We start from the raw sequence: 57671 nt of genomic DNA on the forward strand, positions 1-57671 counted from the left end.
CTATACTTCTTATCGCACTTGGCCCAGAGAAGTCTGCTCAGATATTTAAACATCTCAAGGAAGAGGAAATAGAGGAATTGACTCTTGAGATTGCAAATACTCGAAGCATTTCTCCAGCCTTGAAGGAAGAAGTTATAGAAGAGTTTTATCAGGTTTGTCTTGCACAGCAATATATCGCAGAGGGTGGTATTGGCTATGCAAAGGAACTTTTGGAAAAGGCTCTTGGCGACGACAGAGCTCAGGACGTTATCACAAAGCTTACTGCATCTTTGCAGGTTCGTCCATTCGAATTCATTCGAAAGACCGAACCTTCTCAGGTGTTGAACTTCATACAGGACGAGCATCCACAGACAATTGCTATGATTCTTTCGTATCTGTCTGCAGGTCAGGCATCCCTTATTATTGGCGCGTTGCCTCCTGAAAAACAGGCTGATGTTGCAAAACGTATAGCTATGATGGATAGAACAAGTCCTGAAGTTATAAAAGAGGTTGAACGAGTGCTTGAAAGAAAGCTTTCTTCACTTATCAATCAGGATTACACTATCGCCGGCGGTGTAGATGCGGTAGTAAACATTTTAAACACAGTAGACCGTGGTACAGAAAAGCGTATCATGGAGTCTCTGGAAATCGAAGAGCCAGAGCTTGCTGAAGAAATCAGAAAGAAGATGTTCGTATTCGAGGATATCTTGCTTCTTGATGATAGAGCTATTCAGCGTGTTCTTAGAGATGTTGATAACTCTGATCTTGGTGTGGCTCTTAAGGGAGCAAATGATGAGGTTCAGGCAGCTATATTCAAGAACCTTTCTTCTCGTCTTGCTGCAATGATTAAGGAAGATATGGAATTCATGGGTCCTGTACGTATGAAAGATGTAGAGGAAGCGCAGCAGAAGATTGTAGGCATAATCAGAAAGCTGGAGGATTCCGCAGAGATTGTAATTTCAAGAGGTGGAGGAGACGAGCTTGTTGTCTAGTAATAATGTCATTTATGGCTTCCAGGTTGCACCTAACCTTCCAGATGAGGAAGGGGAATCTGAGCAGCTTGTAATTGACTCAAATGAATTAGCTAAGCAGCTGATTCTTAAACAGGAAAGAGAATATAAAGCGAAGCTTCTCGAGGAAGAGAGAGAGCGTCGTTTAGCAGCTATGCGTGAAGCTGGCGAGGAAATTCCTGATGGAATGGATGCTGATGAGTTCTTAGGCTTAGCCGATACTATCATGCAAAAGGAAGAACCTGATGTTTCTGCCCAGGTGGAAGAACTTTTGGAAGACGCCAGAAATCAAGCGCAGGCTATTATTGATGATGCAAATGCTCAGGCTCAGGAGATTCTTAATGCAGCACAGCTTAATGCAGATGCTATGAAGAATCTTGCCAGACAGGATGGCGAGAAAGAAGGATACAACGAAGGTACTCAAAGAGCTGCTCTTGAGTTGCAAGATTCTCAGCAACAAATGCGAGCAGAGGTTGAGCGTGTTCAAATTGAATATATGGAGCGTCAGCTTCATATGGAGCGTGAAATCGTTGAAATGTGCCTTCCAGTATTCGAGCATGTATTTGCTGCAGAGTTATCAGGCCGAAAGGATGTAATATATCATCTTTTAGACCATTGCATTATGAAAATTGAACGCACTGGTCAGATGCAGATTAAAGTCAGCGATGCTAATGCGGAATATATAAAGAGCAAAAAAGAGGAGATTCAAGGAAAGGTAGGAGCTGAGGTAGGACTTGATATTATCGCAGATCCTCTTTTGAATGATGACCAGTGTATTATTGAAACTGACGGTGGAATATTTGACTGCAGTATTGATACAGAACTGGACAATCTTATTAGAGAGATTAGAGCCTTGAACTAAGGAGAATGATTTGGACCAAAATTCACTAATGCAGCTTGTTGAAAAGGATTATTTTAAATCTCTTGGCAAGGTGGTTAAAGTAGTTGGACTTACAATTGAATCAGTTGGACCGGAGGCTAAGCTACGTGATTTATGTGAAATCATTGTAGAAGGCTCAGGGGAAAGAATAAAAGCAGAGGTTGTCGGTTTTAAAGATAAACGTCTGCTTTTGATGCCTTATGAGAATGTAGAGGGAATTGGTGTTGGATGTATGGTTGAAAATACTGGTCATCCACTGGAGGTTGCTGTTGGAAACGAGCTTTTAGGTCATCTGGTAGATGGACTTGGTGTTCCATCAGATGTAGATGATTTAAGTCAGTTTGAGAATATGGTTAATTATCCTGCAGAAGCAGACCCACCAGATCCAATGTCTCGTGTAATCATAAAGGAGCCTTTGTCTTTGGGTGTTAAGGCTGTTGATGGCTTGATTACTGTTGGTAAAGGTCAAAGAATTGGTATTTTTGCTGGATCAGGTGTTGGTAAATCTACACTTATGGGTATGTTCGCTAGAAATACTAAGGCCGAAATAAATGTTATTGCGCTTATAGGAGAGCGTGGACGAGAAGTTAGAGAATTCGTAGAAAACGATTTGGGACCAGAAGGTATGGCTCGTTCTGTTGTAGTTTGTGCCACATCAGATAAGCCGGCCCTTATTCGTAAAAAGGCAGCGCTTACTGCTACAGCTATTGCTGAATACTTTAGAGATCAGGGAAAAGACGTCCTTCTTATGATGGATTCACTGACTCGTTTTTCTATGGCACAAAGAGAAATCGGCCTTGCATCAGGTGAGCCTCCTGTTACACGAGGATATCCACCTTCAGTATATTCAGAGATGCCTCGTCTTTTGGAGAGAGCAGGCAATTCTGCAGTTGGTTCTATCACAGGGCTTTATACTGTACTTGTTGATGGTGATGATTTCAACGAACCTATCACTGATACAGCCCGTTCAATTTTGGATGGACATATTATGCTTAACAGAAAGTTGGCTCAAAAGAATCATTACCCAGCTATTGATGTGCTGCAGTCTATTTCCAGAGTTATGTCTGCTGTAGCTACACCGGAGCATAAGGCTGTGGCAGGTAAGCTTAAAAATGTTCTTGCTACCTATCAGGAAGCAGAAGATTTGATAAATATTGGAGCATACAAAAATGGTTCAAACAAATCTATTGATTATGCTATTAAGAAGATTGATGCTGTTAACGAATTCTTGTTACAACAGACACACGATAGATTTGAGTATGATGATATTATTGAGCAAATGACAGCTATATTCCAGGATTAATAAGGAGTGAATTATGGCGAAGTTTGTTTACAGAATGCAAAACATTCTTGAGCTAAAACAGAAAATCGAAGAACAAGAGAAGGCCAATTTTGGAATGGCTACTGCCAGGTTCAACGAAGAGCAGCAAAAGCTGCGAGAGTTGATGATTAAGCAGGCAGGCTATGAAAGACAGTTAAAAGAGCTTTCTATTGGTGATATTGATATTAGTAAAATCAAGACCTGTAAAAATGCAATTTCTTCGATGAAGGTTGCCCTTCGTGATCAAATGATAGAGCTTTCAAAGGCACAAAAGGCAATGGAAGTTGCTAGAAAAAAGCTTAATGAAGTCATGATGGAACGCAAGATGCATGAAAAGCTTAGAGAGCATGCATTTGAGGAGTTCTTGGATGAACTTGATTACGAAGAAAGCAAGATAACAGATGAGTTGGTAAGCTATTCATATTTTAATGCAGAGAAAGAGGAAGAGTAAGTTATGGCAGATGTAACAGAAGAAGTAGGAAACACAACTGAAGAAGATCCAAAGGCTGCAAAGAAAGCTGCAAAAGAAGCTAAAAAGGCTGAAAAGCAGGCTAAAAAAGATGCAAAGAAGAATGGTGAAGAGGGAGCTGATGATGAGGAGAGCTTAGGTATTGGCGGCAAACTTATCATGGGCTTTGTTGTGCTGTTAATCATTCTTATTTGGCTTGTTATTTTTGCCTTTCTTGTAAAGATGGATGTTGGCGGATTTGGTTCTACAGTACTATTTCCTGTTTTAAAGGATGTACCATATGTTAATCGAATCTTACCTGGTATTGAGGAATACATCCCAGCAGAAGAAGACGAATATGCAGCATATACTACAGTTGAAGAGGCTGTAGACAGAATCAAAGAGCTTGAAGTAGAAATCGAAGCTCTAAAAGAAACAGGCACTCAAAATAGTGATTATATTGCAGAATTAGAGGCGGCTTCAGCAGAGCTTGCTGAATACAAGGCTAACGAGGCGGCGTTCGAAGAAACTAAAGAAAAATTTTATGAAGAGGTTGTTTTTTCGGATAATGCACCCGATATAAATGAATATAAGACTTACTATGAGTCTATAGAGCCTGAGAATGCTGAAGCTATCTATAAACAGGTGGTTTCTCAAATCCAGACGGATGAAGAAATCGAAGATTATGTTAAGGCATATTCGAGCATGAAAGCCAAAGATGCAGCTGCCATATTTGATACTATGACAGATGACCTTGATCTTGTATGTGAGATTCTCTCAGCTATGGACGCTAGTACGAGGGCAGATATATTAGCTGCTATGTCCGAAGAAAATGCAGCTATTATAACCAAGATGATGGAGCCTTAGTCTTATATTTGCAATTTGAAAAGAGAATATAAGAAAGGAGGACAACACATGACAAGTAGCAATGTTTCTAACTTGCTGGTTCAAGTGGGAAATGTCAATGTGGATCTTGTGGATGCTAAATCGGAGCTTCCAAAATCTGGATTCGGATTCGACAAAACATTGCAGAATGCCATTAAGCCTAGCGATGCACCTGCACCTGCTGATAATTCTAATCAAGCAGATGTAAGCAACAAATCCTTCAGCGTATCAAAGGAACCAAAGGTTATCAAAACTGAGGAAAAGCCTGATACAGTAAATGAAGAAGTTGTTGAAAAGGTAAATGAAGCGGTAGACAAAGTTAAGGCGGTCATTGAGGAAGAGCTGGACGTTACAGAAGAAGACATTGAAAAAGCAATGGAAACTTTGGGGCTTACAGTTATTGATTTATTAAATCCTCAGGATTTAGCTCAGCTTGTAGCTACACTTACAGGCGAGAATGATTCTATCGCATTAGTAATGAGTGAGGAATTTAAAGGTATTCTTGATGTAGTTAATGAACTCACAAATCAGCTATTTGAAGAAACAGGTATTTCCTTTATTGAGGTAAAAGATATTGTTATTTCTTATGCTTCACAGGAAATGATTGATGTGGATGTGCCTAAGGAAGAAAGCCTTACCCAGGTTAATCCTGAAGAGGTTCTTGAGGTTGCTGAAGAGATGCCAGAGGAGCCGGTGGCAGTCCAGGTTGAAACAAATATTGTTAAGACTGAGGACAGCTCTGAAAGTACTGATGTTGTATCAGAAGATACAGAACCTAGTCAGCAAATCACATTAAAAGAAAATGTTGATGCAAAGCAGTCTGATTCAGAAGATTCATCTTTTGAACAGCCTAATGCTAAAACTCAAGAAAACGTAGTTTTAAAACAGACTACAAAGCCTTCAGAACCAATTATTCGAAATGATGGGATGATTTTTGGAGAGCCAAGAATCGAGATTCAATTCTCTCCGGAAGAACAGTTGGTATCACTTCCTACAGGTCAGACAGTTTCATCTGAGAAAATTGTTAACCAGTTGGTTGAACAGGCTAGAATTCTTAACGAGGCAGAATCTACAACAATGGAAATGACTCTTAATCCAGAGGGGTTAGGAAGAATTTTCATGGAAGTCACTCAAAAGGGTGATGAAATAACTGCAAGAATTTTTACTGAGAATGATGCAGTTAAACAGGCGTTAGAGTCGCAAATGGCAAATCTTCGTGTAGAGATGACTCAAAATAGTTCCGCTAAGGTTACTTCAATCGAGGTTTCGGTTGGAACACATGAGTTTGAAAAGAATCTTGAAGAAGATGCTAGAAATGAGCAAAGACGTGATGAGCAGGCGAATCAGTCAGAGAGACGAAGCAACAGAATCGATCTCAATAGCATGGATGATTTGACGGGGCTTATGTCAGAAGAAGATATTCTTATAGCTCAGATGATGAAAGATAATGGTAATACATTAGATTTCCAAGCATAACGGGAGGAGGAAATAAATGGCGGAAGATTTATTAGTTGGTGCGCTTACTAATGGGCAGTACAAAAAGACAACTGCTTCAACAGAAGCAACTAAAAGCGAAACTACAAATTCTACTTCAAAGACAGCATCTAAAAACAATGGTACTGAATATAATCAGGAAATGTTTTTAAAGCTTTTGACAGCAGAAATGCAGTATCAAGATCCTTTGGAGCCAACAGACAACAGTCAGTACGTTACACAGCTTGCATCATTTACACAGATTGAAACACTTCAGACAGTTAAATCTAGTATGGAAAGCCTTCAGGCTAACAGTATGGTTGGTAAGGTTGTTTCACTTACAGTTGATGGTAAAACTGTTGAGGGAAAGGTTGATTTCGTTACAAAAGACGATGATGACGTTATGAAGGTTTCTGTTAACGGTAATCTTTATGATATGTCAAAGATTGACTCTGTTGTTGATGAAGAGTACTACACTGCGAAGTATCTTTCAAGTCTTTTGACAGATGCAATCAATGCACTTCCAAAGGCAGAAGAAGTTACTCTTAAGGATGAGGAGAAAATCGGTACAGCAACAAGCTATATGAATGCAATGGATGCATATAGTCTTTCGTTTGTTAGTGAAGATTTAATTACAAAATACAACGCAGTAGTTTCACAGTTTGAAAAACTAAAATCTGCAAAGGAAGCTGCCGATAAAGAAAGTGAAGAGGCGGCAGTAGAAGAAGCTTAATTAGGAGGGATAAAATGAGCAATTTAAATATTAATCCAAATTTCACCTCCATTGAGCAGGTAGCTGGAACTTATCTTAATCCAGCTCAAGAGTCCAGACCACTGGGCAACCTTGACAGTGCATCCTTTGAGGATATTTTTAAGCAGAAGCTTGAAAGTGCTTCTGAGCTTAAGTTTTCAAAGCATGCAACTCAGAGACTTGATGATAGAAATATTAAGCTTTCTGAGGAACAATCCCTTAGACTTGAAGAAGGCGTACAAAAAGCCTCTGAAAAGGGAATTACTGATTCTTTAGTATTAGTAGATACATTGGCATTTATAGTTAATGTGCCTAATCAGACCGTAGTTACAGCTATGGATCAGACTGAATCAGACGAAAACATTTTTACAAATATTGACGGTGCTGTTATAGTTTAGCTGGACCTTATGGAAGCTAATTGTTCCCGACTGACAGAAGGAACAAACAGTCACCTCAATAGCATTATGCTTTGAGGAGGTCATTCATTATGATGAGATCACTTTTCTCTGGTGTTGCAGGTCTTAAGACACACCAGACAAAGATGGATGTTATTGGTAATAACATCTCCAACGTTAACACAGTTGCGTTCAAATCATCTTCAACCACTTTTTCTGATATTATGTATCAGACAACTTCACAGGCATCAGGCGCCACAGAAAATCGTGGTGGTACAAATGCTAAGCAGATAGGTCTTGGTGTTACTAATGGAGCTACAAAGATTTCCATTACTTCATCAGGCGCTGCTCAGTCTACTGGTGATGCTCTTGATATCAGACTTTCTGATACAAATTCAACAAATTTCTTTATCGTTAATAACGGTTCTGAAAACGTATTTACAAGAGCTGGCTCATTCTATATCGATGGTAATGGTAACCTTGCTATGACAACAACAGGTTATCTTGTAATGGGATGGCAGACAGATACTTCTAGTGGTACACCTGTTATTGTACAAGATACAGTTTCTCCACTTAGGGTTATGGCTGCTGAGAATCTTACAAGTGCACCAGAAGCTACCACTCAGGCTAATTTCAGTGGCGTTATCGATAAAAATGATACACAGTTTAGCTCTACAAATGGTTATGTTCGTTCATTTACTATCTATGACAACCTTGGTTATTCTTACACAGCTAAGTTCTCATTTAAGCTTGTAAATGGAACAACTGGAGAATACACTGTAGAGCTTACTAATTTATACGACCAGGATAATAACGATTTGCTTGCAAGCTATGTAGCAAATGGTGGAAATAAGTCAGATATCTTTGGTACAACAAATCCTGTAGATCATACTTATTCAGCAACAGATGGTAGTAACTACACTTTTGGAACTACCACAACTGGCGATTTAGCACTTTATATAAATGGAGATACAACAGCTCCATATCTTTACGACGCAGCTTCACAGACTTTTAGTGATGGAACGACATCAATTCCGCTTACATCAGCAGTTTCAGGTTTATCCACAGATGATACTGTAACAGGTGTAGCATATGCTAGTGATTCTACTTTAACTATTACAACTACAACTATAAGCTATGACCTTAAGTTTGATACAAGCAAAGGAAATCTAACATATGCTGGGGAGAATGGACAGACACAGCTTGTGATGAATACTTCATTATTGGGCCCTAATGTAGCCGATGCTGCATTGTCTAACATCACAATTGATTTTTCATTACTTACAATGTATGACAATGGCGGAACATCCACAGCTGTAGGTAATAGAGGAACAACAACAGATGCTTCTAATGGAGCAGGTAAGAAGCTTGGTACAATGACAGGTCTTTCTGTTTCAAGCAATGGTGAAATTTATGGTTCATATAGCAATGGTAATACAGTTCTTTTAGGACAGATTCCAGTAGCACAGTTTGCTAATGCATCTGGTCTTGAGGAAATGGGTGATAACTGCTATAAGACAACACTTAACTCAGGCGAGTTCGATGGTATTGGACTTGTTGTTTCAGCTGATGGTTCTGCAATGAACACCGGACAGCTTGAAATGTCTAACGTTGATTTGTCTGCAGAGTTTACTGATATGATTACTACACAGCGTGGTTTCCAGGCAAACTCACGTATTATCACAGTATCAGATACAATGCTTGAGGAACTTATTAATCTTAAGAGATAATAGAAAATGATAGTCTCTAAAAGCCAAGTCGTTAAGGCTTGGCTTTTTTATTGAAAATCTAAAAATTCTGTGAAGAAACTATATTTAGTGGTTTGGACATGGAAAAAACACAATAATATGAGACGATTTTACTGATAAAAGTAGACAATAATTTATAAATCTAGTAAAATAATCACAAAAGTGTATACCGTGTATTTCTATACATTTTACTAGTTTTTACTCAATTTTTTATAGGATGGTGATTGCTTTGGATATAGCTTCTTTAGCTGGTTTAGTACTCGGTGTCGTAATGGTTATCTTCGGTATCGTGTCTTCTGGTGGTGTCGCAGCCATGGCAAACTTCATAGATGTTCCATCAGTTATTATTACTATTGGTGGTTCTTTGTCCTCTTGTATGGCATGTAACAAAATGGCAGACTTTATTGGAGGATTAAAGAGTATCACATTAGCTATCAACGAACCAAAGGTTGGTAGCCCAGCTGATAGTATATCTCAGATTATAAATCTTGCGAATATTTCCAGAAAAGAAGGTATATTGGCGCTTGAAGAAGCTGCCAATGGAATAGAAGACGAGTTCCTTAAAAAAGGAATTAACCTGGTAGTAGATGGTACTGATCCTGAATTGGTTCGTGCTATTCTTGAAACTGATTTGGACTGTATGGAGGATCGACATAAAGTATGTACGAACTTCTGGTCTAAATGGGGTGAAATGGGACCTGCCTGGGGCATGATTGGTACACTGGTTGGTCTGGTAAACATGTTAAAGAACCTTGAGGATGCATCAACAATCGGACCTAACATGGCGGTTGCTTTGCTTACAACTTTGTACGGTTCACTGATTGCAAACTGGCTTACAGGTCCAGTCGGTACAAAGCTTGGTGTTAATCATTCTCTCGAGGTTATGACTAAGAGTATTACTGTGGAAGGCTTACTTTCAATTCAAGCAGGCGAAAACCCACGTGTAATAGAAGAAAAGCTTAAATCCTTCTTGCCACCTGCATCTCGTGGTGCTATCGGCGAAGGCGAAGGAGGAGGTGAGGGCTAATGGCAAAGAAGCAAAAGCAAGAGGAAGCTCCTGCTGGTTCTCCTGCCTGGATGGCCACCTTCTCAGACTTGATGAACTTGCTGCTTTGTTTCTTCGTATTACTTTTCTCTATGTCTAGTACAGATACTGAAAAGTTCCAGGAAGTAATTGCAAGTATTCAGTCTAGCTTTAGTATTTTTTCTCAGGGTGGCACCTCAATTGGTGAGGGACAGATGATATCATCAGGTATCAGTCAGCTTGAGATGTTTGACGACTATTTCAATAGTGTTCATGACGGTGATGATGAACAGTATGAAAAAGAAGGCGCAAGTGAAAATGAAAACGAGGGAGAACAATCAGAGGACGGCTCCGCTACAAACGAAGGGGATGTTAGTTCTAATGGAGTTTCTGTAGAGGAAGCTCAGGAAGCCCTTGAACAAGCTGGTGCAGGCGAAAGCGAATCAATCGCAGAAGAAATCGAGTCTCAGCTTAGTGAATATGGTCTTCAAGACCAGGTAGAAGTAGATTTTAATGCAAACTATGTAATGATTACCATCAATGGTGCGTTACTGTTTGATTCAGGTAAGGCAGTTCTTACAGATGATGCCCTTACTATTGTAGATAATCTTTCAAAGATACTCGCTCAGTATGATAACAATATCATCGAGGTAGAAGGTCATACAGATAATGTTCCAATGTCATCTGGAACATATGAAAACAATGATGTGCTTTCAATGTATCGTGCACTTTATGTTGCAGATAGAATCAGAGAAGTCACAGATTTGAATCCAGCATACATTAAATCAGCTGGACGAGGAGAGTATGTACCTATTGCTGACAATAGTACAGCAGAAGGACGCGCTAGAAATAGACGCGTTGAAATCAAAATATATAATTCATACTCGTCAGATATAGCCGAGTAGAAAGGCAAATCATGAAAAAGAATTTGATTACAGTAATTATACTGGCACTGGTTGTTGTGAATCTTGTTCTTACAGCGGTTCTTACAATTACTATTATTCCTGAGACACAAAAGGCCAATGAGCTGATCACAAAGGTGTGCTCTGCAATCGATTTGGATTTGCAAGCAGGAGATACAGCTGGATCTCTTAGTATTGATGTGGCTGATATGGTAGATTATCCTGTTAATGGTGGTGAGACACTTACAATCAACCTTGTTGATGGATATGCAGTGCTTGGTATATCATTATCACTTGATAGCACAAACGAAGATTACGCTACATATGCAGCTGATGGTACTTTGACGGCCCAGGATAATATTATTAGCGATAAAATAAATTCAGTTATTAAAAAGCATACGGTTCAGGAAATGATAGATAATGAAGATGAAATCAAAGAAGAGATTCTTGAAGAGCTTCAGACCCTATTTAAATCTTCATTTATCGTTAGAGTGAACTTCTCTAGTGCTACTTATCAGAAACAGTAATCTGTAAGTAGAAATTATTGGGACGAATGGTGGTGAGAAAGCTTGGGAGACGTTCTTTCACAAAACGAAATAGATAATCTGCTTAATGCGTTGACCAGCGGTGAGCTTGACGCCGAGGAGATTAAAAATAATAAAGAAAAACCAGTAAAGAACTACGATTTTGCTAGACCTTCTAAGTTTTCTAAGGAACACCTTAGAACAATGGAAATTATTTTTGAGCATTATGGCAGATTGTTATCAACAAACTTGCCTATATTCCTCAGAAAGAATATACAGGTAGAGGTTATGAACTCGGAAGCTGTTACATACATGGAGTTTTCAAACTCTCTATCAAATCCAGTTCTTTTAGGTATTGTAGATTTTTCTCCCCTTGAGGGAAATATTATCGTAGAAATGGCTTCTAATCTTGGCTTTGCCATGGTAGACAGAATGCTTGGCGGTGAGGGCGAACCTCTTGATAAGATTAGAGACTTTTCAGAAATAGAGCTTCTCATTATTGAGAGAGTAATGACATCATGCGTAGACTTGCTTAGGGAACCATGGGAAAACGTTTTGGATGTACATCCAAGACTTGAGCGAATTGAAACAAACTCACAGTTTGCTCAGATTATATCCCCTTCAGAGATGATTGCTATTGTTACAGTCAATATTAAAATTGGCGATGTAGAAGGTCTTATGAATATTTGTTTACCTTTTATTACATTAGAGCCAGTTATGGACAAATTGAACACAAAGTTCTGGTATAGTAGTCAGAAGGAGAAAACAGGTGAAAGCTATTCAGATGCTGTGGAAGCTTTAATTAATCATGCTAAGATACCTGTAAAGGCAGTTCTTGGTAACAGCACAATTACCGTTGCGGATTTTTCACAGCTTCAGGTTGGAGATATAGTCAGACTTGATACAAAAGTCGACGATGAGTTGGATGTTTTCGTGGGAGATATTAAGAAGTTCCAAGCCCTTCCGGGAGCATCAGGCAAAGATTATGCGGTTAGAGTGACACAAATTATAAGGGAGGAACAGTAGAATGGGCGATGGTGTATTATCACAGGATGAGATAAATGCACTACTTAGTGGCGGAATCCCCGATGCCCCTGCTGGCGAGCCATCATCTGGTGGCGGAGAGCTTTCAGAGCAGGAAATCGATACAATCGGTGAAGTTGCCAACATAAGCATGGGAAGTGCGGCCACAACTTTATTTTCTCTTGTTAATCAAAAGGTTGAGATTTCAACACCAGTTGTTAGCGAAACAAACTGGCAGGAATTAGCATCTGGTTACGACAACTCTTGTGTAGTTGTTCGTATTGGATATACAAAGGGTATTGATGGTAGCAACGTTCTTGTATTAAAAGAAAATGATGTTAAAGTCATTACCGACCTGATGATGGGCGGAGATGGAACCAATACAGATGGTGAAATTTCTGATCTTCATTTATCAGCTATTTCAGAAGCGATGAACCAGATGATGGGAGCTAGTGCAACCTCACTTTCATCAATGCTGAATAAAATGGTAGATATTTCACCACCAACAGCGCAGCTTACAGACTTGGCTACGATAGACGGTGGAGAGATAGATGAATTCTTGAAAGGCAACTTCGTAAGAATTGCATTCAAGATGGAAATTGGAACATTGGTAGACAGTGAGATGATGCAGTTGTATCCAATCTCACTTGCCAAGGAAATGTGTGGTTCTGTTCTGAATAATATGGAATCAGACTCCAATTCGACAGTTGATGACGGTGTTGCAGAAGCTGCGCCAGCACCTGCTCCAGAACCGGCACCTGCTCCACAGGCTGCACCTCAAATGCAGGCGCCACCTCAGATGGACCCAAATATGATGCAGGGACAGCCAATGCAGGGACAACCTATGATGCCATATATGTACGCTCCTGGACCTCAGGTAAATGTACAACCGGCACAGTTTACTCCATTTGGACCAGGCTTTGCAGCTCAGTTCGCTCAGGAGAATATCGACTTGATTCTTGACGTTCCTTTGGAAGTTACAGTAGAATTAGGTCGTACAAACAAAACAATCCAAGATATTTTGGATTTTGCACCAGGTACCATCATCGAGCTTAATAAAATAGCCGGTGAACCAATAGATGTACTTGTTAATGGCAAGTATGTGGCAAAAGGCGAGGTAGTAGTTATCGAAGAGTCTTTTGGCGTACGAATAACAGAAATTATCAAAGAATAAATATATTTAAGGAGATGAAGACATGGCAAAAAACATTTTAATCTGTGATGACGCTGCTTTCATGAGAATGATGATTAAGGACATTCTCACAAAGAATGGCTACAACGTAGTCGGAGAGGCTGAGAACGGAAAGATTGCTGTTGAAAAGTATTCAGAGCTTTCTCCAGATCTCGTTCTTCTTGACATCACAATGCCAGAAATGGATGGCATCGGGGCTCTTAAGGCTATCAAGGAAAAGGATCCTAATGCATGCGTTATCATGTGCTCTGCAATGGGACAGCAGGCAATGGTTATCGAGGCTATTCAGTCTGGTGCCAAGGATTTCATCGTTAAGCCATTCCAGGCTGAGCGTGTTCTTGAGGCTGTTAAGAAGGTTATCGGTTAATCATGCTATTTCTTTCAGCGGTTGGAGAGAGCATCTTTCAATTGATTTTTGCTTTAGTGGTATTCGTAGGAGTGCTTGCACTTACTGCGTTTGTCACTAAGTGGATTGCAGGTTATCAAAAGTCCCAGGGGCTCAATAGAAATCTTGAGATTGTAGAGGGCATCAGACTTGCAACCAATAAATATGTTCAGATTATTAGGGCAGGTGAGGATAGATATTTCGTGGTTGCAGTTGGCAAAGACGAAGTTACCCTTTTAGGGGAATTATCCTCATCTGAACTTAAAGAACTGGATACTACTGATACATCTGTACAGATGCCAGTAGATTTTAAATCGATTTTAGATAATCTTTCAAGAAAGAAAAATTAACTGATTGGGCAGAATGTTATGAGTAAATTCAAGAAGGCGTACGTAATCTTTAGCTTGGTCATCACAGCTATGGTTGGTTGTTACGCCCTTTTTATGAACAGTACAACTGTACATGCAACTGAATATAGTGCAGAATATGGGGCAGACAATGAGGATTACGGTGCAACAGATAATGCACCAAATGCTTCAGACGAGGTTGTTGGAGGCGGAGGATTTACGCTTAGCTTTGATGGCGAAGATGGAAACTTTACGGCTACTCTTAGAATGCTGTTAGTTCTTACAATCATTACGTTATCCCCTTCGATTCTGATAATGCTAACATCCTTTACCAGATGCGTAATTGTTTTACATTTTGTCCGCGCTGCTATTGGAACCAATACAGCGCCTCCAAATCAGATTTTGATTGGGTTGGCGTTGTTTTTAACTTTGTTCATTATGTCGCCTGTGCTTACGCAGATTAAGACAGAGGCGATTGATCCATTTGATGCAGGTGAAATCACTCAGGACGAAGCAATAGACAATGCAATTGCACCTGTTAGGGAGTTCATGTATGGTCAGACACAGACAAAGGATTTGGATTTGTTCTGTGATATTGCTGGCATTTCGTATGAGGTAGATGACTACGATTCTGTACCATTTACTGTCGTTGTTCCAGCTTTTATTTTATCTGAGCTTAGAACAGCTTTTATTATTGGATTTCTAATTTATGTTCCATTCATTGTTATAGATATGGTTGTTGCATCTGTACTTATGTCAATGGGTATGATGATGCTTCCGCCTACCACAATATCCCTACCTTTCAAGATATTGTTGTTTATATTGGTTGATGGATGGAATCTTGTTATTGGCGGGTTAGTCAAGACATTCTATTAGAATTATTAAGGAGAGAATAGGTTATGACTGAAGGACAGGTCTTGGACATTATCAGGAATGCTATATACATTCTTCTGATTACATCATTACCACTTTTACTAGTGTCTCTAGTAATCGGTCTTATAATCAGTATTTTTCAAACGGTCACATCTATTCAAGAGCAGACTCTCACCTTTATTCCAAAGATAGTAGGAGTATTTGCTGCGCTTATGTTTTTCGGCCCATGGATGCTTACAGTTTTGACGGAATATATCACACAATTATGGGCTAATTTTAGTATTTACTTAGGCTAGATGGATGTTTAGTATTGATTTTACATTACAAAATTTTGAATACTTTTTATTGCTCCTTACCCGCATATCCATGTTTGTAGTAGTGGCGCCTTTTTTCAACACAAGTAATACGCCGGCCAGAGTAAAAATTGGTTTTTCGGCACTTGTTTCACTGCTTCTTTATTTTGTAGTTGATTTTAGCGCCTTGGATTATTCTACTGTTACAGGATATGCTTTTTTAGTTGTTCAAGAAGCAATAACAGGGCTATTAATTGGATTCAGTACATATTGCTGCAATTTCATTATCCTGTTGGCTGGTAACATGATAGACATGAATATAGGTCTATCCATGGCTCAGGAGTACGATCCGACACTTCAGACAGAGGTTTCTGTTACAGGTACCTTATACAACAATTTCATTATGATTTTTCTTGTATTGTCTGGAATGCATAGATATATCTTTAAGACATTTTGTGATGCGTACACACTGATTCCAATTGGTGGAACGATTTTTAGATGGGATTCCCTTCTTAGTTCTACCATTATGTTTATTACAGAAATCTTTGTAATAGCATTTAGAATTATTCTTCCAGTATTTGCTGTAATTATGATACTTAATGCAATACTTGGAATTATGGTTAAGGTTGCTCCACAGATTCATATGTTTTCTGTTGGTGCACAGCTTAAAATTATCGTTGGTTTTGTAGTATTGTTCTTAACAATTTTCCTATTACCAGACGTTGCTGCATTTATTTTCAAAGAAATGAAAAAGATGCAAACTCTATTTATTCAGGGGCTTTATTGATGAGGGATAATTATCAGGTTTTAATTCCATATAATCTTCAATTCTTTGCTCCAGATGGTGAAGGCGGAGAGAAGACTGAACAACCTACCAGTAAAAAGCTTTCTGATGCTAGAAAAGAAGGCAAGGTTGCAAAAAGTAAGGAAATTGTTAATGGTATTGCGTTGCTGGGATTCTTTTTGGGACTAAGATTGTTCCTTGGATTTGCAGGAACTCGTATAGAAGATATATTTGCATGGATATATGCTATAATACCAGATATAGTAGCTATGAATGGTGATGGTATGACTATTTCCACAATAAGTGGAATATTTAGAATCCTTGTAGCGAAGACTTTTATTGTTCTTTTACCATTTTTAGCTATAGGTTTTGTGACAGGATTTGTTGCTAATCTTGTGCAGGTAGGATGGAAGCCTACTATGAAACCATTAGAGCCAAAGCTTAATAAATTTAATCCTGTCAGTGGATTTAAACGTATTTTTTCAAAGCAATCAATTGTTAACCTTTTGATGGCATTGGCAAAGATATTTTTAATAGTTTACATTGCTTATACCAGTATTAAGGATCAGGCTAATAACTTATTTATTTTATATGATGTTGCTTTAAAACAAGCGCTGAGCCTTATTTTCCAGATTATCGTGGATACTGGTATGAAGATTAGTATAGTGTATATAGTTCTTGGCTTTGCTGATTATGCATATCAACGCTGGAAATTCAATGATGATATGAAAATGACCAAGCAAGAAGTCAAAGATGAGTATAAGAATTCCGAGGGAGATCCTCAGATTAAAGGACAGCAGAGACGTAGGATGATGGAAAGCTCGCAAAGGCGTATGATGCAAAATGTGCCTCAGGCTGATGTAGTTATTACAAACCCTACACACTTGGCTGTTGCAATTTTATATGACAATGAAAAGGATGAAGCTCCGAAAGTTGTTGCTAAAGGTGAAGATTATTTAGCAAAACGAATCAAAGAAGTGGCAGCAGAAAATGATGTTCCAATCATGGAAAACAAGCCACTTGCCAGAGCGCTATATGCAACGGTAGATGTGGATGAGGTTATTCCTCCTGAGCTATATCAGGCTGTTGCTGAAATCCTTGCAGTTGTATATACACAGCGAAATAAAGCTGTTTAGAAATAATTTTTGAGAAAGGGGGATGCTTATGGATTTAACTGCTTCAGTTAAAAAGGCTGACGTTGGTATTGCATTGTATTTGCTAGCTGCAGTTACATTCTTTGTAATTCCTATCCCCAATTTTATCCTTGATATAATGATTGCTTTCAACATTTCAATAGCACTCATTATATTGATGAATGTATTGTTTGTGCAGGAAGTTTTGGATATGTCATTCTTCCCTACACTATTACTTTTTACAACTATTTTTAGAATTTCCCTTAACGTTTCATCTACCAGATTGATTCTTTCAACTGGAGATCCAGGTAACGTTGTATCTACATTCGGTAGTTTCGTTGGTGGTAACAACCTGGTTATTGGTGCCATCATTTTCCTTATTTTGATTATCATCCAGTTCATGGTTATCAATAAAGGTTCTGAGCGTGTAGCTGAAGTATCAGCACGATTCACTTTGGACGCTATGCCTGGTAAACAGATGGCTATCGATGCGGATTTGAATACCGGAGCCATTGATGATGCAGAGGCCAAAAGACGAAGAGACAAGATTCAAGAAGAATCAGCCTTCTTTGGAGCTATGGACGGTGCTACAAAGTACGTAAAGGGAGATGCTACAGCAGGTCTTATTATTACAGTTATCAACCTTGCTGGTGGTACAGTCCTAGGAATTATAAATCAAGGACTGCCATTTGCTGAGGCGATTCAGCAGTTTGGTATTCTTACAATCGGTGATGGCCTTGTATCGCAGATCCCTTCGCTTTTGATATCTCTTTCAACAGGTATTCTTGTTACAAAGGGCTCAAAGGCAGCAGATTTCTCTGGAACTTTGGTAAAGCAGTTATTTGGAATACCAAAGGTTTTATATATTGTCGGTGGAGCTATGGTTTTCCTTGGAATAGCCACACCTCTTAACTGGGTATTGTTCCTTGCTTTTGGTGCAGCATTTATTATCACAGGATATTCTATTTCAAAAACTCTCGGCGAGGAGGAGATAGAGCAGGAGGTTGCTGCAGAAGAAACCGAGGCAGAGGAAATTCGAAAGCCGGAAAATGTTGTTTCATTGCTTCAGGTTGATCCGATTGAGCTAGAGTTTGGTTACGGTATTATCCCTCTTGCGGATGTTAATCAAGGCGGCGATTTGTTGGATCGAGTTGTTATGATTAGGCGACAGATTGCACTTGAATTAGGTACTGTAGTTCCTATTATTCGATTGCGAGATAATATTCAGCTTAATCCAAATCAATACATTATTAAGATTAAGGGTATACAGGTAACAGAAGGAGAAATCCTTTTTGATCATTACATGGCCATGAATCCAGGTTACGTTGAAGAGGAAATTACAGGTATTCCTACTTTTGAGCCTTCATTCCATCTTCCAGCTATTTGGATTACAGAAAGTCAGCGTGAAAGGGCAGAATCACTTGGATACACAGTAGTAGATCCACCATCAATTATTGCTACACACCTGACCGAAGTTATTAGAAGTCATATAGCAGAATTGCTTACTCGCCAGGATGTTCAAAATCTTATTGATAATCTTAAAGAGAGCAATCCAGTTATTGTTGAAGAGCTTATTCCTAAGCTGCTTGGATTGGGCGATGTTCAGAAGGTATTGCAGAATCTTCTTTCAGAAGGAGTTTCAATCAGAGATTTGCTTTCTATTTTCGAAGTATTGGCAGATCATGCAACAACTACTCATGACACAGACGTACTTACTGAGTATGTTCGTCAGGGATTGAAACGAGCAATATCAGGCAGATATTTTGCACCTAATGAGGTCACTCAAGTAATTACTGTTGATCCTAAGGTTGAGCAGGATATTATGGCATCAATTAAACAGACGGAACAAGGAGCATATCTTACACTTGATCCAGAACGTATTAAAGCAATTATTGCTTCCCTTGAGGAAGAAATCAAAAAACTTGAGGATATGGGAAAAACACCTATTGTTGTTACATCTCCAATAGTTCGAATGTATTTCAAAGGTTTAACACAAGATTATGTAAAGGATCTTATCGTTGTTTCCTACAATGAAATTGATTCAAATGTTGAACTTTCATCTGTAGGCATGGTAACAGGGTAGAATAAATGACTATTAATAAGTATACGGGAAAAACTGAAGAAGAAGCTATGGAAAAGGTCCGCAAGGAACTTGGAAGTGCGGCTGTCATAATGAATGTAAAGGTGGTAAAGCCTAAAGGACTTGGTGGTCTTTTTAAGGGAAACACATATGAGGTTACAGCGGCTGTAGAAGACGATGGATTCTCTAATGATGCAAAAGCTTTTGCAGTTCCTACTCAGCAAGAACCACAGGTGGAGGCTACTGCGGAGCCTAAGACAAGCACCTTTGAGGCTGTTGCAGATGATGCGATCAAACTTAAGGACGCTTTTTCTGCTGTAAATGAAGTACTTGAGAAACAGGAAGCTGCAAGTAAAGATTTTGAGCCACTTTTTGATACTGCACCTAGAGCTCAGGTTTTTGAACCTACTTACTCAAAGCCAGTGGGAGCTCGCCCAGTGCAGCCACAGCCAAAGCCAGCAGCACCTACATACAGTGAGCCGGCTCCAAAGCCTACCGTAAAAAGAGAAATGCCACAGAGAACTGCGGTTAATGACTTTGATGATAGCATTCAGGTAAAGCATGGAAATTCAAAGCCATCTATTGACGGCGATAATCATGTATTTGTTAAGATGCTTTACAACGTTCTTCTTGAAAATGAAGTTCAAGAAAAATACATCAATCAGGTCCTTGAGGATATGGATAAGGTGCTTCAAACAAGCCATTCTTTAGATAATTTGCTTTCAAATGTATATCAAAAAATGGTTCTGAAGCTTGGCACTCCAACAAAGATTGAGCCAGGAGAGAGAAGACCAAAGGTTGTATTCTTTATTGGACCAACAGGCGTTGGCAAGACTACAACAATCGCTAAAATAGCCTCAAAGTTTAAGGTTGAAGAAGGCAAAAAAGTTGGACTTATCACAGCTGATACATATCGTATGGCTGCTGCAAATCAGCTTCAGACTTATGCAAATATTCTCGGTGTTCCTTTAAATGTTATTTACTCTGCTGATGAGCTTCTTGATACAGTTAAAAAGCAGAGCAGAGAATACGAGGATTTGGACGTTATTCTTGTTGATACCATTGGTTTTTCACATAAAAACGAAGAGCAGCGACAGGATACAAAGAAGCTTATAAATGCACTTGATGGTTTCTATGATACAGAAGTATATCTTGTGCTTTCAGCTACAACAAAGCATAGAGATTTAATTGATATTGCCGATTCCTACATGGAATTTGCTGATTTTAACTTGATTTTTACTAAGCTTGACGAAACAAAGTGCCTTGGCAATATTTTCAACATGAAACAATATACAAAGGCTCAGTTATCTTATATTACTGTAGGACAAAATGTACCAGACGACATTGAAATCCTTAACACCCAGAAGCTGGTAAAACAGTTATTGGGAGGAAATTAAATGGATCAAGCTGAAAATTTACGAAATGTTATAAAAGCTCAAAACATACGAAGTGTTGAGAGAACTAAGGTTATCACCATCACATCTGGAAAAGGTGGCGTTGGCAAGTCCAATATGGCAGTTAATCTGGCAGTTCACTTTACACGTATGGGCAAGAGAGTAATCATTCTTGATGCAGACTTTGGCCTTGCAAATGTGGAGGTTATGTTTGGAACCTTGCCTAATTACAATCTATCAGATGTAATTTTCAAGGGAATGAGTATCCGAGACATTATAACTACAGGCCCAATGGGGATTGGCTTTGTATCAGGAGGTTCAGGAGTTGTGGGTCTAAACAACCTAAATCGTGAACAAATTGCGTTTTTAGTCCACAACCTATCACTTTTAAATGATTTATGTGATATTCTTATAATAGATACAGGTGCGGGGGTTTCAGATCAAGTTCTAGAATTTGTTCTTGCATCCCCTGAAGTGGTTTTAGTATCTACACCAGAACCAAGCTCACTTACAGATTCTTATTCTTTGATGAAGGCACTATACAAAAGCCCTAAATATTCAAAGGAAGGCACTAATGTTCATTTGGTTGCCAATAAAGTTGAAAGTGAAGCCGAGGCAAATGCGGTCTATACCAAATTGCGTTCAGTGGTTCAAAAGTTCCTGGGGGGAGATTTGGATTATCTAGGATATGTGCCTTACGATAATCAGCTGGAGAAGGCTGTTAGAAATCAAAAGGTAGTATCTCTTGAATATCCATCTTCAAGAGCTGCGAAGAATTTTGAATCATTGGCTGCGAAGCTATTGAAAAAGGATGATAACACCCACTTTAGATGGGGTGTTTCTCATATATTTAACTCATTGTTGAAGGATAGGGCATAGCTTATGGAAATTATAGATCTAAGACCTGGCACACCTATTGAATTTTCAATTGCCAGCACAAATTCTGACATTGAAAACAATATCGAAGAGGATCGAAGTATTTATATCTCTAGTGTTTTTGGCGTTACAAAAAAAGGAGAAATAATATTCCACATTCCTACTCGAAAGGGACACACTGTAACAATACCAATGAATGTCCCATTTAATGCAGTTTTCAATACAAAAAAAGGATTATTTCAGCTTTCCGGTGAAATTACAAAACGTGGAAGGCTTGAAAACTTTCCAGTATATGTTTTTGTTCCTAGCACTAAGCTTTCAAAGGTTCAAAGGCGTGACTTCTTCAGATTTCAGTGTCTAATTCCTGTAAAGGTTTTACCAATACCGCAGGATGTGGCAATTCTTCCAAACATGGATTTAGTAGAAGATGATTTGGAAAAATATGGTAATACATATGGAGCTCCAGTATCAGGAAATATTCTTGATTTAAGCGGAGGGGGAGCGAAAATCAATGCAAAGACCGATATAAATACTGATAGATATATGTATGTGTCTTTTAAACTCAAGACTCGCACGATAGACCAAACAATTAATGTTATAGCAAGACGCATCAAAACTGAATTTAAAAGCGACTCTGGTACATACGAACATCGTATAGAATTTTTGTTCAAAGAGCCGGAAGATAGGGAGACTATTATAAAGTACATTTTTGACGAGGACCGACGTTTAAGAAAAAAAGATCAGGGGTAAAGAATGTATAAGATTTTAGTTGTTGATGACTCTGCACTCATGAGAAGGATTATCTGTGATATTATAAACGCGGATAATGATTTTCGTGTAATCGACGTTAGTGCAGACGGCGAGGCCGCTTACAACAAAATAAAGAACAATTCTTACGATTTGGTTGTGCTGGATATGGTATTGCCAAAGCTTCCAGGTGTTGCACTCCTTGAGAGGCTTTACAATGAAAAAGTACCATGTAATGCAGTTCTAATCAGTTCTTCCTTAAAGGAGGATGCTGACAGCACGATGAAAGCTATGGAATATGGTGCTTTAGATTTTGTAGTTAAGCCTATTCGTTCTAGTGGTGAGACAAGAGAAATCTTTGGCAAACAATTAGTAGAATCTCTACACAATGTTATTAAATCTAGAGCTTTCAAACCATCATCTTCAAAGACTGGGTTTGCATCAGCTACCCAAGCTATTGGAGAATCAAGAAGGAATACTGTTGAAAGGCTTGCAGGAGTTCGTAGTAGGCTTGCAGAGACAAAGGGAGTTGGTAGTGCGCAAACCAATCCACCAGAAACAAAAGCTCAGCCTATAGCAAAGCCATTAGTATCTAATGATAGACCAACAGTACCAAAGGGCACCGGAGTTAGAACCAAAAAGATTATAGCTTTGGCTTGCTCAACAGGAGGTCCACAGGCGCTACATACTTTTGTGCCAATGCTTCCTGCAAACCTATCTGTACCGCTTGTTCTGGTTCAGCATATGCCAGAAGGCTTTACAGCTTCACTAGCTGCGAGACTTGACCAAATCTCCGGCATCAAAGTGAAAGAAGCGGAAGATGGAGAATTCTTTAAACCAGGTGTTGTTTATATCACTCCTGGAGGTAAGCACATGAAAATCTGCGAAGACGGAAGTCACGCAGCCTATTGTCAGCTTGATGACAGTCCACCTGTAAATAGCTTGAAGCCATGTGCAGATGTAATGTATCAGTCATTGGCAAAATCAAGCTTTGATGAGATTATTTGTGTTGTGCTTACAGGTATGGGCGCAGATGGTTCAGAGGGTATTAGATATTTGAACCAGTACAAAAAGACTTACGTTATTTCGCAAGAAGCTTCCACATGTGTTGTGTATGGAATGCCGAAGGCGGTGGAACAGGGCGGATTATCAAATGAAGTTGTTCCACTTAAATCAGTAGCAAATTCAATAGTAAAGAAACTTGGAGGTTTGTAAGATGGATGTAAGTCAGTATTTAGATATCTTTATCGACGAGACAAGTGGTCATATTCAGAGCCTTTCCGACAATATTATGGAGTTGGAAAAGGAGCCAGATAACAAGGATGTTGTTAATGAAATCTTCCGTGCAGCTCACTCTTTAAAGGGTATGGCTGGTACAATGGGATTCAAGAGAATGCAGCATCTTACCCATGATATGGAAAACGTTTTCCAGGAAGTTAGAAACGATAATGTAAAGGTTAATTCTTCACTTATCGATATTCTTTTCAAGTGCTTGGATGCTATCGAAGCATACTTGGATACTGTTAAAGCGACATCTAATGAGGGTACAGAAGAAAATGAAGCCCTTATTAAGCTTTTAAATGATTACCTTACACAGGCTGAAGGTGGTGAAGCACCAGCAGATGCAGCTCCTGCAGAATCAGCAGAGCCAGCAGCTGAAGCATCATCAGACGCAGCAGATGGCCCATTATTCAAGCAAATTAAGCTTGATCCTGAGGCTATTGAAAAGTTAAAGGGCGAAAAGCAGTTATATGGATTTACAATCCATATCAACAAAGAATGTTTGCTTAAGGCAGCTAGAGCTTTCCTTGTATTCAAAGCAGTTGAAGACTTTGGTACAATTATGGCCTTTGATCCTAGTTCTTCAGATATTGAAGATGAGAAATTCGAATTTGATTTCTCATTTATCTTATCTACAGAAGCAGAATTAGATCCAATTCTCGAGGCAGTTAAGGCTGTTTCTGAAATTGAATCTGTAGAGGCAGAAAAAGTAACACCTGAAATGTACGAAAAGAAGGAAGAGGAAGCAGCACCAGCAGAAGCAGCTCCAGCAGAGGCGGCAGCACCTGCAGCACCAGCAGCACCTGCACCAGCACCAGCTGCTAAGCCAGCAGCACCTGCAGCTAAGGCAGGTGGCAAGAATCAGCCTGCTAACAAGCCAGTTACTTCTCGTACAATTCGTGTAGATATTGAAAAGCTTGACGCTTTGATGAACCAGGTATCCGAGCTTATTATTGCAAAGAACTCACTTGCTTCTCAAAGCAATGCATCTGGCGAGATTGATGGCCAGACATTACATGAAAATATCGAATACCTCGAGAGAATTACAACAAACCTTCACGAGTCAGTTATGAAGGTTCGAATGGTTCCAATCGAATCTGTAGTTGCTAAATTCCCTCGTATGATTCGTGACCTTGATAGAAAACTCAATAAGCCAATGGAGCTTGTTATGACTGGTGAGGATACAGAGCTTGATAGAACTGTTGTTGATCAGCTTGGTGATCCACTTCAGCATTTACTTCGTAACTCTGCTGACCATGGTATTGAGTCTCCAGAGGATAGACGCGCAGCTGGCAAGCCAGAAAAAGGAACAATTTTCCTTAACGCTTTCCAGGAAGGCAACAACGTTATCATCGAAGTTGGTGATGATGGTGGCGGAATTAACACAGATAAGGTTCGCGACAAGGCTGTTGAGCGTGGATTAGTTACACCAGAAGAAGCAGAGAACCTTTCACAGAAAGAGATTATCGACTTCCTGTTTATGCCTTCATTCTCTATGGCAAAGCAGATTACAGATATCTCTGGTCGAGGCGTTGGTCTTGACGTTGTTAAGAGTAATATCGAAGCACTTGGCGGTGATGTAACTGTTAAATCAGTTATGGGTGAGGGATCTACATTTACAGTTAGACTTCCACTTACACTTGCTATTATTCAGGCTCTTATGGTTGAAATCAGAGATGAAAAATATGCAATCGCACTTGCTTCAATTATGAACATTGAAAATATACCTAAGTCTGAAATCAAGTACGTTGAATCTAAGGAGGTTATCCACCTTAGAGGACAGGTTATTCCTCTTATTCACTTGGATAATATTCTTGATTTGGAGCCAAAGGAAAGCGACGAAGATACAATGACAGTTGTTATTTGTAAGAAGGGTGATACTCTTGGCGGTATTATCGTTGACAACCTTATTGGCCAGTTAGAAATCGTTATTAAGTCACTTGGTAAGCTTGACAACAACAAACTCATCAGCGGTGCTACAATCCTTGGTGATGGTGAAATCGCTATGATTCTTGATGTCAATGCGGTTATTTAATAGGAGGTGAGACCATGTCAGATTTAGCTATGTATGATGTAGTTGAAAAAGAAAAAAAGCAATACATTGTAGTAAAAATAGGTGGCGAGCATTATGGTATCGACATTTCCTATATTGATAACATTGTTCGTATGAGTAAAATCACAAGAGTTCCAAAGGCTCCTTCTTACTACAGAGGAGTTATCAATCTTCGAGGCGAAGTTGTTCCAGTTATGAGTCTCCGTAGAAGAATGAATCTTGATGATGATGAGTTTACAGATGCATCTAGAATTATTATCCTTAAGCTTGATGGCGGCGGATTAATGGGTGTTATCGTAGACGAGGTTAAGGAAGTTCTTTCATTATCAGAGGATGATATTGAGGCTCCATCATCTACACTTAAGAGCAAGAACTCATTCATTAACGGTGTAGGAAAGAATGGAGATGAGCTTATTTCTATTTTCGAAATTAGCTCAATTATTGGGGAGAACGATGCTTCTTAAAGGGAGGTAAGTATGCTCACATTAGATGAGGTTAATTCAAAATATTTTGACGTTCTCAAGGAAATAGGTAATATTGGCGCTGGCAATGCAACAACTGCCATCGCCAATATGCTTGGCCTAAGAATCGATATGAGCGTTCCAGAGGTGGCTTTTTTGCCAGTGGAGGATTTAGGCTCAGCGATTGGAGCAGAGGACGAAATTATAGTAGGCATTATGCTTGGTGTTGAACAGGACATCGATGGTTCCATGATGTTCCTTATGGATATGGCATCAGCTCATCATATTGTTAACAAGCTTATGATGAGAGATGATAGCTATGCTGAGCCATTCGACGAGATGGATTTATCTGCTATTAAGGAAATCGGTAACATTATTGCAGGATCTTATTTGTCCGCACTTTCAGGACTTACAAATCTTACAATTGTTCCTTCAGTACCTTTTGTAGCAGTAGATATGGCAGCAGCTATTCTTTCTGTGCCTGCAGTACAATTTGGTATATTCGGAGATAATGCGCTGATGATCAATACAGAATTCTCTGATGATTTGGGAATCAAGGGGCATTTTATTTTGATGCCAGAAGAAGATTCTTATGCGAAAATATTAACGGCACTTGGTGTACCAATCTAAGGAGAGTGAGAGTATGGGGCAGATGATTAAAGTCGGCATGGCCGATCTAAAAATATGTAAAGCTCCGGATGCACTGACTACTATTGGTCTCGGTTCGTGTATTGGAATTGCATTATATGATCCATCTACAAAAATTACTGGCTTGGCACATATAATGTTGCCTGATAGCACAGCTATTCGCAACAATTCAAATATTGCGAAGTTTGCAGATACAGGCATACAGAAACTTTATGATGATATGCTTAAAGCTGGGGCAAACAAAATGAAGCTAGTGGCAAAAATAGCAGGGGGCGCTAAGATGTTTGAAATGCCTGGCGCGTCCGCTGCTGGCATTAATGTCGGGGAGAGAAATGCAGAGGCTTCAAAAGCGAAGCTAAAGGAGCTTGGAGTTAGGCTTGTTGCAGAAGACTGTGGCTTGAATTATGGTCGTACAGTTGAGATTTATAGCGAAACTGGAGAGTACTATATAAAAGCAGTTGGCAAAGAGCTTAAGATTATTTAAAATATATAATAAGTGGTTGGAGGAACAAATGAATACTAAGCCTATTCCTATAATAATTACGCTAGCAGCAGCGCTTATATCTTGTGTTGTTTCAATTGTACAAAGGGCTGGCTTTTCAGTTTTCCTCAGCCGTCTAGTTATTGTAGTTGCCATTTTTTTAGTAATGGGAACTATCATTAAAATGGTGCTTGATTATTCCTTCCGCACATTAGAACCACCAGCTTCCATTGATGATCAATTGGACGGCGTAGTTCCAGACGCAGGGGATATAGAGCAAACAGAAGAAATCGACACCACAGAGGACAACTCGTTAGAATCAGAGGAAGGCTAAATATTTCTGATTAAACGTTACTAAAGGGGGCATAAATGAAGGCAGCTGACAAGGAAAAGCTTTGGGACAAATATAAGGTTAGCCCATCCCCAGAGCTTAGAGAGCAGTTAATACTTGAATATGCATCGCTTGTAAAAATTGTTGCAGGACGTCTTTGTATGTACTTGGGTAACACCGTTGAATACGAGGATTTATGCAGCTATGGTATCTTTGGCCTCATTGATGCGATTGATAAGTTTGACTTAGCAAAGGATGTTAAATTCGAAACATATGCAAGTCTTCGTATCAGAGGATCCATTTTAGATCAGATTCGTAAAATGGATTGGATTCCACGTACAATCAGACAGCGTCAGCGTATGATTGATGATGCAATCAAGACAATTGAAGCTCGCACTGGACACAGTGCTTCGGACGAGGAAGTCGCAGCAGAATTAAATATATCTTCTGATGAATTTTTGAAATGGCAATCACAGCTTAATGTTACTAATGTTGTTTCATTGAATGAATTTGTTGAAGCTGGAAATGAACCGGTTATGGAAGCAGAACACAATTCTCATTTCATTCAGCCAGAAGACAACATTTCTAAGCAGGAGCTTACTCAAAAGTTACAAGAGGCATTAGATAAACTTACAGAAAAAGAAAAACAGGTCATTCTTTTGTATTACTACGAAGATATGACTTTAAAAGAAATAAGTGCAGCTCTTGAGGTTTCAGAATCAAGAGTATCACAACTCCATACCAAGGCCCTTCAAAAGATGAGAGGATCACTTGGAGAATACATGGGGATACTAATAAAATAGTGTTGGCAGTTTAATTGTGTGGTATTCCATAGGGAGGGAATGTTATGTCAATTAGTCCTATTAATTTTAACGGAATGATCCAAAACACCAACGAGATTAGCCATACTAAGGCTAATGAGGATCAAAAGCCAATGCTTCAGCAGGAAGTTTTGACGCAGACCGTCGAAAAGAAGCAGGAGCAGCAAGCCAAACAGGTCAATGATCTCTACAACGCAAAGCGTACTGAAGACAAATATGACCGTGAAGGCAATGGCAAAGGTTATGAAGGAAATAAAAAACGTAAACCCTCTAAGATTAAACAAGAAGAAAAGCTAGAAGGTGATGGAAAGATATCTGAGAAACCTACACCTTCATTTGATATGAGAGTTTAACAGGGGGACTGAAATGACCGTTCTTGAAATTACACTCCTAATCATAGGCTTAGCCTTTTGTATTGGGAGTTTTTTTGTGTCTGAAAAGTTATCAAGCAAAGACAAAGAAAATCTTCAAAAGCTTACAAAAGAGCAAATAGAAGAAATCATAAAAGACAAAATGGCTGATGCAAAGGTAGAAATGGAAGATAAGCTTTCTGCCACAATTGATGAGGCCATTGAAGAAATGGATCGAAAAACAGATAAAGAAACAAACGAGAAGATTATGCAAATCTCTCAGTATTCAGATACAGTTTTGGAATCTGTTGACAAGTCTCATAAAGAAGTTACATTCATGTATTCAATGCTTAATGAAAAGCAGCAGGATACAGTTGATATGACTAAAAAGCTTTCAGATTTAGAAGATACACTTGTTGCTTTGGATTCATCTATTGCTAAGAAGCTTGATTTACTTCGCGATAGAGAAATCGAAATATCCGAAGAAAAGCAAAAGCTAGAGCAGGCCAAAATCGAATTTGAGGCTCAATCTACTGAAAGCAAGGCAACTGAGCCGGTATCCTTTACTGAGGCTTTGGCTGAAAAATTTGCAGACGAAACAGTTCGTCCAAAACAAAATGACAATCTTGAAATTTTAACTCTTCACGATGAAGGTCTTAGCGAAGTTGAGATAGCTAAGAAGCTGGGTAGAGGTCTAGGCGAGGTTAAATTTGTTCTCGGATTATATCAGGAGGGCAAATAATGAGACTTAAATATTACATGAGAGGTATAGGCATAGGTGTAATATTCGCGACACTTTTGCTTACTATTAGTTTTTACTTTGGTAGTACTGGTATTTCTTCAAAGGAAATGACTGATGAAGAAATAATCGAAAAGGCAACAGAGCTTGGCATGGTTATGCCAGAAGATGATTCTGAAGAACAAGAAAATCAAGAAGAAGCTACTGAAGAACCTGAAGATGCAAACTCAGAAGCACAATCAACAGAAGAAGAGAGCGCAGAAGAGTCTACAGAAGAATCTGCAGAAAAATCTGAGGTTGAAAATGAGCCTGTTGTGGAAAGCTCTGAGACTACCGTCAAATATATTCCTTTTACTGTAAACAGTGGCGAATCATCTGATACGGTTGCAGCAAATCTTTATAGTGCAGGACTTGTTGATTCTGCTTCAGAATTCAATGATTACATGAATACACTAGGCGTTGATAATAGAATTCAGTCTGGTACATTTTATGTAAGAACAGATAGTACATATGACGACATAATAGTTTTACTTGTTAATAAAGACCATAGAACAACTACACCGCCCACCGAGTAACACCTTATATTAGGTGTTGCATGGTGGGTTTATTTATGGTAAACTTTTAGAGCTGTTGAAAATACACGCATAAGGACTGACATTGGTTCCCAACCTACAGTAGGCGGGGTGGTTGTCAGGAGGAATTATGCGGAAGAAACAAACCAGGAGGTATTAAAATGAGTGTTATTTCAATGAAGCAGTTACTCGAGGCAGGTGTTCACTTTGGACATCAGACACGTAGATGGAACCCTAAGATGGCTCCTTACATCTACACAGAGCGTAATGGTATCCACATTATCGACCTTCAGAAGTCTGTAGGTATGGTAGACGATGCTTACGATGTTATCTTCGACATCGCACAGCAGGGTGGTACAATCCTTTTCGTAGGTACAAAGAAGCAGGCTCAGGATGCTATCGCTACAGAGGCAGAGCGTTGCGGTATGTTCTATGTAAACGAGAGATGGCTCGGTGGTATGCTTACAAACTTTAAGACAGTTCAGACAAGAATCGCTCGTCTTAAGGAAATCGAGAAGATGGAAGCAGACGGAACATTTGACCTTCTTCCAAAGAAGGAAGTTACTCAGCTCAAGAAGGAGCAGGAGAAGCTTACAAAGGTTCTTGGCGGTATCAAGGAAATGAACCGTATTCCAGATGCTATTTTTGTTATTGATCCTAAGAAGGAGCACATTTGTATCCAGGAAGCACACGCACTTGGTATTCCACTTGTAGGTGTTTGCGATACTAACTGTGATCCAGATGAGCTTGATTACGTTATCCCAGGTAACGACGATGCTATCCGTGCAGTTAAGCTTATCGTTGCTAAGATGGCAGATGCTGTTATCGAAGCAAAGCAGGGTGAAATGAACGAGGTTGCTGAAGAGTCAGCAGAAGCAGAAGAGGAGGCATAATTATGGCAGCTATTACAGCAGCAATGGTAAAAGACCTTCGCGAGCAGTCTGGCGCAGGTATGATGGATTGTAAGAAGGCACTCACTGAGTGCGATGGTGATATGGATGCAGCTTTCGAGCTCCTTCGTAAGAACGGTGCTGCAAAGGCTGAAAAGAAAGCATCTCGTATCGCTGCAGAGGGTATTTGCAAAGTTGTAGTTGAAGGCAATACAGCTGTTGTTCTTGAGGTTAACTCAGAGACAGATTTCGTTGCTAAGAACGAGAAGTTCCAGACATATGTAGAGAAGGTTGCAAACCAGATTCTTAAGTCTGATGTTACTACAATCGATGAGTTACTTGTTCAGCCATGGGCAGAGGATTCATCAAAGACAGTTAACGACGTACACGTAGAGATGGTTGCTACAATCGGCGAGAAGCTTTCACTTCGTCGTTTTGAAAAGGTAGTATCTGACGGATTCGTTGTTTCTTACACACACGGTGGTGGACGTATCGGCGTTATCGTTGATATGGCTGGCGCTGAGAGTGACGCAGCTAAGGAAGCAGCTACAAATCTTGCTATGCAGATTGCAGCTCTTAATCCTAAGTATGTTAGCCGTGATGAAGTATCAGCTGATTACATTGCTCACGAGAAGGAAATCCTTCTTGCTCAGATTATGAACGATCCTAAGGAATCACAGAAGCCTGAGAAGGTTATCAATGGCATGATCGAAGGTCGTGTATCTAAAGAGCTTAAGGAAATCTGCTTACTTGATCAGGTATACGTTAAGGCTGAGGATGGAAAGCAGACAGTTGCTAAGTACTTAGAGCAGGTTTCTAAGGAGACAGGTTCTGAGCTCAGCATCAAGAGATTCGTTCGTTTTGAAACGGGCGAAGGTCTTGAGAAGAAGGTTGAGGATTTCGCAGCAGAAGTTGCAGCTCAGTTATAATTTTGTTTTCATTAAAGAGTCCACATTTAGTGGGCTCTTTATTTTTTACCCCCTTTATATTGAGAAATCGTTGTGATAAAATAAAAGAGAAATTTTTATGGGGAGGATTTTGTTTTGGAGAGTTCATTTGAGGGGCTTGAGAGACAAAGGGCAAAGCGCAGACGCGTTGCCAGAATGAAAAAATTTATTGTCACTACTGTTTTAGTATTTATGCTTCTTACAATTTCTGTAATGAGCTTCCTTTTGTTTGAGGTTTTCTCTTTACAGAGGCAGTTGGATAGCCTTGCTAAGCAGGTTTATGTTACTACTGATGTAGAGAATGAAAGCGAAATGGTGGATGACAGTATATTGGATGATGTCTACCAAGTTGATAACGTTGATAATATTGCTGAAGAGGGTGATATACCTATGGTATATCTCACATTCGATGATGGCCCTAGCAGCAACACAGATGAAATATTAGATATTTTAGACGATTATAATGTAAAGGCTACATTCTTTGTTTGTGGCAAGGATTTAGAGCTTTACGGTGAACAATACAAACGCATCGTGGACGAAGGTCATACTATTGGTATGCACTCATATAGCCATAATTTTGGCGAGATATATGCGTCTGAGGATGCTTTTGCACAAGATTATAACAAAATTCATAATTTAATATTAGAAACTACTGGTGTTGACACTAAATATTATCGTTTTCCAGGAGGAAGCAGTAATAAGGTCAGCACTACAAGCATGTCTACATTCATTAATTACTTAAATAATCAGGGCGTTGTATACTACGATTGGAATGTTGCTTCGGGAGATGCTACATCTTCTGCGTTTACAACAGAACAGCTTATTGATAATGTAATGAAGGATGTGGTAAAATACAAAACGTCTGTAGTATTGTTGCATGACGCTTCAAATAAAAATGCGACAGTTGAGGCTTTACCTGGATTGATTGAATCTTTACAAGAGCAGGGGGCCATGATTTTACCAATCACAGATGAAACAACCGTTATACAGCACGTAAACGTTGTACAATAAAATGTTATGGAGGAATTGTAATGGGCTTTTTTAAGGATTTCAAAGAGGATTTTAATGACGCTTTAGACGAAATGGCTGGCGCAGAAGAGACATCTACAGAAGAAGTTATGGTTAATACCTTAGATGGCGATATTGACGTTGAGTCAGAGCTTAACAAGCTTGATGGTCTTTTAGAGCAGGTCACTAAAAAGGTTGAAACACCAGCTGAAAAGCAGGCAGAGGCTCCTGTTACTACAGAGCCAGTAGAGGAGAAAAAGTCTTTCTTCTCAGAGACAAAGAAAGAAACTAAGATGGAGGCACCAAGAACAATGGATGTTATGGGAAATGCTGCTGATACTAACAGAGCAGTTGCAGATGAGAATGCAGTTATTACAGCAGGAATGAAAGTTACAGGTAATGTAGAATCAATCGGTTCTATCGAAGTACAGGGAGAAATTGTAGGAGATGTTGCATGTAATGGCAAGCTTGTTGTTACAGGTAAGGTTAATGGTAACTCATCATCTTCAGAGTTCTTCGCTGACGCTGCAAAGATCGAAGGCGAAGTAGTTACAACAGGTACAGCAAAGGTTGGCGTTGGTTCTGTTATCATTGGTAACATTACAGCTACATCAGCAGTTATCGCAGGTGCTGTAAAGGGTGATATCGATGTTAATGGTCCAGTAGTTGTTGATACATCAGCAGTTGTTATGGGTAACATTAAGTCTCGTTCAGTACAGATTAACAATGGTGCTGTTATCGAAGGCTTCTGCTCACAGAGCTACTCAGATGTTGATGTAAACAGCGTATTCGCAATCTAATAGATAAAGGATTATTACAAATGAAGAGAGTATTACTTAAGCTTAGTGGAGAAGCACTTTCAGGTGATAAGGGGTTTGGATTTGACGAAGCTACATGTATGATGGTAGCAAAGCAGGTTAAGAAGCTTGTAGATGATGGTGTTCAGGTTGGTGTCGTTATCGGCGGCGGCAATTTCTGGAGAGGCCGTTCATCAGAAAACATTGATCGTACAAAGGCAGACCAGATTGGAATGCTTGCTACAGTTATGAACTGTATCTATGTATCTGAAATCTTCAGAACAGCAGGCATGCGTACAGCAGTACTTACACCTTTTGAGTGTGGCAATTGCTCAAAGCTATATTCTAAGGATAGAGCAAACAAGTATTTCGAAAGAGGAATGGTTGTATTCTTTGCAGGTGGTACAGGTCATCCATATTTTTCAACAGATACAGCTACAGTACTTCGTGCAGTAGAAATCGAAGCAGATGTTATTCTTCTTGCTAAGTCGATTGATGGTGTATATGACAGTGACCCAGCTAAGAATCCTGATGCAAAGCGTTATGATAAGGTTAGCATCCAGGAAGTTATCGATAAAAAGCTTCAGGTTGTTGATATGACTGCTTCTGTTATCGCAATGGAGCAGCAGATGCCAATGTATGTATTCTCTCTTAATGAAGAGGATTCTATAGTAAAAGCAATTTCAGGCAAATTTAATGGCACAGTTGTGTGTGTTAAGGAGGATTAATGGATAATATACTTTCAACTTACGAGGAGAAAATGACAAAGAGCTACAATAATCTCGAAAGCGAGTTTACTACTATTCGAGCAGGTAGAGCTAATCCACATATTCTTGACAAGATTACTGTTGATTATTATGGAGCTCCAACTCCACTTCAGCAGGTTGCTAATATCTCTGTTCCTGAGCCTAGACTTATTCAGATTCAGCCTTGGGAGCCATCATTGGTAAAGGAGATTGAAAAGGCAATTAATATGTCTGATATTGGTATCAATCCTACAAACGATGGTAAGCTTATTCGTTTGGTTTTCCCAGAGCTTACAGAAGAGCGTCGTAAGGAAATTGCCAAAGATGTTAAAAAGCATGGCGAAGATGCAAAGGTTGCTATTCGTAACATCCGTAGAGATGCTATCGATCAGTTAAAGAAGCATTCAAAGGATGAAGGCGTTTCTGAGGATGAGATAAAGGACCTTGAGGATAAGTGCCAAAAGATGACTGACAAGTTCATCGCTGAGGTAGATAAAGCTGTTGAGGCTAAGACAAAAGAGATTATGACAGTTTAAACTAGTCTATTTATGGGGCACAGTTATTGTGCCCTTTTTCATTATATTTTATTTTGGAGGTGCTATGAACGTACCAGAGCATATAGCTATAATACTAGATGGAAATGGCAGATGGGCCAAATCAAAAGGAATGCCTCGTACATACGGACACACTGTAGGGGCAAAAAATGTCGAAACCATTTGTAGAGCGGCACATGATTTAGGAGTAAAATATGTTACTATGTACGCTTTCTCTACTGAAAACTGGTCTAGACCTGACGACGAAGTTAAAGCTCTTATGAAGCTTTTAGGGGAATATATAAAGACTTGTATGAAGACCGCCAAAAAGGATAACTTACGGGTTAGATTTATTGGTGATTTGACAAAGCTGGATGACAAACTTAGAGCAGCTATTGCTGAGCTTACAGAGTATTCATCACAGTTTACAGGTCTTACACTTACTATTGCTATAAATTATGGTAGTAGAGACGAAATGACTAGAGCAATTCGAAAGGTTGCTGAGGATGTTAAAGCTGGTAATATCAATTCAGAAGATATTACAGAGGATGTTTTTTCAAGCTACTTAGACACAAAAGATATCCCTGATCCAGATTTTATGATTAGAACATCTGGCGAGCAGCGTCTTTCAAACTATCTATTGTGGCAATTAGCATATTCCGAGTTCTACTTTACACCTGTTCCATGGCCAGAGTTCACACCAGAGGAGCTTAAAAAGGCAGTAGAGGAATATGATAAGAGAAACCGTAGATTCGGTGGTATATAGGAAGGATTATATATGTTTATTACTAGATTAATTAGTGGAATTATTCTTGTAGCTCTTGCACTTTTATTTATTTGCACAGGTGGAGATGTTCTTTTAGCAGTAATGCTTGTTTTGTCTCTCATCGGCATGTTTGAGCTATACAGAATCTTTAAAGTTGAAAAGAGTCTACCTGGAGCACTAGGTTATCTTGCTTGCATTACATACTATTTAGATTTAAGATTGCAATTTTGCCAGGATGTTATGGTAATTGTCCTAGCATTTTTGATTCTGCTTTTAGCTGTATTCGTGTTTAGCTATCCTAAGTTTCATAGTCATCAGATTATGGCAGCATTCTTTGGTTTATTCTACGTAGGAGTGATGCTTTCATTCCTCTACCAGACACGAATGCTTACAAATGGCCAGTTTATTGTATGGCTTATTTTCCTTTGTTCTTGGGGATGCGATACATCTGCATACTGTGTAGGCGTATTGTTTGGAAAGCACAAGATGTCTCCAATTCTTTCTCCTAAGAAATCTGTTGAAGGAGCTGTTGGTGGAGTAGTTGGTGCAATGTTATTTACAGCGATTTACTGCTATGTTATTTCAGCAGTATTCAAGATGGATGATTTTGCAATCCTTCCACTTGTAATTATTTCAGGAGTTGGTGCTTTAATTTCCATGGTAGGTGATTTAGCTGCTTCAGCTATTAAGCGCAATTTCGAAATAAAAGATTATGGAAAATTGATTCCAGGACATGGTGGAGTGCTTGATAGATTTGATAGCGTAATTATCACAGCACCTATTATTTTCTTCTTAGCTTATTATTTTTACGTATAAAGAGGTAGTAAAATGTCACAGAAGTTAGCTTTACTTGGTTCAACTGGTTCTATTGGAACTCAGACATTGGACATAGTTTCACAAAATCCAGAGGATTTGCAGGTAGTTGCAATGTCCTGCGGAAAGAATCTAGATTTGTTTGAAAAGCAAATCAGAAAGTATCATCCTACACTTGTTTCTGTGGGAACAGAGGAGCTTGCAAAGGATTTAAAGACAAGACTTTCTGATATGGATATAGATATTCATTTTGGAATGGAAGGACTTATTGCTGTTGCCACTTGTGAAGAGGCTGACACTGTAGTTACTGCCGTAGTTGGAATGATTGGAGTTCAGCCTACTATCGCGGCTATCAACGCCAAAAAGACAATTGCCTTAGCAAACAAAGAGACACTTGTTACTGCAGGTCATATTATTATGCCTCTTGCAAAGGAAAAGGGGGTTTCTATTCTTCCGGTTGATAGCGAACACAGTGCTATTTTCCAATCATTAAATGGAGAAAGACATAATAAAATTTCAAAGATTCTTCTTACTGCTTCAGGCGGTCCTTTTAGAGGAAAGACTCTTGAACAGTTAGAGAATGTTAGAGTAGAAGATGCATTGAAGCATCCAAACTGGTCTATGGGCGCAAAAATCACTATCGATTCTGCCACAATGATCAACAAAGGTTTGGAAGTTATGGAAGCTAAGTGGCTATTCGATGTAAATCTTAGCCAGGTTGAGGTTGTGGTGCATCCACAGAGCGTGCTTCATTCTGCTGTTGAATTTATGGATGGAGCGGTAATTGGCCAGATGGGCACACCAGATATGAGATTGCCAATCCTTTATGCTCTTTTCTATCCAAACCGTAAGACTCTTTATGCTGAGCCTTTGGATTTATTCAAAGTAGGTTCACTTACATTTGAAAAGCCGGATATGGAAACTTTCTATGGCCTTTCTTTGGCTTATGACGCAATGGATGCAGGTGGAAATGTTCCTACTGTTTTCAATGCTGCCAATGAAAGAGCAGTTGCAAAGTTTTTAAATAATAAAATCAAGTTTTTGGAGATACCAGAAATCGTATCAGAAGCAATGATTAATGTTGATTTCATTGAGAATCCTACAATCGAACAGGTTCTTGAAACTGAAAAGATGACTTACGATTTCATTGAGAGCAGGTGGTAAAAAATGAAGATTATTCTAGCTATACTAATTTTTAGTTTTATTATTATTTTTCACGAGCTAGGACATTTTCTTTTTGCAAAGAAGTGCGGGGTTAAGGTTAATGAATTCACTTTGGGTCTTGGTCCAACTCTGATTTCTTGGGGAAAAGGCGAAACAAAATATTGTTTAAAGCTTCTTCCATTCGGTGGTTCTTGCGTTATGGAAGGAGAGGATGAAGAAAGCGACAGCGATAGAGCATTCAATAAGAAATCCCTATGGGAGAGATTCCAAATCGTTTTTGCTGGTCCTTTATTTAACTTTATTTTAGCTTATATTCTTTCTGTTGTTTACATATCAGCATTAGGAGTAAATGATGCTACCATATCTGATGTTATGGAAGGCTATGCAGCCGAGGAAGCAGGCATGGAGGCTGGAGATACAATCATTAGCATTAATGGATATAATGTTCATTTTTACAATGAAATAAGCATCTACACATTCCTACATCCAAACGCAGAAAGCTACGACATTGTCTATTCACGTGATGGTGAAAAGTATGAGACTAAGTTAGTGCCAACATACTCTGAAGAAACCGGCAGAAAAATGATTGGCATTATCAAGACTGCTGATTACAAAAAGGTATCACCAATTGGTGTTTTGAAATACGCAGCTTACGAAATCAAATATCAGATTTACGTTACATTATCTAGCTTAAAGATGTTATTTACAGGTCAGATTTCTGTAAATGAAGTATCAGGCCCTGTGGGAGTTGTTACTACCATTTCTGATGTTTATGATCAATCAATTAGCAGTGGCTTGTTTTATGTATTTATCAATCTATTATCAATCGCAATTCTTCTTACTGCCAACCTTGGCGTTATGAACCTATTGCCATTCCCAGCCCTTGATGGGGGAAGAATTCTTTTGTTTATTATCGAAGGAATTAGAGGCAAGAAGATGAAGCCGGAAATTGAGAACGGCATAAATCTTGTAGGATTTGCATTGTTAATGGTTTTAATGGTTGTTGTTATGTACAACGATATTCTTAAGCTTATGTAGAGGTAATATTATGAAGACTACTGAAGTTAAAATTGGAAATAGAGTTATAGGTGGAGGAAATCCTATCCTCATCCAGTCTATGACAAACACAAAAACACAGAATGTTGAGGCAACTGTTGCGCAGATTCTTCAGCTTGAAAAGGCTGGCTGTGATATTATTCGCTGTGCTGTTCCTGATATGGAAGCTGCACAGGCTCTTGGCAAAATCAAAGAGCAGATTCACATTCCTTTGGTTGCAGATATTCATTTTGATTATAGACTTGCTATTGCAGCTATCGAAAATGGAGCTGACAAGATTCGTATTAATCCTGGAAACATTGGAAGCGAAGACCGAATTAAGGCTGTTGTTGATGCTGCAAAGGCAAAGAATATTCCTATTAGAGTAGGAGTTAATTCAGGTTCACTAGAAAAGAATCTTGTTGAAAAATATGGCGGCGTTACAGCAGAAGGTCTTGTTGAGTCTGCACTTGATAAGGTGGCTATTATCGAACGCCTTGGATACGACAATCTTGTAATCAGCATCAAATCATCTGATGTTATGATGTGCGTAAAGGCACATGAATTGATTGCCGACAAGACAACACATCCACTTCATGTTGGTATTACAGAAGCTGGCACGATCAAGGCTGGAAACATCAAAAGTGCATGCGGCTTATCCATGATTCTATCACAGGGAATTGGTGATACTATCCGAGTTTCGCTTACAGGTGACCCTATCGAAGAAATTAAGACAGCAAAGCTCATTCTTCGTACACTGGGTCTTAGAAAGGGCGGAATTGAAGTAGTCTCATGCCCAACATGTGGACGTACACAGATTGATTTAATTGGACTTGCAAATAAAGTAGAGAATCTTGTTGAAGAATTCTCAGATTTAGATATAAAAGTAGCTGTTATGGGCTGCGTAGTTAATGGACCAGGAGAAGCAAAGGAAGCTGATTTAGGCGTTGCTGGAGGCATTGGAGAAGGCCTTCTTATAAAGCACGGCGAAGTTGTTCGCAAGATGCCTGAGAGCGAGCTTTTAAATGCATTACGTGAGGAGCTTACAAACTGGCCACGGAGATAATGATATGGATCAAATGAGTTTTTATGAAGTTTTCCCTAATATGGAAGCGGGAAATGATCTTGATACTGCCCTTAGTGACGCTACTGTCACTAAGGTAAGTACCGGTCGTTCGAAGGATGATATTCGTATATACGTTACATTCAATACCCTTATTCCTAAGCGCCGCATCTGGCATTTGGAAAAATCTATTAAAAAACAATTCTTCCCTAATAATGGTGTTACAATTCGAATCCTCGAAGAATTCGATTTATCAAGTCAGTATACACCTGAAAATCTTTTAAGTTCATACAATGATAGTATTTTAGAGGAGCTAGAGGATAGAAGTGCTCTTCTTTTTAACATATATAAAAAAGCGGATTTAGATTTTACTGAGGATGGTCATTTAAAGGTTACTATCGAAGATACGATAATTGCTAGAGAGAAAGAGCATGAGCTGTTTGATATCCTTCATTCAATCCTTTGCAAAAGATGTCATCAGAATATCGTTATTGACTTCGACTACAAAGAGCCTGTCAAAAGTAAATATCTTGAGAATGCAATTCTTGAAATTGAAAATAAAATTGCGGCTATTAACGCTCAGAGCGTCAGTCACGAATCTTCTGATGGTGAGAATAGCGGCGATGACAATTCTGACAAGAAAAAGGATGCAGATAGCAAGAAGCCACAAGAAACTGAGACAAAAGTTATCAAGCCTCTTACTAAATCTGATGATCCAGATTGTATCTATGGAAATGAAATCTTCGATAATGCTACTCCTATGGAGGATATTAACGGAGAGCTTCTTGGACCAATTATTATCCGCGGACAGCTCACATCTCTTGAATTTAGAGAGACCAAGAAGGGCGGATATTTTGGAACTGGTGCAATGACCGACTTTACCGACTCTATCTCTATCAAGCTTTTCTTCAGTGATGCAGATCAGGGACGTGAGCTTGAAAAAGCACTTAAGGTTGGAGAGTTCTATAAGATAGCAGGTAAGCTTGATGAAGATATTTATTCAAAGGAGCTTACTGTTGGTCGAATCAATTCTATCAATAGAATTCGAGATTTCAGAGTTACCAGACAGGATACTGCAGTAGACAAGCGTGTTGAGCTCCACTGCCATACAAAGATGTCGGATTTTGATGGTGTATCAGAAATCACTACAATTATCAGTAGGGCAAAGGAATGGGGACATAAGGCACTTGCTATTACAGACCACGGTGTTGTTCAGGCGTTCTGTGATGCGGATCATATGAAGGGCCTTGGAGATTTCAAGGTTATCTACGGATGCGAAATCTATCTTGTAGATGATACAAGGCTTATTGTTACCAATGATAAGGGCCAGACTTTACGTGATGAATTTGTAGTATTTGATATTGAGACTACAGGCTTCAACCCAAAGACATGTAAGATAATCGAAATTGGCGCTGTTAAGTTTGTAAATGGAGAAATCGTTGATAGATTTTCTGAGTTTGTGAACCCACAGGTTCCAATCCCATTCAACATAACAGAGCTTACTTCCATAAAGGACGAAATGGTAGAAGATGCCCCTACAATCGATGTCATTCTTCCAAAGTTTATGGAGTTCTGTAAGGGTTCTGTTTTAGTTGCACATAATGCTGGATTTGATACCAGCTTTATTAGATACAATTGTAAGCAGCTTGGCCTTGAATACGACTATACTCACGTAGATACAGTAGAGGTTGCAAGATACTTACATCCAAATATGGCTAGGTTCAACCTTGATGCTGTATGTAAGGCAGAAAATATTGTAAACGAGCATCATCATAGAGCAGTTGATGACGCAGAGGCTACAGCAAAGGTATTTGAGAAGTTCATTACAAAGCTTGAAAATGAAAAGATTTTCACTTTATCCGAGCTTAATGACCATAGTAAACCAGGCCCAGAGCAGATAAAGAAAATGCGTACAAATCACTGTATTGTTCTTGCAAAGAACGATTTAGGCCGTATTAATCTTTATAGATTGGTTTCAGAATCGCACCTTTATTACTTCAGCAGATATCCTAGAGTTCCAAAGAGCTTACTGATGGAATGCAGAGAGGGACTGATTATTGGTTCTGCCTGCGAGGCTGGCGAATTATACGATGCCATAGTAGATGGAAGAGATGAATCGGAGATTATGCGTATAGCTAATTTCTACGATTACCTAGAGATTCAGCCTGTCGGAAACAACGAATTTATGATTCGTTCTGATAAACGTAAATACGAAAACATCAATTCTGTAAAGGATTTGCAGGAGATTAATAAGCAGATTGTTGCATTAGGAGACGAGCTTAAAAAGCCTGTTGTTGCTACTTGCGATGTGCATTTCCTTGATCCAGAGGATGAAGTATACAGACGTATTATCATGGCTAATAAGGGCTTTGATGATGCAGACCAGCAGGCCCCACTTTATCTTCATACTACAGATGAAATGCTTGAAGAATTTGCATACTTAGGTCTTGCAAAAGCACATGAGGTTGTTGTAGAAAATACAAACAAGATTGCCGATATGGTGGAGCGTATTCACCCTGTTCGACCTGATAAGTGTCCTCCTGTAATCGAACACTCGGAGGAAGATTTGCGTCGTATTTGCGAAACAAGAGCACATGAGGTTTATGGACCTGAGCTTCCTAAAATAGTAGAAGAGCGACTTGAACGAGAGCTTAACTCTATCATTGGTAATGGATATTCCGTTATGTACATTATCGCTCAGAAGCTGGTTTGGAAGTCTAACGAGGATGGCTATCTGGTAGGCTCCCGTGGTTCCGTAGGTTCTTCCTTTGCAGCTACAATGGCTGGTATCACAGAGGTTAACCCATTGCCACCTCACTACAGATGTCCTAATTGCTATTATGTAGATTTTGATGGTCCAGAGGTGCAGGAGATTGTTAACCAGGGACTTTCTGGGGTAGATATGCCAGATAAAATCTGTCCTAAATGCGGCAAGCCTCTTGCTAAGGATGGATTTGATATTCCATTCGAAACCTTCCTTGGATTCAAGGGTGATAAGGAGCCTGATATCGATTTGAACTTCTCAAACGAATATCAGTCAAAGGCTCATAAATATACAGAAGTTATTTTTGGTGATGGCCAGACCTTCAAGGCCGGTACAGTTTCTACACTTGCGGATAAGAACGCAGTTGGTTATGTTTTAAAATATTTCGAAAAGCGTGATATAAGAAAGCGTCGTGCTGAAAACGAACGTCTTGCTAAGGGAGTTGAAGGTGTTAAATCTACAACAGGTCAGCATCCTGGTGGTGTAGTAGTTCTTCCAAACGGTGAGGATATCTATTCCTTTACTCCAGTTCAGCATCCAGCCAATAAGGATACTGATATTGTAACTACCCATTTTGATTACCATAAAATTGATGCTAACCTTCTGAAGCTTGATATCTTAGGACATTTGGATCCTACCATGATCAAGAGACTAGAGGATTTGACAGGAATTGATGCTACAAAGATTCCTCTTGATGACAAGGACGTTATGTCGTTGTTCCAAAGCACAAAAGCTCTTGGTATCACTCCTGATGATATTATGGGTACACCACTTGGAACACTAGGTATTCCAGAGTTTGGTACTGATTTTGCCATGCAGATGCTTGTTGAGGCTAAGCCTCGGTACTTTACTGATTTAGTTCGTATTGCCGGACTGGCCCATGGTACTGACGTATGGTTAGGTAATGCTCAGGACCTTATTCTTAGTGGAACTGCCACTATCACCGAGGCTATTTGTACCCGTGATGATATCATGGTTTACCTTATTCATAAGGGGCTTGACCCAGCGGAATCTTTCACTATCATGGAACGAGTTCGTAAGGGTGTTGTTGCTAAAGGAAAATGTGATGAATGGCCAACCTACAAGCAGCACATGCAAGAGCACGGCGTGCCAGACTGGTACATCGGTTCCTGCGAAAAAATTAAATACATGTTCCCTAAAGCCCATGCTGCTGCATACGTTATGATGGCTTGGCGTGTTGCTTATTGTAAAATCAATTATCCATTGGCATACTATGCAGCATTCTTCTCAATCAGAGCCGGTGGTTTTGATTATGAAAAGTGTTGTCAGGGAAAGGCTAGATGCGAGCAGGAGATTAAGTACTACAAATCTCAGCCAGATTTATCAGCAACCGATAAGGATATTTTGATTGCACTTAGATTGTGTCAGGAAATGTATGCCCGAGGATTTGAATTTTTACCTATGGACCTATACCAATCTGACTCAAGATATTTTAAAATAGTAGATGGGAAGCTTCTTCCACCATTCAATGTTATTTCCGGAATGGGTGATAAGGCTGCCGAGCAGCTTCAAATTGCTGCTAGTCAGGGCAAGTTCTTATCACAAGACGAGATTCGCGATAGAGGAAAGGTATCACAGACTATTCTTGATAAAATGATTGAGCTTGGAATCGTAAAAGATCTTCCAAAATCAAATCAGCTTTCACTATCAGACTTTTTTAATATTTAATTTTGGGGAGGGCAGTTGAATGAAGGTATTAAAAAGAATCATCATTTTAGTTGTAGCTATTGCCATTGTTGCTGGCCTAGGATTTTACAAGTATATAAATACTGTAACCTACTACAATGATCCAGGAACAAATGGAAATACCATCGGCAATCTATACGGAAATGGATTGTTCTGCGAAACAGATGGAGTTGTTTATTTTTCTAATCCAAATGATAGCGGCAGAATCTACAAAATGAATCCAGACGAATCTGATATAGAAATTGTTGCAAATGATAGCGTTTATTTTATTAACGCCGATTCACATTACCTTTATTACAGTCGTAATCACAACGATAATGCAGATTTTGTGCTTGATGTAAACACAGAAAGCTTGTGTAGAATGACAAAGAAGAATAAAAAGGTCATTATTCTTGATCAAGCTAATTGCAATGCGGCTGCTCTCGCTGGAAATAGAGTTGTTTATTTTCACTATGATTCCGAAGATGCCACATCTCTTTACATGGTTGGTATCGACGGTGAAGAAAGAGTTCAGCTTTCAAAGGCTGCTATCGACCCACGCTGTATGGTAGGAGAAACATTATACTATTCTGGTGTGGAGCGTGATCACAATCTCCATAGCATGAATCTTGATACAAAAGATTCTACTTATGTTTCATCTGAAAACTTGTGGCTTCCAATTATTGATGGAAACACTTTGTACTATATGAATTTGGATGAAAATAATCGAGTTTTCAGAAGTACTCTTTCTGGAGACAACAAAACTGGTATCACCACTTATGGTACATCAGGATATAATATTTCTGGCAATTACCTGTACTATCAGTCCATAAAGGGGAATCCTGATGGATTGTATAGGGTCGATTTGACTACAGGCGCAGAACTTCTTCTTGCCGAAGGTGAATTTAACAACATCAATGTAACTAGCAAATATGTTTATTTTGCTGATTACTATTCAGGTACAACGTTCCATGTGGCAAATGGTAGCACAGAAGTTGGGCTATTCAATCCACCAATTTTAGCATTAGACAAGTAACAGAATAGGAGTAACATGAGAGACTTAGGAGACATCAGGGTAGAAATCGATCAGGTAGACAAGGAGATTCTTAATCTTTTCAACAAAAGAATGGAGCTTGCCTGCCAGGTAGCTGAGTACAAAATCGCTACAGGTAAAAAGGTTTACGACAAAGAGCGTGAGGATGCAAAGCTAGAAAAGCTTTCATCATATGTTGACGATGATTTTAGCGAGCAGGCTGTCAAAGAGCTATACACACAGATAATGTCCATCAGCCGCAAAAAGCAATTTGCTATTTTGCAAGAGCGAGGAGTATCTTTTGACACTGGCTTTACGCAGGTAGACAGATTCGATTTTTCAGATGCAGTTGTATGTTTCCAAGGCGTTCAAGGGGCTTATTCTCAGCTTGCAATGCTGGCATTTTTTGATGACGAAATGAAAGATAGCTTTCATGTAGATTTATGGCGCGATGCTATGGAAGCAATCAGTACAGGTAAAGCTGATTATGCAGTTCTTCCAATCGAGAATAGCTTGGCTGGTTCTATTGAGGAGAACTTTGATTTACTTTCTGAATACAATGTTGCCATTATTGGCGAACAGATTCTTAAGGTTGATCACGCCTTACTTGGTGTTAAAGGTGCCACTATAAATGATATAAAAACAGTATATTCTCATCCTAAGGCGATAGCCCAGTGTGAAAACTATATTCGCAAGTATCACATTGATTGGGATGTTAAAAACCTAAGAAATACAGCTATGAGTGCTCAGAAAATCCAGGATGATGGAGATAAGACTCAGGCTGCTATTGGTAGTAAATATAATGCGGTTTTATACAACCTTGATATTCTTGAGGAATCAATTCAGGATGATAAAAATAACGAGACACGTTTTATAATTGTTTCTAAGGATAAGAAATATAAAAAATCTGCAGATAAAATTAGTCTTTGCTTAGAGATTTCTCACGAACCAGGAAGTCTTTACAGGATTCTTTCAAACCTCATTTTCAATGGTATCAATATGAACCGAATCGAATCTAGACCAATTAAAGGCGTAAATTGGCAGTATAGATTCTTTATAGACATAGATGGCAATCTGAACGATGAGGCAGTTAGAAATGCACTTACTGGTCTAAAAGAGGAATGCGTAAGCATTAGAGTTTTAGGAAACTATTAATTTCGTAATGGGGGGAACATGAAATTATTTGCAAGCATTTACATTGGCTCTTATGAGACTACAATGAAAGTTTTTGAAATCAGTAAACAGAAGGGGATTAAGACTGTGGACACTCTTAAAATCCCTTCTGATATTATCAGAGATGTGCTTGAGCATGGCCGTATCTTACCTCAGACTACGGACAAGCTTTGTCGCGTTTTAAATGATATGCGCCGCACTATGGAAGGCTATAAAGTGGATAGTTATTCTGTAGTAGCAGGTCCTAATATCAGGCAGGCTGAAAACGCTATCATCTTTTTAGAGCAAATAAAAATGCATACCGGATTTACGGTAAATGTTCTCTCTAATTCTGAGCAGAGATTCTTAGGCTATGAAGCTGTGGCATCCACAGAGGGCTTCGAAGAGCTTATTAACGAATCCGCTGTTCTTGTTGATGTGGGCGGTGTCTCACTTCAAATCACACTTTTCTCAAAGGGAAAAATCGTTACAACTCAACATTTATCAATGGGTACAGTTTCTATAAGTGAGAACCTTAGAAAGCTGGGAACTATATCAAATAATTCTTTTGAGCAAACCTACGAGATGATGTATAAGGAACTGGAAGTTTTTAAAACCATGTTTTTGAGAGATATGGTTCCAAAGTACATGATTCTTTTAGGGGTGCAGGTTAGTACCATTGCTGAGAGAATATCCAATTTTTCCTCAAAACAAATTAAAACAAAGGACTACCTTGAATTCCTAAACAAGATTAATAAGAACTATATTAAGGCGTTCGAGCTGAAGCATGATGTTTATCTGGACAATGAAAATCTTATCGAACCAATGGTAATGCTTTATAAGGTTTTGGCTGAAACACTTGCTCCTGAAATTGTGTATGCTCCGGGAGTATCTGTAAGTGAGGGTGTTGCATATAATCATAGCTATTCCAAGAAATGGCTTACGTCATCCCATGATTTTGATAACGATATTATTTCAGCAGCTTGGGCTATTGCCAAACGCTATGATAGCTATCAGCCACATTTAAAGGCTTTATTCAAGCTTTCCAGCGAAATATTTGATGCTATGAAAAAGTATCATGGGCTTGGTAAAAGACAAAGAGTTCTTATGCAATGTATAGCTATTCTTCATGATTGTGGAAAATATATTTCATTATCAGAAGCATCAAGCTGTTCATATACCATTATTATGTCTTCTGAAATCCTAGGACTTAGTCACAAGGAAAGGGAGATAATAGCTACAACTGTTGAATTTAACAGAAAGCCTGTTGAACCATATGAGAACCTTTCGGACAAGTTCACCCAGGATGAGTACGTAACTATCCTGAAGCTACTTGCAATTTTAAAGGTTGCCAATGCTCTTGATAGATCGCATAAGCAGAAAATCAAAAATGTTTCAATGCGAGTAAAGGACAGAGAGCTTGTGATTTCAATTGAGGCCAACAGCTCACTTGCCCTTGAAAAGGGATTATTCAAAAAGAATGCAGATTATTTCGAGGAAATCTTTTCTATAAAACCAGTTCTTAGAGAAAACTAGATTTTTAGGAGGCGTTATGGGAAGCAAAATCAATATTTCAGATGCAAAATACTATGATAATAGAGAACTTAGCTGGTTAAAGTTCGAGCTAAGAGTATTGAATGAAGCTATGGTTAAAGAGCTTCCTATTTTGGAGCGCATTAAATTCGTTAGTATAACTTCTTCTAATTTGGATGAGTTCTTCATGGTTCGTGTAGCTTCTCTTAAAGATATGGAGCATGCAGGCTACACAAAGCCTGATATTGCAGGAATGACACCTACAGAGCAGCTCATTGCAATTAACGAAAAGACAAGAGAGCTAGTAGAGCTTCAGTACAACATATGGGGCAAGCATCTCAACCCGGCATTAAAAGAAAACGGAATCATCCTATACGATAAATACGAGGATTTAAATGAGGAGCAATTGAAATTCGTGGATTCATTTTTTATGAGCCAGGTTTATCCCGTTCTTACTCCAATGGCCTTTGATGCATCTAGACCGTTTCCACTTATAAGAAACAAATCTCTAAATATTGCAGCGCTGATTGAAAAGAAAAAGGGGTCTACAGTAGCAGGTAACGACAGTGACGATGTTGAGTTTGCCACTGTTCAGGTTCCATCAGTTTTACCTCGATTTGTATCCCTTCCATCAGACGAAAAACATCACGATTGCTTCATCCTTTTGGAACAGATTATCGAGCGCAACATGGATAAGCTCTTTTTAAATTATAATGTTGTGGCAGCCTCTCCATATCGAATCATGAGAAATGCCGATTTTTCAATCGACGAAGAGGGCGCAGAAGATTTGCTTTTAGAAATCGAAAAACAGATTAAATCACGACAGTGGGGCGAAGTAATTCGTCTCGAGGTGGAATCTACAATTAACAAGAAGCTTCTTTCAATTTTAAAGAAAAACTTAGGTGTAAATGAGATAGATATTTATAAAATCAAGGGACCTATTGATTTAACCTATCTTATGAAGCTTTATGGAATCGATGGTCATAGTGACCTTAGAGCTCCTAGTTTTAAGCCTCAAAGTAACCCTCGCCTTAAGCCAGGTGAAAAGCTTTTTGACGAGATTAAAAAGGGAGATATTTTCCTCCATCATCCATATGAAAGCTTTGACCCTGTAGTAGATTTTATTGCACAGGCCGCCTTTGATCCACAGGTGCTTGCCATCAAGCAGACTTTATACAGAGTTAGCGGTAATTCGCCTATCATAGCAAGCCTTGCCCATGCTGCTGAAAATGGAAAGCAGGTTACAGTACTTGTTGAGCTGAAGGCTCGTTTTGACGAGGAGAATAATATCATCTGGGCAAAGAAGCTTGAGAAAGCTGGATGTCATGTAATTTATGGATTAGTAGGATTAAAGACCCACTGCAAGATTGCTCTTGTTGTTAGAAGAGAAGATGATGGCATCCGCCGCTATGTTCATCTTGGTACCGGAAATTATAATGATTCCACTGCTAAGCTATACACCGATTGCGGTATGTTTACCTGCAATGAAAAATATGGCGAAGATGCTACCGCTGTATTTAATATGCTTTCCGGATACTCAGAGCCAGCAAGCTGGAATAAGCTTGTTGTAGCCCCACTTTGGCTAAGGGACACCTTCGTTACTTTGATTAATAGAGAGATTCGACATGCCAAAGAGGGAAAGGAAGCACGAATTATTGCAAAGATGAATTCCCTTTGCGACAAAGAGATTATCGAAAAGCTTTATGAGGCAAGCAATGCCGGAGTAAAAATAAATCTTATTGTTCGAGGCATATGTTGTCTTAGAACAGGCATTCCAGGAGTTAGCGAGAATATTCATGTGTCATCCATTGTTGGCACATATCTTGAGCATGCTAGAATTTTCTATTTCTATAACAACGGATTAGAAGATATCTACATGGGTTCAGCGGACTGGATGCCACGTAATTTAGATAGACGTGTTGAAATAATTTTCCCAGTTGAGGACGTTATTTTAAAGAATAAAGTTAAGCATATTCTTGATGTCCAGCTTGGAGATACCCTAAAGGCTTACGAGATGACAGCGGATGGAAACTATGTTAGAATAAAGCCTGTTCGTGGCAAGAAGCCTGTGGGTGCACAGGATACCTTCTGCCGAGAGGCAAAGAAAAATAACGAGCCAGAGATTGATTATTTCAAAAAGCGTACCTTTACGCCTATCTTTGGCAATGAGGTTTAAATGAGTAAAAAAATACTTGCAATTGATTTGGATGACACAACTTTCGATGACAATAAGGACATCTGTAAGGCCAATCTTGATGCTTTAAATGCTATGCTTGATGCAGGGCATGTGCTTGCTGTAGATACAGGCCGTCCCACACACGTCATGAAAAAGCTTTTAAAGCGATTTGAAGTTTTTGATAGAGAAAATGTTTATCTTTTAGGTTACCAGGGAACCGTTGGTACTAGAGCCACCGATGATGAAGTATTGTTTGGACATTTCCTTGATAATGAAGCAGCAATAAAGCTTATGACATATTCAAAAAATGCTGGCTTAACCACCATTATTTTTGAATTTGGACAGATTTATTCTTTTTCGCTAAATGCTGACACAGACAGATATTCTGAGATTTCAAAGGAGCCAATTACCGTAATTGAATCACCTGAGGATCTTAGGGGCCATAATCTTACAAAGATGATGGTAGTAAATTTCGAAGACCATGAGAAGCTGTTCCAGTTTGAGGAAGCTCATAAGGCCGAAATGGAAGATTCATTTGTCAGCATGTTTTCAAATGTTGCTTTCCTTGAGTATGTTGGAAAGGATTCTAGCAAAGGCGCCGGGCTTACAGAGCTTGCATCTATTCTCGATGTAGATATGAAAGACACAGTAGCATGTGGCGATGAGAGAAACGATATCAGCATGGTTCAGGCTGCCGGTGTAGGAGTTGCTGTGGCAAATGCCAGAGATGAGCTTAAGGCAGTGGCAGACTATATTACAGTTTTAGATAATAATAACGGAGCAGTAGCAGAGGCAATCAACAAATTTATTCTTAATTCGTAGAAAATTGTTGACTCTGCGGGGCTTACGTGATATATTATTCGTGTTGTGAAAACAAAGTAGAGTATCCACTCTCACCTTAGCACGTATATTTACAGTGACTTGGGTCTTATATTTCACACAAACCTTGTTTGTGATGATTTATGGTGGATATTCTGTATCCACTATTTTTTTTATTATTTGGAGGTAGTACCATTAGCGAATTAATGATTAATGAGCAGATTCGCGACAAAGAAGTTCGTGTAATTGGCTCTGATGGGGAACAGCTTGGCATTATGTCAGCACGAGAGGCACAGAAGCTTGCCGATGATGAAGGATTAGATCTTGTAAAGATTTCACCAAAGGCTAATCCACCAGTGTGCAAGATTGTTGATTACGGTAAATACCGTTATGAGCAGGCACGCCGTGAAAAGGAAGCTAAGAAAAAGCAGCATGTTGTTGAGGTAAAAGAGATTCGTATGTCTCCAAACATTGATGCTAATGATATGAACACAAAGGTAAATGCAGCTAAGAAGTTCATTTCAAAAGGCGATAAGGTTAAGGTAACACTTCGTTTCCGTGGCCGTGAAATGGCTCACATGCAGTCATCAAAGCATATTCTTGATGATTTTGCTGAGGCACTTGCTGATGTTGCAGTAGTGGAAAAGGCACCAAAGATTGAGGGTCGTAGTATGAGCCTGGTGCTTACAGAAAAGAAATCGTAATACAGGAGGAAATTTATCATGCCAAAGATGAAGACAAGAAGAGCAGCTGCAAAGCGCTTTAAGGTAACAGGAACAGGAAAGCTTAAGAGAAACAAGGCATACAAGAGCCACATCTTAACCAAGAAGACTACAAAGAGAAAGAGAAATCTTCGTCAGTCAGCAATCGTTGATTCAACAAACGTAAAGAACATGAAGAAAGTACTTCCATATCTCTAAAATAGATTTGGAAATGTTATTTATTTGGTTAGGAGGAATTTAAAATGGCAAGAGTTAAAGGCGGATTAAACGCTAAGAAAAGACATAATAGAACATTAAAGTTAGCAAAGGGTTACAGAGGCGCTAGAAGCAAGCAGTATCGTGTTGCAAAGCAGTCAGTTATGCGTGCCCTTACATCATCATACGCTGGTAGAAAGCAGAAGAAGAGACAGTTCAGACAGCTTTGGATCGCTCGTATCAACGCTGCTGCACGTATCAATGGACTTTCATATTCTAAGTTCATGTACGGTCTTAAGCTCGCTGGTGTTGAGATGAACAGAAAGATGCTCGCTGAGCTCGCTGTTAACGATGCCGAAGGTTTTGCTAAGCTTGTTGAAGTTGCAAAGTCTAAGGTAGCTTAATTTCAAAACAAACGATTAAAGGAGTAAATCAGAGATGATTTACTCCTTTTTTGTTTACCTAAGTTTATCGTTAAACTGAAATCAAAAATATTTTGCAAAATAATTTTTAACAAAATTTAATCTAGTATGATGTGCATATCTAATAAAAAGCCAAAATATCAATAAATTGTATTGACTTTCTGATTTAATAAAACTAATATTTCATCAAGGTTAAGCGCTAAACTTAATTAAAGGAGGATTTTTATGAGACTGAAAAAATTAATGTTAAGCTCTGTTCTTGGGGGAACAATGATTATGAGTTTAATGATCGGGTGCGGACAGGCTGATAGCGGCTCTGAGGCAGCGACAAGTGCAGATGGAACAGAATCTATTCAACTTAAGGTTTGGGTTCCAGAAACTGAGATGGAATTAACAAAAGGATTTTGTGAGGAATTTGATGAGAATCATGCTGAGTATGATATCGAATTTACTTATGAAGCGGTAGAGAATGCTGATTCTATTACTCAGTTAAAGAACGATCCAGAGGTTGCGGCAGATGTGTTTGTCTATCCAACTGGCGGTGTTCCAGAAATGATTGAGGCAGGACTTATTTATCCAATCACAGTAAACGAGGATCAGGTTAAGTCAGCTTATGGCGAAAATGCTATTGCATCATGTTCAGCTGATGGAATTCTATACGGCATTCCTCAGACTCCAAATGCATTCTTTATGTATTACAACAAGAGCATGTACACAGAGGATGAGGTTAAATCATTGGAAACAATGATGGCTAAGGACTTGGGAGATGGAGTAAAGAACTTCTCTTGCTCTATAAATGACAGTTGGTACATTGAGTCATTCTTCTATGCAAACGGTGGAACATTATATGGTGAGGATGGAACAGATCCAACTGATTGTTCATGGAATGATGAGAAGGGCTATGCTGTTGGCGAGTATCTTATCGATTTAGTTAACAATGACAAGTATGTTGAGAATATTGATGATGTTGCAACTGCTATGTTTAAAGATGGAGAGCTTGGTGCTATGTGTTCAGGCACTTGGATTTCTGATGATTTAAAAGCAGCTCTTGGTGATGATTTAGGTGCAACAGTTTTACCTACAATCAATATCGATGGTAAGGATTGCCAATTAAGCAACTTCGCAGACTTTAAAGCATACGGTGTGAAATCATCTACTCAGTATCCAAAGGCAGCTCAGGAGCTCGCTGAATGGCTTGGCGGAGAGGAATGTCAGCTTGCTCGTTTCCAGGAAATCAATATGACTCCAACAGCTACAGCACTTTTATCGAATGCTGAAGTTCAGGCAAATGTTGCTGCATATGCATTGATTGATATGACTGGAAATTATTCAACTCCACAGCCTACAACATCTCAAATTGCTCAGTACTGGGATCCAGTAGCAGCATTTGGTATGGGCGTTGTTAACGGCGATGTTACAAAAGCTAATCTACAGGAAAGCTTAGATGCAATGGTAGAAGGATTGACATCAAAGCTATCAGAATAAGAAGGTGAAGGCAATGAAAAAAGAGTTACGAAGGAATCCTATTGGCTACATATGCATGGGATTATGGAATATACAAGCTGGGCAAATTACAAAAGGATTATTGTTCTTAGCATCTGAGATTGCATTTATATTGTTTGTGATACTTAAAGGTGTGGATTCAATAATCGGATTAATTACACTTGGCACTAATCAGCAAGGAATGGTGTTCAATGAAGAGACAGGAATATATGACCGTGTTGATGGTGATAATTCCATGCTGCTATTACTAGGAGGAGTTATAACTCTTTTTGTAATTGCCTTATTTATTATTGCCTGGTGGTTGTCAGTTAAATCTGGAAAAGATGCGATTGAAAGATATAACTTGGGCAAAAAAGTGGAGTCCTTTAAGGATGAGATAAAAGCACTTTTTGATAGAGACGTACACAAGTTACTTTTATTTATTCCACTTTTGGGATTACTTATTTTTACAGTTATGCCATTGGTGTACATGATTCTTATGGCATTCACGAATTATGATGTAAATCATCAACCACCAGGAAATTTGTTTGATTGGGTAGGCTTGGATAACTTTAAAACACTTCTGGGTTCCACTGAAAAGCTTTCCCAAACATTCTGGCCAATTCTTGGTTGGACATTAATATGGGCAATTTTCGCTACATTCACAAATTATTTTGGAGGAATTTTCCTCGCAATTCTAATTAACAAAAAGGGGATTAAATTAAAAAAGGTTTGGCGAACAATATTTGTATTAACTATTGCCATTCCTTCATTCGTAAGTCTTCTAGTAGTGAGGACGATGCTTAATAAAAATGGAGTTATTAATACTCAACTGATTAATATGGGATTTATCACAAGTCCGTTGCCATTCTTGACAGATGCAACCTGGGCTAGAGTAACTGTTATTGTAGCTAATATGTGGGTTGGTATTCCATATACCATGCTTATTGCAACGGGCATTTTGACCAACATTCCTGCTGATTTATATGAGAGTGCCAGAATTGATGGTGCAAGCCCATTTAAAATGTTTACAAAGATAACATTCCCATATATGTGGTTTATAACAACTCCATATTTGATTTCGAACTTTATTTCAAATGTAAATAACTTTAATCCAATTTATTTCCTTACCCAGGGTGGACCACTTACTTTGGACTATTTCAAGGGAGCAGGAAAAACGGATTTGCTTGTAACCTGGCTTTACAAGCTGACAAAGGACAGTATGGATTACAACTACGCAGCGGCTATTGGTATTGTGATATTTATAATATCAGCGTCAACTTCGATATTTGTTTATACTCGTTCAAATGCATTTAAAAACGAGGAGGGATTGCAGTTATGATTAATGTTAATGGTTTAAATAGAAGATATGTAAAAATAGCTGGAATTATAAATATATTGGCTGCGTTATGTGTTATTTGTCCTTGGATAAAAATAGAAGATAGCAATATGAATGGATTCGGATTCATTTCATATATTGTTTCGAATGGTATAGATACTTCTTCTTTCTTCAGGGGACTAGCCCCAATTATACTCCTGGTTCTTTCCATGGGAATGGCCATTGTTTTGATGGCGCATCCCATGAGAGGGACTGCATACGGGCTTATTGGAGTTGACACGGCTACAATTCTTTTCCTGATACAAGAAATGTTTGGTATGAGAAGCTTATTATCTGCCAATTATAATTATGATAGTTTTTTGATAAGAAACTTTAATATAGGATATTGGTTCACATTGATATTGATCCTTTTGGGACTGATTTATTCTATGAAATCAGCAAAGATTGATCCTGGCTATATTGTACTAGTTGTTATGTCGGTGGTTTGGCTGTTTCCTATATTCTATATCGTAATGAATTCTCTCAGAGGCGAGGGAAACTTTTATGTAAATTATTTAATACCAAAGGAATTTAGCTTGGATAATTACAAGCAATTATTGTCTTCATCTAGTAAGTTCCACTATGGTAGATGGTTCCTGAATACATTTATTGTTTCAGTTTTCTCGTGTGTTATTAGCACACTGATAGTTCTGGCTACCGCATATACGATATCTAGAATCAGATTTAAGGGAAGAAAACTGATTATGAACCTTCTGTTGGTGCTTGGAATGTTTCCTGCATTTATGTCTATGATTGCTGTTTATTACATTTTAAAGGGAATTGGCATAGCTCAATCATTGCTGGCTCTTGTAATAGTTTATTCTGCAAGTGCTGCGCTGACATATTATGTTGCTAAGGGATTTTTCGATACTATTCCTCGCGCTCTTGATGAGGCGGCATATCTTGATGGCGCATCAAAATGGACTGTGTTTACGAAGATAACAATTCCAATTTCAAAGCCAATCATCATTTACACAATACTGACGTCTTTTACAGCACCATGGGCAGATTATATCTTTGCAAGTGTAATCTTAGGAGATAAGTCAGATAAGTACACAATCGCTATGGGCTTATATGGAATGCTTACACAGGACAATATTGATAAATACTTTAAACAGTTTGCTGCGGGAGCTGTTTTAATATCTATTCCTATTGCAGCTTTATTTATTAGCTTACAAAAATATTATGTTGAAGGACTTTCAGGTTCTGTAAAGGGATAATTATGAATAAATATAGAATATCGGTTTTAACAGATAGGCTGGTGCGTCTTGAGTATCAGGCTGATGGACAGTTTGTTGATGAACCGACTCAGATTGTATCAAATAGAATGTTTCCTGCAGTTTCATACAAGCAGTGGAAGACTGAAAAAGGAATTTGCATTGAAACTGATGGGTTGATTATAAACTATGATGAACAAGAATTTTCAGGATTTGGTTTATCCATAACTTTAAAAGCAAATAACAACACATGGACTTACAATGAAACAGGCAGAAATTTTCTTGGAACTGCCAGAACATTAGATGAGGCGGATGGCCCAGTTAGACTTGAGAATGGATTATTTTCTGAAGAGGGTTTTGCAGTTATTGAAGACAGTAAAAGTGCGTTGATAGTGGATGGGCAAATTCGACCAAGAGTAAATGTCGGCATTGATATTTATTTCTTCGGTTATGGTAGAGACTTTAAGGGTGGGCTGAAGGCCTTCTACGCCCTTACAGGCAAGGCTCCTATGATTCCTAGATACGCTTTGGGAAATTGGTGGAGCAGATTTTACAAATACACCGAGGCAAGCTATCTAACACTTGTTGATGATTTCAAAAAAGAGAAGGTTCCATTTTCTGTGGCAGTTATTGATATGGATTGGCACATTACAGAGGTAGATCCTAAATATGGCAATGGATGGACAGGCTACACATGGGATAGAAAACTTTTCCCAGATCCAGCTAGATTTTTGAGCAGACTTCATGAGAATGGCTTGGCAGTAACTTTAAATGTTCACCCGGCAGATGGGATTCGTGGATACGAAGAAATGTATCAAGATATGGCAAAAGAGCTTGGAGTGGATTATGAAAATGAAGAGCCTATAGCTTTTGACTTTACCGATGCCAGATTTCGGGAAATCTATTTTAAATATATCAACCATTTCTATGAGGATATGGGAGTTGATTTTTGGTGGATTGATTGGCAACAGGGGACTGAAAGTAATATGGAAGGAGTGGATCCTCTCTGGTTATTGAATCACTATTATTATTTGGATTCCAAAAGAGATAATAAGAGGGGAATGATTTTTTCGAGATATTCAGGTCCTGGTAGTCACAGATATCCTGTGGGTTTTTCAGGAGACAC

Annotated in this window: 58 protein-coding genes (2 of these 58 cut by a window edge); all 58 read left to right on the plus strand. The window is 38.9% G+C overall.

The annotated features are described in order from the left end of the window. Positions 1–971: the 3' portion of a flagellar motor switch protein FliG gene (gene fliG, locus E7274_RS09040; RefSeq protein ID WP_033153970.1), read on the plus strand. 37 nt of this gene lie to the left of the window's left edge; the window shows 971 of its 1008 coding nt (coding positions 38–1008); the start codon falls outside the window, past its left edge; it ends in the stop codon at positions 969–971. Then, complete coding sequence (locus E7274_RS09045) at positions 964–1851, plus strand: FliH/SctL family protein (RefSeq protein WP_304175414.1); 888 nt, start codon at positions 964–966, stop codon at positions 1849–1851. The genes fliG and E7274_RS09045 overlap by 8 nt, the downstream gene beginning before the upstream one ends. Positions 1852–1861: 10 nt before the next feature. Next, complete coding sequence (gene fliI, locus E7274_RS09050) at positions 1862–3172, plus strand: flagellar protein export ATPase FliI (RefSeq protein ID WP_304175416.1); 1311 nt, start codon at positions 1862–1864, stop codon at positions 3170–3172. Between the two features lie 13 nt (positions 3173–3185). Further along, positions 3186–3641, plus strand: a complete 456-nt coding sequence (gene fliJ, locus E7274_RS09055; protein WP_044934116.1) for a flagellar export protein FliJ — start codon at positions 3186–3188, stop codon at positions 3639–3641. Positions 3642–3644: 3 nt separating this feature from the next. After that, complete coding sequence (locus tag E7274_RS09060) at positions 3645–4505, plus strand: MotE family protein (RefSeq protein ID WP_304175418.1); 861 nt, start codon at positions 3645–3647, stop codon at positions 4503–4505. A gap of 48 nt (positions 4506–4553) precedes the next feature. After that, entirely contained in the window at positions 4554–5999 is a 1446-nt protein-coding gene (locus E7274_RS09065; RefSeq protein ID WP_304175419.1) for a flagellar hook-length control protein FliK, read from the plus strand. Positions 6000–6015: 16 nt separating this feature from the next. Beyond that, positions 6016–6729 carry a flagellar hook assembly protein FlgD gene (locus E7274_RS09070; RefSeq protein ID WP_304175421.1) on the plus strand — a complete coding sequence of 238 codons (714 nt, stop codon included), beginning with the start codon at positions 6016–6018 and terminating at the stop codon, positions 6727–6729. 14 nt (positions 6730–6743) lie between these two features. Beyond that, positions 6744–7145: a TIGR02530 family flagellar biosynthesis protein gene (locus E7274_RS09075; protein WP_304175423.1), complete on the plus strand. Its 402-nt coding sequence runs from the start codon at positions 6744–6746 to the stop codon at positions 7143–7145. An 89-nt stretch (positions 7146–7234) separates the two neighbouring features. After that, a complete protein-coding gene (locus tag E7274_RS09080; protein ID WP_304175425.1) occupies positions 7235–8872 on the plus strand; it encodes a flagellar hook protein FlgE in 1638 nt (545 codons plus the stop codon). A gap of 238 nt (positions 8873–9110) precedes the next feature. Then, positions 9111–9917 carry a motility protein A gene (locus E7274_RS09085; protein WP_334298919.1) on the plus strand — a complete coding sequence of 269 codons (807 nt, stop codon included), beginning with the start codon at positions 9111–9113 and terminating at the stop codon, positions 9915–9917. Continuing rightward, the gene (locus E7274_RS09090) at positions 9917–10819 is read left to right on the plus strand and encodes an OmpA/MotB family protein (RefSeq protein ID WP_044934126.1); all 903 of its coding nucleotides are present in this window, start codon (positions 9917–9919) and stop codon (positions 10817–10819) included. Before E7274_RS09085 ends, E7274_RS09090 begins: the two co-directional genes overlap by 1 nt. Positions 10820–10830: 11 nt before the next feature. Further along, a complete protein-coding gene (locus E7274_RS09095) occupies positions 10831–11343 on the plus strand; it encodes an SPFH domain-containing protein (RefSeq protein ID WP_044934128.1) in 513 nt (170 codons plus the stop codon). Between the two features lie 42 nt (positions 11344–11385). Beyond that, the gene (gene fliM, locus E7274_RS09100; protein ID WP_033153980.1) at positions 11386–12366 is read left to right on the plus strand and encodes a flagellar motor switch protein FliM; all 981 of its coding nucleotides are present in this window, start codon (positions 11386–11388) and stop codon (positions 12364–12366) included. A 1-nt stretch (position 12367) separates the two neighbouring features. After that, positions 12368–13537: a flagellar motor switch phosphatase FliY gene (gene fliY, locus E7274_RS09105; protein ID WP_074790385.1), complete on the plus strand. Its 1170-nt coding sequence runs from the start codon at positions 12368–12370 to the stop codon at positions 13535–13537. A 22-nt stretch (positions 13538–13559) separates the two neighbouring features. Then, on the plus strand, positions 13560–13922 hold the full coding sequence (locus tag E7274_RS09110; protein WP_044934133.1) for a response regulator: 363 nt from the start codon (positions 13560–13562) through the stop codon (positions 13920–13922). 41 nt (positions 13923–13963) lie between these two features. Continuing rightward, positions 13964–14290, plus strand: coding sequence for a flagellar biosynthetic protein FliO (locus tag E7274_RS09115; protein ID WP_177175702.1), 327 nt, complete (start codon positions 13964–13966; stop codon positions 14288–14290). Between the two features lie 18 nt (positions 14291–14308). Then, the gene (fliP, locus tag E7274_RS09120; protein WP_304175429.1) at positions 14309–15163 is read left to right on the plus strand and encodes a flagellar type III secretion system pore protein FliP; all 855 of its coding nucleotides are present in this window, start codon (positions 14309–14311) and stop codon (positions 15161–15163) included. Positions 15164–15186: 23 nt separating this feature from the next. After that, positions 15187–15456, plus strand: a complete 270-nt coding sequence (gene fliQ, locus E7274_RS09125; protein ID WP_044934142.1) for a flagellar biosynthesis protein FliQ — start codon at positions 15187–15189, stop codon at positions 15454–15456. A gap of 4 nt (positions 15457–15460) precedes the next feature. Further along, positions 15461–16240, plus strand: coding sequence for a flagellar biosynthetic protein FliR (locus E7274_RS09130; RefSeq protein ID WP_044934144.1), 780 nt, complete (start codon positions 15461–15463; stop codon positions 16238–16240). Then, positions 16240–17373: a flagellar biosynthesis protein FlhB gene (gene flhB, locus E7274_RS09135; protein ID WP_304175431.1), complete on the plus strand. Its 1134-nt coding sequence runs from the start codon at positions 16240–16242 to the stop codon at positions 17371–17373. Before E7274_RS09130 ends, flhB begins: the two co-directional genes overlap by 1 nt. Before the next feature lie 28 nt (positions 17374–17401). Then, positions 17402–19453, plus strand: coding sequence for a flagellar biosynthesis protein FlhA (flhA, locus tag E7274_RS09140; RefSeq protein WP_304175432.1), 2052 nt, complete (start codon positions 17402–17404; stop codon positions 19451–19453). Between the two features lie 5 nt (positions 19454–19458). Then, positions 19459–20847: a flagellar biosynthesis protein FlhF gene (flhF, locus tag E7274_RS09145; protein ID WP_304175434.1), complete on the plus strand. Its 1389-nt coding sequence runs from the start codon at positions 19459–19461 to the stop codon at positions 20845–20847. Continuing rightward, positions 20848–21723: a MinD/ParA family protein gene (locus E7274_RS09150; RefSeq protein ID WP_044934154.1), complete on the plus strand. Its 876-nt coding sequence runs from the start codon at positions 20848–20850 to the stop codon at positions 21721–21723. 3 nt (positions 21724–21726) lie between these two features. Then, the gene (locus E7274_RS09155; protein WP_304175436.1) at positions 21727–22470 is read left to right on the plus strand and encodes a flagellar brake protein; all 744 of its coding nucleotides are present in this window, start codon (positions 21727–21729) and stop codon (positions 22468–22470) included. Positions 22471–22473: 3 nt separating this feature from the next. Next, a complete protein-coding gene (gene cheB, locus E7274_RS09160) occupies positions 22474–23682 on the plus strand; it encodes a chemotaxis-specific protein-glutamate methyltransferase CheB (RefSeq protein ID WP_304175438.1) in 1209 nt (402 codons plus the stop codon). A 1-nt stretch (position 23683) separates the two neighbouring features. Next, complete coding sequence (locus tag E7274_RS09165; RefSeq protein WP_090394025.1) at positions 23684–25783, plus strand: chemotaxis protein CheA; 2100 nt, start codon at positions 23684–23686, stop codon at positions 25781–25783. A gap of 14 nt (positions 25784–25797) precedes the next feature. Next, complete coding sequence (locus E7274_RS09170; protein ID WP_044934166.1) at positions 25798–26265, plus strand: chemotaxis protein CheW; 468 nt, start codon at positions 25798–25800, stop codon at positions 26263–26265. Between the two features lie 12 nt (positions 26266–26277). Continuing rightward, a complete protein-coding gene (locus E7274_RS09175; RefSeq protein WP_044934169.1) occupies positions 26278–26892 on the plus strand; it encodes a chemotaxis protein CheC in 615 nt (204 codons plus the stop codon). A 13-nt stretch (positions 26893–26905) separates the two neighbouring features. Beyond that, a complete protein-coding gene (locus tag E7274_RS09180) occupies positions 26906–27394 on the plus strand; it encodes a chemotaxis protein CheD (RefSeq protein ID WP_074790400.1) in 489 nt (162 codons plus the stop codon). Between the two features lie 28 nt (positions 27395–27422). Continuing rightward, entirely contained in the window at positions 27423–27725 is a 303-nt protein-coding gene (locus E7274_RS09185; RefSeq protein WP_044934175.1) for a hypothetical protein, read from the plus strand. A 35-nt stretch (positions 27726–27760) separates the two neighbouring features. Continuing rightward, complete coding sequence (locus E7274_RS09190; protein WP_033153997.1) at positions 27761–28525, plus strand: FliA/WhiG family RNA polymerase sigma factor; 765 nt, start codon at positions 27761–27763, stop codon at positions 28523–28525. Positions 28526–28569: 44 nt separating this feature from the next. Further along, on the plus strand, positions 28570–28896 hold the full coding sequence (locus E7274_RS09195; RefSeq protein ID WP_304175441.1) for a hypothetical protein: 327 nt from the start codon (positions 28570–28572) through the stop codon (positions 28894–28896). Between the two features lie 76 nt (positions 28897–28972). Further along, positions 28973–29635 (plus strand): DUF6115 domain-containing protein, encoded by a 663-nt coding sequence (locus E7274_RS09200; RefSeq protein WP_304175443.1) that lies wholly within the window; start codon positions 28973–28975, stop codon positions 29633–29635. Continuing rightward, positions 29635–30207, plus strand: coding sequence for a hypothetical protein (locus E7274_RS09205; RefSeq protein WP_304175445.1), 573 nt, complete (start codon positions 29635–29637; stop codon positions 30205–30207). Before E7274_RS09200 ends, E7274_RS09205 begins: the two co-directional genes overlap by 1 nt. 158 nt (positions 30208–30365) lie before the next feature. Beyond that, positions 30366–31097, plus strand: coding sequence for a 30S ribosomal protein S2 (rpsB, locus tag E7274_RS09210; protein WP_033154000.1), 732 nt, complete (start codon positions 30366–30368; stop codon positions 31095–31097). Between the two features lie 2 nt (positions 31098–31099). Further along, positions 31100–32023, plus strand: a complete 924-nt coding sequence (gene tsf, locus E7274_RS09215; RefSeq protein WP_304175447.1) for a translation elongation factor Ts — start codon at positions 31100–31102, stop codon at positions 32021–32023. A gap of 114 nt (positions 32024–32137) precedes the next feature. Further along, positions 32138–33052 carry a polysaccharide deacetylase family protein gene (locus E7274_RS09220; protein ID WP_074790412.1) on the plus strand — a complete coding sequence of 305 codons (915 nt, stop codon included), beginning with the start codon at positions 32138–32140 and terminating at the stop codon, positions 33050–33052. Between the two features lie 20 nt (positions 33053–33072). Next, positions 33073–33849: a polymer-forming cytoskeletal protein gene (locus E7274_RS09225; RefSeq protein ID WP_044934191.1), complete on the plus strand. Its 777-nt coding sequence runs from the start codon at positions 33073–33075 to the stop codon at positions 33847–33849. A 20-nt stretch (positions 33850–33869) separates the two neighbouring features. Next, positions 33870–34574 (plus strand): UMP kinase, encoded by a 705-nt coding sequence (gene pyrH / locus E7274_RS09230; protein ID WP_044934193.1) that lies wholly within the window; start codon positions 33870–33872, stop codon positions 34572–34574. After that, entirely contained in the window at positions 34574–35128 is a 555-nt protein-coding gene (gene frr / locus E7274_RS09235) for a ribosome recycling factor (protein ID WP_044934197.1), read from the plus strand. The genes pyrH and frr overlap by 1 nt, the downstream gene beginning before the upstream one ends. 64 nt (positions 35129–35192) lie before the next feature. Then, positions 35193–35891 (plus strand): isoprenyl transferase, encoded by a 699-nt coding sequence (locus E7274_RS09240; RefSeq protein ID WP_090394020.1) that lies wholly within the window; start codon positions 35193–35195, stop codon positions 35889–35891. 12 nt (positions 35892–35903) lie between these two features. After that, complete coding sequence (locus tag E7274_RS09245; protein ID WP_304175449.1) at positions 35904–36707, plus strand: phosphatidate cytidylyltransferase; 804 nt, start codon at positions 35904–35906, stop codon at positions 36705–36707. Positions 36708–36719: 12 nt separating this feature from the next. Beyond that, complete coding sequence (locus E7274_RS09250; protein ID WP_044934206.1) at positions 36720–37868, plus strand: 1-deoxy-D-xylulose-5-phosphate reductoisomerase; 1149 nt, start codon at positions 36720–36722, stop codon at positions 37866–37868. 3 nt (positions 37869–37871) lie between these two features. Further along, on the plus strand, positions 37872–38906 hold the full coding sequence (gene rseP / locus E7274_RS09255) for an RIP metalloprotease RseP (RefSeq protein ID WP_304175452.1): 1035 nt from the start codon (positions 37872–37874) through the stop codon (positions 38904–38906). 10 nt (positions 38907–38916) lie between these two features. Beyond that, complete coding sequence (ispG, locus tag E7274_RS09260; protein WP_304175454.1) at positions 38917–39969, plus strand: flavodoxin-dependent (E)-4-hydroxy-3-methylbut-2-enyl-diphosphate synthase; 1053 nt, start codon at positions 38917–38919, stop codon at positions 39967–39969. A 4-nt stretch (positions 39970–39973) separates the two neighbouring features. Further along, complete coding sequence (locus E7274_RS09265; RefSeq protein WP_304175456.1) at positions 39974–44419, plus strand: PolC-type DNA polymerase III; 4446 nt, start codon at positions 39974–39976, stop codon at positions 44417–44419. A 19-nt stretch (positions 44420–44438) separates the two neighbouring features. Then, on the plus strand, positions 44439–45452 hold the full coding sequence (locus tag E7274_RS09270; RefSeq protein ID WP_304175458.1) for a DUF5050 domain-containing protein: 1014 nt from the start codon (positions 44439–44441) through the stop codon (positions 45450–45452). 15 nt (positions 45453–45467) lie between these two features. Continuing rightward, on the plus strand, positions 45468–46604 hold the full coding sequence (gene pheA / locus E7274_RS09275) for a prephenate dehydratase (protein WP_304175460.1): 1137 nt from the start codon (positions 45468–45470) through the stop codon (positions 46602–46604). 18 nt (positions 46605–46622) lie between these two features. Beyond that, the gene (locus E7274_RS09280) at positions 46623–48137 is read left to right on the plus strand and encodes a Ppx/GppA phosphatase family protein (RefSeq protein ID WP_304175461.1); all 1515 of its coding nucleotides are present in this window, start codon (positions 46623–46625) and stop codon (positions 48135–48137) included. A 16-nt stretch (positions 48138–48153) separates the two neighbouring features. After that, on the plus strand, positions 48154–50310 hold the full coding sequence (locus E7274_RS09285; protein ID WP_304175463.1) for an RNA degradosome polyphosphate kinase: 2157 nt from the start codon (positions 48154–48156) through the stop codon (positions 50308–50310). Beyond that, entirely contained in the window at positions 50311–51132 is an 822-nt protein-coding gene (locus tag E7274_RS09290) for a Cof-type HAD-IIB family hydrolase (RefSeq protein ID WP_304175465.1), read from the plus strand. Positions 51133–51335: 203 nt separating this feature from the next. After that, positions 51336–51833, plus strand: coding sequence for a translation initiation factor IF-3 (gene infC / locus E7274_RS09295; RefSeq protein ID WP_033154017.1), 498 nt, complete (start codon positions 51336–51338; stop codon positions 51831–51833). A gap of 18 nt (positions 51834–51851) precedes the next feature. Beyond that, on the plus strand, positions 51852–52049 hold the full coding sequence (gene rpmI, locus E7274_RS09300) for a 50S ribosomal protein L35 (protein WP_028236330.1): 198 nt from the start codon (positions 51852–51854) through the stop codon (positions 52047–52049). Positions 52050–52093: 44 nt separating this feature from the next. Then, complete coding sequence (rplT, locus tag E7274_RS09305) at positions 52094–52450, plus strand: 50S ribosomal protein L20 (protein ID WP_033154018.1); 357 nt, start codon at positions 52094–52096, stop codon at positions 52448–52450. Between the two features lie 243 nt (positions 52451–52693). After that, positions 52694–53953 carry an extracellular solute-binding protein gene (locus tag E7274_RS09310; protein ID WP_304175466.1) on the plus strand — a complete coding sequence of 420 codons (1260 nt, stop codon included), beginning with the start codon at positions 52694–52696 and terminating at the stop codon, positions 53951–53953. Positions 53954–53966: 13 nt separating this feature from the next. Then, positions 53967–55292, plus strand: coding sequence for a carbohydrate ABC transporter permease (locus E7274_RS09315; protein WP_304175468.1), 1326 nt, complete (start codon positions 53967–53969; stop codon positions 55290–55292). Further along, on the plus strand, positions 55289–56548 hold the full coding sequence (locus E7274_RS09320; protein ID WP_330598838.1) for a sugar ABC transporter permease: 1260 nt from the start codon (positions 55289–55291) through the stop codon (positions 56546–56548). The genes E7274_RS09315 and E7274_RS09320 overlap by 4 nt, the downstream gene beginning before the upstream one ends. Positions 56549–56550: 2 nt before the next feature. Further along, positions 56551–57671, plus strand: partial view of a glycoside hydrolase family 31 protein gene (locus E7274_RS09325; protein WP_304175470.1) — the 5' end (the start) only. It continues 1183 nt past the right edge of the window; the window shows 1121 of its 2304 coding nt (coding positions 1–1121); its start codon is at positions 56551–56553; its stop codon lies beyond the right edge, outside the window.

The sequence above is a fragment of the Pseudobutyrivibrio ruminis genome, from assembly GCF_015057245.1.
Classification (GTDB): domain Bacteria; phylum Bacillota; class Clostridia; order Lachnospirales; family Lachnospiraceae; genus Pseudobutyrivibrio; species Pseudobutyrivibrio ruminis_E.

What these genes read in the sequence shown, in the direction of transcription:
- fliJ (WP_044934116.1), top strand. Translation starts at nt 3,186, where the DNA reads ATGGCGAAGTTTGTTTACAGAATGCAAAACATTCTTGAGCTAAAACAG.
- E7274_RS09060 (WP_304175418.1), top strand. Translation starts at nt 3,645, where the DNA reads ATGGCAGATGTAACAGAAGAAGTAGGAAACACAACTGAAGAAGATCCA.
- E7274_RS09065 (WP_304175419.1), top strand. Translation starts at nt 4,554, where the DNA reads ATGACAAGTAGCAATGTTTCTAACTTGCTGGTTCAAGTGGGAAATGTC.
- E7274_RS09070 (WP_304175421.1), top strand. Translation starts at nt 6,016, where the DNA reads ATGGCGGAAGATTTATTAGTTGGTGCGCTTACTAATGGGCAGTACAAA.
- E7274_RS09075 (WP_304175423.1), top strand. Translation starts at nt 6,744, where the DNA reads ATGAGCAATTTAAATATTAATCCAAATTTCACCTCCATTGAGCAGGTA.
- E7274_RS09080 (WP_304175425.1), top strand. Translation starts at nt 7,235, where the DNA reads ATGATGAGATCACTTTTCTCTGGTGTTGCAGGTCTTAAGACACACCAG.
- E7274_RS09090 (WP_044934126.1), top strand. Translation starts at nt 9,917, where the DNA reads ATGGCAAAGAAGCAAAAGCAAGAGGAAGCTCCTGCTGGTTCTCCTGCC.
- E7274_RS09095 (WP_044934128.1), top strand. Translation starts at nt 10,831, where the DNA reads ATGAAAAAGAATTTGATTACAGTAATTATACTGGCACTGGTTGTTGTG.
- fliY (WP_074790385.1), top strand. Translation starts at nt 12,368, where the DNA reads ATGGGCGATGGTGTATTATCACAGGATGAGATAAATGCACTACTTAGT.
- E7274_RS09110 (WP_044934133.1), top strand. Translation starts at nt 13,560, where the DNA reads ATGGCAAAAAACATTTTAATCTGTGATGACGCTGCTTTCATGAGAATG.
- fliP (WP_304175429.1), top strand. Translation starts at nt 14,309, where the DNA reads ATGAGTAAATTCAAGAAGGCGTACGTAATCTTTAGCTTGGTCATCACA.
- fliQ (WP_044934142.1), top strand. Translation starts at nt 15,187, where the DNA reads ATGACTGAAGGACAGGTCTTGGACATTATCAGGAATGCTATATACATT.
- E7274_RS09130 (WP_044934144.1), top strand. Translation starts at nt 15,461, where the DNA reads ATGTTTAGTATTGATTTTACATTACAAAATTTTGAATACTTTTTATTG.
- flhB (WP_304175431.1), top strand. Translation starts at nt 16,240, where the DNA reads ATGAGGGATAATTATCAGGTTTTAATTCCATATAATCTTCAATTCTTT.
- flhA (WP_304175432.1), top strand. Translation starts at nt 17,402, where the DNA reads ATGGATTTAACTGCTTCAGTTAAAAAGGCTGACGTTGGTATTGCATTG.
- flhF (WP_304175434.1), top strand. Translation starts at nt 19,459, where the DNA reads ATGACTATTAATAAGTATACGGGAAAAACTGAAGAAGAAGCTATGGAA.
- E7274_RS09150 (WP_044934154.1), top strand. Translation starts at nt 20,848, where the DNA reads ATGGATCAAGCTGAAAATTTACGAAATGTTATAAAAGCTCAAAACATA.
- E7274_RS09155 (WP_304175436.1), top strand. Translation starts at nt 21,727, where the DNA reads ATGGAAATTATAGATCTAAGACCTGGCACACCTATTGAATTTTCAATT.
- cheB (WP_304175438.1), top strand. Translation starts at nt 22,474, where the DNA reads ATGTATAAGATTTTAGTTGTTGATGACTCTGCACTCATGAGAAGGATT.
- E7274_RS09165 (WP_090394025.1), top strand. Translation starts at nt 23,684, where the DNA reads ATGGATGTAAGTCAGTATTTAGATATCTTTATCGACGAGACAAGTGGT.
- E7274_RS09170 (WP_044934166.1), top strand. Translation starts at nt 25,798, where the DNA reads ATGTCAGATTTAGCTATGTATGATGTAGTTGAAAAAGAAAAAAAGCAA.
- E7274_RS09175 (WP_044934169.1), top strand. Translation starts at nt 26,278, where the DNA reads ATGCTCACATTAGATGAGGTTAATTCAAAATATTTTGACGTTCTCAAG.
- E7274_RS09180 (WP_074790400.1), top strand. Translation starts at nt 26,906, where the DNA reads ATGGGGCAGATGATTAAAGTCGGCATGGCCGATCTAAAAATATGTAAA.
- E7274_RS09185 (WP_044934175.1), top strand. Translation starts at nt 27,423, where the DNA reads ATGAATACTAAGCCTATTCCTATAATAATTACGCTAGCAGCAGCGCTT.
- E7274_RS09190 (WP_033153997.1), top strand. Translation starts at nt 27,761, where the DNA reads ATGAAGGCAGCTGACAAGGAAAAGCTTTGGGACAAATATAAGGTTAGC.
- E7274_RS09195 (WP_304175441.1), top strand. Translation starts at nt 28,570, where the DNA reads ATGTCAATTAGTCCTATTAATTTTAACGGAATGATCCAAAACACCAAC.
- E7274_RS09205 (WP_304175445.1), top strand. Translation starts at nt 29,635, where the DNA reads ATGAGACTTAAATATTACATGAGAGGTATAGGCATAGGTGTAATATTC.
- rpsB (WP_033154000.1), top strand. Translation starts at nt 30,366, where the DNA reads ATGAGTGTTATTTCAATGAAGCAGTTACTCGAGGCAGGTGTTCACTTT.
- tsf (WP_304175447.1), top strand. Translation starts at nt 31,100, where the DNA reads ATGGCAGCTATTACAGCAGCAATGGTAAAAGACCTTCGCGAGCAGTCT.
- E7274_RS09225 (WP_044934191.1), top strand. Translation starts at nt 33,073, where the DNA reads ATGGGCTTTTTTAAGGATTTCAAAGAGGATTTTAATGACGCTTTAGAC.
- pyrH (WP_044934193.1), top strand. Translation starts at nt 33,870, where the DNA reads ATGAAGAGAGTATTACTTAAGCTTAGTGGAGAAGCACTTTCAGGTGAT.
- frr (WP_044934197.1), top strand. Translation starts at nt 34,574, where the DNA reads ATGGATAATATACTTTCAACTTACGAGGAGAAAATGACAAAGAGCTAC.
- E7274_RS09240 (WP_090394020.1), top strand. Translation starts at nt 35,193, where the DNA reads ATGAACGTACCAGAGCATATAGCTATAATACTAGATGGAAATGGCAGA.
- E7274_RS09245 (WP_304175449.1), top strand. Translation starts at nt 35,904, where the DNA reads ATGTTTATTACTAGATTAATTAGTGGAATTATTCTTGTAGCTCTTGCA.
- E7274_RS09250 (WP_044934206.1), top strand. Translation starts at nt 36,720, where the DNA reads ATGTCACAGAAGTTAGCTTTACTTGGTTCAACTGGTTCTATTGGAACT.
- rseP (WP_304175452.1), top strand. Translation starts at nt 37,872, where the DNA reads ATGAAGATTATTCTAGCTATACTAATTTTTAGTTTTATTATTATTTTT.
- ispG (WP_304175454.1), top strand. Translation starts at nt 38,917, where the DNA reads ATGAAGACTACTGAAGTTAAAATTGGAAATAGAGTTATAGGTGGAGGA.
- E7274_RS09265 (WP_304175456.1), top strand. Translation starts at nt 39,974, where the DNA reads ATGGATCAAATGAGTTTTTATGAAGTTTTCCCTAATATGGAAGCGGGA.
- E7274_RS09270 (WP_304175458.1), top strand. Translation starts at nt 44,439, where the DNA reads ATGAAGGTATTAAAAAGAATCATCATTTTAGTTGTAGCTATTGCCATT.
- pheA (WP_304175460.1), top strand. Translation starts at nt 45,468, where the DNA reads ATGAGAGACTTAGGAGACATCAGGGTAGAAATCGATCAGGTAGACAAG.
- E7274_RS09280 (WP_304175461.1), top strand. Translation starts at nt 46,623, where the DNA reads ATGAAATTATTTGCAAGCATTTACATTGGCTCTTATGAGACTACAATG.
- E7274_RS09285 (WP_304175463.1), top strand. Translation starts at nt 48,154, where the DNA reads ATGGGAAGCAAAATCAATATTTCAGATGCAAAATACTATGATAATAGA.
- E7274_RS09290 (WP_304175465.1), top strand. Translation starts at nt 50,311, where the DNA reads ATGAGTAAAAAAATACTTGCAATTGATTTGGATGACACAACTTTCGAT.
- infC (WP_033154017.1), top strand. Translation starts at nt 51,336, where the DNA reads ATGATTAATGAGCAGATTCGCGACAAAGAAGTTCGTGTAATTGGCTCT.
- rpmI (WP_028236330.1), top strand. Translation starts at nt 51,852, where the DNA reads ATGCCAAAGATGAAGACAAGAAGAGCAGCTGCAAAGCGCTTTAAGGTA.
- rplT (WP_033154018.1), top strand. Translation starts at nt 52,094, where the DNA reads ATGGCAAGAGTTAAAGGCGGATTAAACGCTAAGAAAAGACATAATAGA.
- E7274_RS09310 (WP_304175466.1), top strand. Translation starts at nt 52,694, where the DNA reads ATGAGACTGAAAAAATTAATGTTAAGCTCTGTTCTTGGGGGAACAATG.
- E7274_RS09315 (WP_304175468.1), top strand. Translation starts at nt 53,967, where the DNA reads ATGAAAAAAGAGTTACGAAGGAATCCTATTGGCTACATATGCATGGGA.
- E7274_RS09320 (WP_330598838.1), top strand. Translation starts at nt 55,289, where the DNA reads ATGATTAATGTTAATGGTTTAAATAGAAGATATGTAAAAATAGCTGGA.